We start from the raw sequence: 56,309 nt of genomic DNA, 5'->3' as shown, positions 1-56,309 counted from the left end.
GGCGCCCGGCCAGTCGCCGGCGCACAAGGAGCCGCAGGCGCCGACAGGTTGGTGGCGCAGGCCGACGGGACTGCTGCCCGACGCTCTGCTCGCGCTCGCGATCACGGGCTTCGCCCTGCTCGACATCGTTTTCGATCTCGACAACTCCACCCGGTACGGCCCCATGCCGCCACTGGTCGTATCCACCCTCGTGGCGACGCTGGTACTGGCGTTGCGAAGACTAACGCCGCTCGCCACAGCCGTGGTCGTCGCGGTCGCGATCGGTGGACCGATGCTCGCCACCCCGCTGACGTTCACGCTGTGGGGCGACTTCCTGCCCCTGCTACTCGCCACCTACTCGGTGGCCCGGCACGGCGAACGCGTGGCCGCCTGGCTCGGCGCCGCGGCGACCGCCACCACCGTCGTCCTTGTGATGCTGCGCAACCCGGACACCGGCACCGTCAGCAATATCCCGTTCGCCGCGGTGCCGATCGCCGTCGTCTTCGTCGCCGGCCGGGTGCTGCGCGCCCGGGCCCGCAACCACTCCGACAACCAGGCCCAGCTACAGCGGCTGGAGGCCGAGCGCGAGGAGGCGATCGGTGTCGCCCTCGCCGAAGAGCGCTCCCGCATAGCCCGCGAGCTGCACGACATCGTCGCCCACTGCGTCAGCGTCATGGTCGTGCAGGCGGGCGCCGCCGAAGACCTGCTCGACCGCGATCCGTCCCTGGCGCACGCACCGCTGCGCCAGGTACAGGAGACCGGCCAGCAGGCGGTCGGCGAACTCGGCCGGATGCTCGGCCTGTTGCGCGGCCAAGCGCCCCAGCTTGCGCTCAAGCCGCAGCCGGGCACCGCCAACCTGGCCGAACTCATCGAGCACATGGCCGGCGTCGGCCTGCCGGTCGAGCTCACCGTCCAGGGCCCCGCCCGTCCACTGCCGCCCGGCGTGGACCTGACCGTCTACCGGGTCGTGCAGGAGGCACTCACGAACGCGCTCAAGCACGCTGCCCCCACCACCGCGCATGTACTGCTGCGCTATGACGAGCAGTCCGTGCGGATGAGCGTGCGGGACACCGGACGCACGGGCGCGCCCGGGGGGTCGGCTTCCGACCAGGTCGGCCGCGGGCTACTGGGAATGCGTGAGCGGGTCGGGCTCTACGGCGGCACCCTGGAGACCGGGCACGCCGACGGCGGCGGCTTCACCGTGACCGCGAGCCTCCCGCTGCAGGCGGCCCCCCGATGATCCGCGTCCTGCTCGTCGACGACCAGGCCCTGGTCCGCGGCGGCTTCCACTCCATTCTGAGCGGTCAGGAGGACATCGAGGTCGTCGGCGAGGCAGCCGACGGCGCGGAGGCGGTCGACAGTGCACTGACCCTGCTGCCCGACGTCATCCTCATGGACATCCGGATGCCGCGCATGGACGGCATCGAGGCGACCCGCCGCCTGCTGCGGGGCGGACGCTGCCCCGCGCGGGTACTGATCCTCACCACCTTCGACGAGGACGAATACGTCTACCAGGCGCTGCGCGCCGGGGCCAGCGGCTTCCTCCTCAAAAGCGCGCCGCCGCGCGAACTCGCCGGAGCCATCCGCACGGTCGCTGCGGGCGAGGCGCTTTTGGCCCCGGAGATCACCCGGCGGATGATCGAGGAGTACGTACGCCGGCCACGCCCCGGCCAGGGCCGGCCCACCGGGCTTCAGACGCTGACCCCACGCGAACTCGAGGTACTCAATCTCATCGCCCGCGGCCGCTCCAACGCCGAGATCGGCGCCGAGCTCTTCCTGAGCGAGCCGACCATCAAGACCCACGTGACCCGCATCCTCGCCAAACTCGGCCTACGCGACCGAGTCCAAGCCGTCGTCCACGCCTACGAAACCGGTCTCGTCCAACCCGGCCACCCACCCCACAAATGAGCAGGCGGCGCCTCGACAGCATCACCCCTGTGCCGTTCGAAAAGTCGTCGTCGCAGGTGGCAGCGGTGCGGGTTCGTCGGCTGGGAGGAAGTCCGGATGATCGTGTCCCTGTCGTACAAGGTGACCCGCCCTGTCGGTTGTCTGGTTCCCAGTCGGCCCCCTCACGATCACCCTGAGCGCCTGGGGCCGGCTGCTCACCGCCCGACTGCGGCTGAGCGCGACGGGTCCGTTGCCCTGGCGGCTGATGGACTTCCTTGACGATGCCCATCGCAGGGGCGTCCTGCGGCAAGCCGGGGCCGTGTACCAGTTCTGGCACCCCCGACTGCAAGAACAACTAGCGGCCGACCCGCCCAGGGTCAGCTCGTGATCGAGTCCGCGCGTCGAGATCCGCGATTGGGAGTTGAACTGCCACGGACGCGTCGCCGGCGCTGAAGCGGACGACGGTGCCGACGACGCCCTGCTCCGCGCCGTCCTGGGAGGCGCTCGGGGCTGGGCTGGTGGCGGTCGCGTCCGGCGTGCTGGACGCCGCCGGGGACGCGCTTCCCGCGGAGCCACGGTCGGTCGAAGGCGCGCTGCAGCCGGTGAGGAAGCGCGAACGCGGTCGTCGCAGCGGCGGCGAGCGTGGGCAGTCGCATCGAGGCGAGCCTTTCGTGTCCGGTGCCGGCGGTGCGTTCCGGGTCCCCCGGACTACTCCGCGGCCGCGATGGTCACGGCGGGGTCGCCGCCGGCCCGGGTGAGCGCTTCCAGGGATCCGTCAATGCGTCCGAGGAGCACCAGCCCGGGGGAGCGTGGGAAGCCGCGGTAGAAGATCGCCAGGTTGCCCCAGGGGGCGTAGCAGGCGATGTCGCCGGCCTCGGCTGCTGCGCTGCTGGGCGATCCGACGGTGCTGAGTTTGCCGGGCAGGGCGGCGATCTTCTCGGTGCCGTGGAAGTCGGACAGGGTGAGCTTCAGAGGCAGCAAGGCCGCGAAGCCGCGGGCGGCGGCGCTGTCGTTCAGCGTCCCGGCCAGGGTCGTGGCGCCGGTGGCGATCTGGATGTCCATGGGTTTCTTTCTCTGTGCGCGGGTCGAGCTATTGCCCGGAGCGTCGGCAGTGCTGCCGCGGCGGCCGCATGGTCACGCCTTCTCCGCGTGCATCCGGGGCCGCAGCGACAGTGCCGCCCCGGCGGTGAGGACGGACACGCCTGCGGCGGTGAACAGGCCGGCCGCCTGGCCGGTCGGGAAGGCCGCGCTGGTAAGGAACAGCCCGAAGACGGCGACGGCGAGTGCTCCGCCGACCTGGCGGCTGGTGTTGAAGACTCCGGAGGCGATGCCGCCGCGGTGGGCGGGGACGCTGTTCAGCAGGATCGCGGTGGTCGGCGGGCTGACGAACGGCCCGGCGAGCCCGGCCAGCACCATCAGGATCGCAATCAGCCACAGCGGCGCTCCGGGAGACCGGGCAAGCAGCACGAGCCCGGTGGCCATCGCGACCAGGCCGACGATGATCAGGGCCTTGCTCCCGATGCGCTAGGCGATGCGCGGGGTGAACGGGGTGAGGCAGAGTCCGGCGACCATCATGGGCAGGAACACCAGCCCGGTCCCGAGCGCGGTTAGGCCGCGGTGCTGCTGGAGGGTCAGGCTCATCACGAACGGGAGCCCGTAATAGCCGACCATGAACGCGAACCCGATCAGCACGCTGATGCCGGCGTTGCGGTCGCGGAACAGGTCCGGCGGCACCCTGGGATGCATCACCCGGCGTTGGACGATCACGAAGGCGAGGGTCGCGACGACCGCGATCGCCAGGGCGACAACGACCTGGGGCGCGGCGAACCCCGCCTCGCCGGCGTCGATCACGCCGAAGGTGAGCCCGGCCATGGCCAGGACGCCGGTGATCTGACCGGCCCAGTCGACGGGTGCCTGGTGCCGGGTCGCGGGGATGGCGCGGGCGATCAGGTACAGGCCGACCAGCCCGACGGGGACGTTGACGAAGAAGATCAGCCGCCAGCTGGCCATGGTGAGCAGGCCGCCGAGGACGGGGCCGGAGGTGGAGGCGATCGCCCCGCCCATGGCCCAGATCGCCACGGCGCGGGTCCGACGCGTCGGGTCCGGGCAGGCGTGGTTGAGCATGGCCATCGAGGCCGGCATCATCGCGGCGGCGGCCGTGCCCTGCACGAACCGGGCCGCGATCAGGACAGCCATGCTCGGCGCGACGCCGCACGCGATCGACGCCAGGACGACAGCGCCATGCCGGCCGTCAGGAGCCGCTTCGCGCCGATGCGGTCCGACACAGACCCGCAGGACAGCAGCAGCGCGGCGAACATCAGGGTGTAGCCGTCGACGATCCACGCAGGTCGCCGATCCCGCCGCTGAGTTCGGCGCGGATGCTGGGCAGGGCGACGTTGACGATGACCGCGTCGAGGTGATCACGAAGAACACCAGCGTGCAGGCGATCAGGGTCACTGTCGCCCGCGCGGGGGCCGAGAGTGCCACGTGCGCCGGCCTGACCGAGGGAGCGGTCACTGCCGGCCCCGTAGATTGCCGGGGGCGTGGATGAGGGCACTGTGCATGCTCAGTCCTGCTCCTCGATGATGTTCTTCAGCACGGTCGTCGCGCCCATGCCATTGGGCCAGCCGGCGTAGAACGCCAGGTGCAGCAGGGCTTCCTGCAGCTCGTCGTCGGTGACGCCGTTCTGGCGGGCGAAGCCGAGGTGGAACTTCAGCTGGTCGGTCTTTCCCATGGCGGTCAGGGCCGCGACGGTGATGAGGCTGCGGTCGCGCTTGGACAGGCCCTCGCGCTCCCACACCTCGTCGAAGAGGACCCGGTCGGTGTAGTGCACCATCCCGGGCGCCAAGTCGCCGAACGCGTTCTTCCCGCCGGTCCAGCCGCTGCTCTGCTGCTCGTCGCTCATGTCAGCTCCATCCATGCGTGGCTCGTCTTGCTTTCGTCCTCCATGGAACTTGTGATTCCCGCGGCGTGGGAGTCCCGGCTGTGAGGGGGTACTGGCAGGGTCTGGCACGTGGCTCGGGAAGCACCTTGACTCGATGGCATGAGCACTCGTGGACCCCGCAGCAGCGAAGTCGGTCGGGCACATCCCGCCCGGCTGCGCGCCGGGCTGCGGGCCGCTCTGGACGCGATCGTGGACGCTCCGGCGATGGTCCTCACCGACCGTCTCGACGTGGTCGCGGCGAACCGGCTCGGTCGGGCGCTGTGGGCACCCGTGCTGGAGGACGACCGGCCCAACCTGGCTCGGTTCCTCTTCCTGGATGAGGACGCCTCGACGTCGTTCTGTCCCGAGTGGGACCGGGTCGCCGACGAGCAGGTCCACCGGCTGCGCGCCGCGGCAGCGGACGACCCGCACGATCGGGCGCTGCATCGGCTGATCGGTGAGCTGTCGACGAACAGCGCCCCGTTCCGGACCCGCTGGTCCTCGAAGCGGGGCTGCGCGTGCCGCCCGCCGCGGCTGGTCATCGACCACCCGCTGGTCGGAGAGCTGGAGCTGGCCCGCGAGGACCTTGCACCGACCGCAGACAGCGCGCTCACGCTCCGGATCTGCACGACCGAGCCAGGGTCGGCGACCGACGAGCGGCTGCGGATCCTGGCCGGCTGGACCCAGGACGCCGCTGTCGCAGAGAACACTGCGCCTCCTGGGGCGCACTGATCTTCCCCGCCGACAGGGAGGACCGAGACAAGCGAGAGGAGAGAGATTGCAGTACGGGCATCCGGGCCGATCCGGCCTTCCGGTGTCCAGGATCGCCCTGGGCACCATGCACTTCGGCGACGCGAGCGACGAACACGCCGCCCACGAGATCCTGGACGCCGCGGGCGAGGCCGGCATCAACTACGTCGACACCGCCGACGTGTACGGCGGGCCGCAGACCCCGGACATGGAGAAGGGCTTCGGCACCTCGGAGGAGAATCGGTCGCTGGTTGAAGACTTCTCGGCGGCGCGACGACATCGTGCTCGCGACCAAGGTGTACCAGCCGATGCGCCTGGGGCCGAACGACCGCCGACTCTCGGCCTTCCACATCAAGCGGGCCTGCGAGGGGAGCCTGCGACGGCTGCAGACCGACCAGATCGACCTCTACCAGATGCACCACGTAGACCGGGCCACCCCGTTCGAGGAGGTCTGGCAGGCCATGGAGCAGCTGGTCGCCGAGGGCAAGATCACCTACGTCGGCTCGTCCAATGTCGCCGGTTGGGACATCGCCACCGCGCAGCTGACCGCCCAGTGCCGGGACTTCCTCGGCTTGGTCTCGGAGCAGAGCTTCTACGACCTTGCCAATCGGGCGGACGAGCAGGGGGTCATCCCCGCGCTGCGGCACTTCGGCATCGGGCTGGTGCCGTGGAGCCCGCTGGCCCGTGGTGTCCTGGTCGGCAGCCACCCGGAGCCGGACGCGGTGCGCCGCAAGGCCGCCGGCGCGCAGGAGCAGCGTCGGCTGCTCGCCGATCGGCCGGCCGACTACGAGGTCCTGTGCGCGCGGCTCGGGCCCGCACCGGCCGAGGTCGCCCAAGCCTGGCTGCTTCACCAGCCGGCGGTCTCCTTCACCAGCCGGCGGTCTCCGCGGTGATCGCCGGCCCGCGCACCCTCGCGCAGCCGGGGTCCACGGTCTCCGCGCTCGAGATCGAGCTGGATGCCGACGCGCTCGCGGAGCTGGACCGCATCTGGCCCGGCCCAGGCGAAGCACCGCAGTCCCACGCCTGGTGACAACCCATCCAGAACGAACAGAAGAAACGATATGAACGACAACGAATTCGACCAGATCTTCCCGCTCGGGGAGAAGAACGACGCCTACGCGCAGTACTTCATCGGCCAGAGCTATCTGGCTCCGCTCACCTCGGGGAGCGTTTCCGTCAGCAACGTCTCCTTCGAGCCGGGCTGCCGCAACAACTGGCACATCCATCACGGCACCGGCGGCGGCGGTGACCAGATCCTGCTGTGCACGGCGGGCAGCGGCTGGTACCAGGCCGAGGGCGAGGACCCCGTCAGCCTGGAGCCGGGAACGGTGATCCACGTCCCGGCCGGCACGAAGCACTGGCACGGCGCGAAGGCCGACTCGTGGTTCTCCCACGTCGCCTTCATCACCCCTGGCGAGGGCCTCAGCAACGAATGGCTCGAGCCCGTCACCGACGAGGTGTATGGCGAGCTGCCGAAGAACGGAGAGAAGGCATGACGATTCTGGACAAGACCTACACCCTGGCGAACGGCGTCGAGATCCCCAGGCTGGGGCTGGGCACCTGGTTCATCGACGATGACAAGGCCGCCCAGGCCGTGCGCGACGCAGTCGAGATCGGCTACCGCAACATCGACACCGCGCAGGCCTATGGCAACGAGCGCGGCGTCGGCGAGGGGGTCCGCACCGCGAGTGCGCCCCGGGACGAGCTGTTCGTCTCCACCAAGCTCGCCGCGGAGATCAAGGACTACGATGGCGCGGTCGCCGCGATCGACGGTTCGCTGGAGAAGCTCGGGCTCGAGTACATCGACCTGATGCTGATCCACAGCCCGCAGCCGTGGGACGACTTCCGCGGCGGGGACTACGCCGAAGGGAACCGTCAGGCGTGGCACGCACTCGAGGAGGCCCACAAGGAGGGCAAGATCCGCTCCATCGGGGTGTCGAACTTCCAGCAGCAGGACCTGGAGAACATCCTCGGGTCTTGCACGGTCGCGCCGCAGGTGAATCAGCTTCTCGTGCACGCGGGCAACACGCCCTCCGAGCTGATCGCCTACTGCGAGAGCAAGAACATCCTGGTGGAGGCGTACTCGCCGATCGCGCACGGCGAGATCCTGAAGAACCCGGACGTGCAGTCGATGGCGGGGAAGTACGGCGTCACCGTCCCGCAGCTGTGCATCCGGTACACCCTGCAGCTGGGCACCGTCTCCCTGCCGAAGACCGCCAACCCTGAGCACATGCGCTCCAACGCAGAGCTCGATTTCGTCATCTCGGAGGAGGACATGGCGGCGCTGAAGAACCTGCACGCCCAGGACTACGGCGACTCCAGCGCGTTCCCCGTCTACAGCGACAAGTGAGGTGACTCCGCCGCGGCGCGTCCAGAGGCCTCAGTTCGTCGCGGCGGACGCCTTCGCGCCGGATCCGTCGCGTGCGCCGAAGGTCAGCTCGGCAAGCGCCCGCATCCGCGGCTCCGAAGGAGTGTTCGGCTCAGCGCTGTACGCCGTCAGCGTCAGCCCCTGCTCCGCGGGGAGCGTGAGCGCGTCGAAGCTGAGTCGCAGCTCGCCGACCGCGGGATGGCGGAACTCCTTGTAGCCGGTGCGGTGCAGGCGCACGTCGTGCCTGGCCCAGAGAGTCCGGAACTCCTCGGACCGGGTGGAGAGCTCTCCGACCAGCTCGGTCAGCTGCCCATTGGCGGGGTCGCGTCCGGCCTCGGTGTGCAGCAGAGCGACGGAGGTCTCGGCGGCTTTCTGCCAGTCCGGGTAGAGGCGGTGCGCGCCCTCGTCGAGGAAGCAGAACCGGGCCAGGTTGACCGGCCGCTCGGAGCTGACGAATGCCTCGGAGTAGAGCATCTGGCCCAAGGCGTTGATCGCCAGGATGTCCAGGCGGCCGTTGCGGATGAACGCCGGCGTGCCCGTCATCCCGTCCAGTAGGCGCTGCAGGCTGGGGGACACCTGGCCGCGCTTCTTCCGCAGGGTCTTCGGCGCAGGAGCGGCGGCGCGGGCCAGGTCGAACAGGTGCTCGCGCTCGGCCTCGTCCAGCTGCAGCGCCCGCACCAGGGCGTCCAACACGCTGTCGGAGACGCCGGCCAGACCGCCACGCTCCAAGCGCGTGTAGTACTCCACACTTACCCCGGCCAGCAGAGCGACCTCCTCGCGGCGCAGGCCCGGCACGCGGCGGATGCCGCCGAAGTCCGGCAGGCCGGTGTCCTCCGGGCGCAGCTTCGCCCGGCGGGTGACCAGGAACTCTCGGATCTCGGCTCGATTGTCCATGATTCAACCGTAATTCAACGGCTTCGACGACAGGGAGTCCCCAGCAGTGCCTGGCACCGGCGAGGCCCGCGGACCAGCCTCAAGCAGGAGTCGGGGCACCGAACCCGCCGCACCCCACGAACCGTAGAAAGGAGCGGCACTCATGACCGCCTGGACCCCCGAGCAGATCGAAGCGATCCGCTCGACCGACGACTTCCACATCGCCCCGTACCGCGACGACGGCACGACGCCCGGCACGCCGACCCGGATCTGGTCCGTCGTCGTCGACGGCGAGGTGTATGTCCGCGCCTACAACGGCACGGCCTCCCGCTGGCACCGAGCGGCGCTACGACAGGGAGCCGGGCGCATCAGCGCCGACGGCATCGACGCCGAGGTGACGTTCACGCCGGTGAGCGGGCCGATCAACGACCGCATCGACCAGGCGTACGAGCAGAAATACGCGGACAGCCCCTACCTGCCGCCGATGATCTCGGACCGCACTCGCGCCGCCACCGTGCGCGTCGACCGGAAATAGCCTCTCCCTCCACCGCATCCGGGCGCATGGCGCATCGCGCCCATGCAGCAGAAAGGCACGATCAGAATGACTGATGCTCAGCCGACCGTCCCGAGTGTCGAGCTCCGGGACGGGACCGCGATCCCGCAACTCGGCTACGGCACCCTCGCCGTCCAGCCCGACCGCGAGGCCAGCGATGCCAACGCTGAGCTGACCGCCGGTGTCGTCGCAGAGGCTCTCAGAGCCGGCTACCGCCACCTCGACACCGCCCAGTCCTACGGCACCGAGCGCGGGGCAGGGCGCGCGATCGCCGAGTCCGGTCTCCCTCGCGAAGAGCTGTACGTGACGAGCAAGCTCGCCAACCCCAATCACGCTCCCGACGAGGTGCACCGGTCGTTCGACCGGACCCTCGAGCATCTCGGCCTGGAACATCTGGATCTGTTCTTGATCCACTGGCCGCTGCCGATGCTCTACGGCGGCGACTACGTGTCGACCTGCCATTCTCGACCAGGCCGCCGTCCCGGACGCGGTCGCCGAAGCGTTACGGTGTCCTCCCCGCCGACGCGAGGGTGTTCCGCCGGACGGTGCCATGGTGTGGCGGGCATGCGGGTTGCCGAGGATGTGCCGGGGGTCTTGAGGGCGTGCCGTCGAAGGTTGAGCGCCGACAGATCACGACGCGGATACTGAGGGGATGCAGTTCATCTTCTTCATGACCTTGCCCGGCCTTGTCGTCGTGCTGACTCTGCTGGCCTTCGTCGATCAGCTGCTCATGCGCATGGGGCGGGCGGGAGTGCTGCCATGGCGGAACGGGGCACGTCAGGGCCAGATCTCAGCAACCGGGTTCGAGCAGCTGCACGCAAGTCTCTCCCCGGGCAAGCAGCATGAGCTGAAGGAACGGCAGTCCGCACTGGTCCTCCCGGATGACGAGGATGACGGAGCGCCGCCGAACAGAACAACGGTCGACCTGGCCGGAGTGACTGCTGTCGTTTGGTTGCCTCGCTCCGACTGACAGCGGGATCGATCAACTTCCCATGACACGCGCTCAACGTTCGATGGCACAGGACAGCGGGAGGGGAGCGGGCAGGGCGATCGACGACGTGCTGCGCTGCCTCGACGCGGCCCCGCAGGCCTTGCCCCGGCGCCGGTCCGGCAGGTCCACCGGGAGGCGGCGGCCCGTCTCGGCCGGACCGCGCACCCGTGCGCGGGCTGTGGTGGTCCGGCCCGCGCGACGGGCATCGTCGAAGTTCCCCGGCTACGGCCGCCGGTTTCCGGACCTCTGCCGGGACTGCTTCCCGGCCGCCGCTGATCTTCAGCCGTTCCGGGTGCCGGGCAGGGTCGCCGGGATCGTCGCCGACGGCGTGCGGCCGCCGCCGAAGCCGGGGCGCGGCTGACGGTTGTGGTCGACGACAGGGGCGGCTGCCGTGGATGAGGCTCGCCGGTTCCACTTGACCGTGACCGCATCCGACCGCCTGGTGATGCAGGGCTGGTGTCACCAGCTGATGCGGGCCGCCACGGGCAGGTGGTCGCTGCCGGTGGCGGGCAGTACCCGTGAGCTTTTCGGCTTTACTCCGCGGACCAGGATCTGGTCGATCCGCGCCACCGGGAATTTCGCCGGCCAGGTGAAGCCGAAGCCGTCCCCGGCCTCGCCCTGGGCCGAGCGCAGCTGCGAGGTGATGCTGTCGAGCACGCGGTCGTCTGTGGTGGCGTTCAGGTCGCCGAGCAGCACCACCTGCTCGTTCCGCTCGGCGGCGATGGCCTCACCGAGCGCCTGCGCGTTGCGGTCCCGGCTGTCCGTCCAGAAGCCCCCTCTGGGCATTAGCCGCACGGATCCCAGGTGGGCCACATACACGGCCAGCGGACCCCGGTCCGTGGCCACCGTGGTGCGCAGCGCCCGGTTGTAGGTCATCTTGACGTCGGTCGGCTTGGTGGCCCCCAGCGGCCCGACGTCGATCTGGGTGTCGACCGGCCGGGTGTCCGACAGCGGCAGCTTGCTCCACAGCCCGACCGTGCCCTGCACCGTGTGGTACGGGTACGTCTTCGCCAGCTCCGTCTCGTACGTGCCCCGAGCCTGCTCGGTCAGCTCCACCAGGGCCAGCACGTCCGCCCCGGAGGCGGCCAGATCGCGGGCGGTGCCGGCCGGGTCGGGATTGTCGGCGCCGACGTTGTGCTCGGCCACGGTGAGGTCGCCCCCAGGGCGGGACTTGTCGCCGAGCAGCCCGCCGAAGAGGTTCAGCCACACCACGACCGGCAGCAGCAGCGCGACCACCGCGGAGGCGGAACGGCGCCACAACGCCCCGACCAGCAGTACGGGGATGAGCAGGCCGAACCACGGCAGGAAGGTCTCCACCAGGCTGCCGAGCCCCCCGCGGTCCGTGATCCGCGCGTGCAGCAGCATGAGCAGGCCAAGCAGCAGCGCCAGCGTCGCCGCCACCCGGCCGCGCTTCCAGGCGCCGGGCCGGGAGAGGGCGCCTATCGCCCGGCGGATGCCCGCGCGCCCGGCACCGGAGCCGGTGTCCCGGCGGCCGGCGCCGCCCTGTGCGGTCTCCGCCGAGTCGACCTGCGTCATCGTCTGTCCTCGCTCACTGCCGGTCACTGCTGCATCCTCGGGTCCTGGGTGGGGTCGGCATACATGATCGGGCAGCCGACGTCTATCGCTTTGGGGCGGAGCTCGAAGTGCCAGGGCTCGTTGCGGTAGATCTGGCACAGCCCGTACTCGGCGCCGTGCTTGGACAACCAGGCCGTCGCATCGGATTGTCCGAGGTCGACCGCGTCCCCCGACCCGTGAGGAGACGTGTCCGCGGTGGCCACCCAGCGGGCGGCCTCGTCCTCGGACCCGTACGTGGAGACCGCCTCACGAAGAAGCCGATCTTGGTACGCCGGAGAACGCCAGCCGCTGTTGACGTAGAACGTGACGTTGCCGTCCGCGGCAGCCGTTGCCGCTTGGCGAAGGGCCTTGAGGAGATCCGGGTCGAGCTCTGCCACCGCTGGAACCGCGTCATCGAAGACAGTCACGCCGTCGGGGACGACACCGCCGGCCTCGCCGATTCCACCACTGGCCTCGCGAAACACGCCACGATGGTCACGGCGAAACGTCAGCGACGGCGATGCGGCAGAGGAGGATGCGGAGAGCGGGGAGGAAGCGGCGGGGGACGGGGAGGCCGAGGGCTTCTGCTCCTGGGAGACGCAGGCCGTGATGACCACTGCTGTGACGGCTATCAGGCCGACGGCAGGGAGCCGGTGAATCCGGTGGGTCGTTGTTCCTGCTGATGGTGCGGGGCGATGCATGCCGCCAGTCAAGGCGGCGCGGTGTTGCCAACACGTATGCGGTTTTCGATACGCCGACGATATGCACCGACTCGTAGCATCAACCACATGCGTGTGTTGATCGTCGAGGACGAACCCTATATGGCGGAAGCCATCCGCGATGGCCTGCGCCTGGAAGCGATCGCGGCCGACATCGCGGGTGACGGCGACACCGCTCTGGAAATTCTGAGCATCAACACCTACGACATCGCCGTCCTCGACCGCGACATCCCCGGGCCCTCCGGTGACGAGATCGCCAAACGCATCGTCGCCTCCGGCAGCGGCATGCCGATCCTCATGCTCACCGCGGCCGACCGTCTCGACGACAAGGCCTCGGGGTTCGGACTCGGCGCCGACGACTACCTCACCAAGCCCTTCGAGCTGCGAGAGTTCGTGCTCAGGCTCAGAGCACTCGACCGCAGGCGTGCGCACACCAGGCCTCCCGTGCGAGAGATCGCAGGCCTGCGCCTGGATCCATTCCGCCGCGAGGTCTACCGGGACGGCCGCTACGTGGCGCTCACCCGCAAACAGTTCGCCGTGCTCGAAGTTCTCGTCGCCGCCGAAGGCGGTGTTATCAGTGCCGAAGAACTCCTGGAACGGGCATGGGACGAGAACGCCAACCCGTTCACCAACGCCGTGCGCATCACCGTCTCGGCACTGCGCAAACGTCTCGGCGAACCCTGGATCATCGCCACCGTGGCCGGCGCCGGCTACCGCATCGACACAGCACCCGGGGCCAGGCGTGAGGGAGAAGATCGTGGATAGGCGGCCCGGATTGAGCGTTCGTCTCAAGCTCACCCTCAGCTATACCGGATTCCTCATGGTCGCTGGCGCCCTGATGCTCATAACCGGGTGGTTGTTCCTGACGCGTGTGAAGCACGTCGGGCTCGTCTTCATACCCGACTACCGCCTCTCCGTCGCGCGCGACTTCGCTCCGATGGCAGCGATGACGATGTTGTTCCTGCTGGTGTTCGGTCTCGGGGGAGGGTGGTTCCTCGCCGGCCGCATGCTCGCCCCGCTGAACCACATCACGCAGGCCACCCGCACGGCCGCGAACGGATCGCTCTCCCACCGAATCCGGCTACCGGGCCGCCAGGACGAGTTCCACGAACTCGCCGACGCCTTCGACACGATGCTCGCCCGGCTCGAGGCACACGTCGCCGAACAGCAGAGATTCGCAGCCAACGCCTCCCACGAGCTGCGCACCCCGCTGGCCGTCTCGAAGTCACTGCTCGACTTGGCCCACACCGACCCGGACCGAGACACCGGCGAAATCATCGAGCGCCTCCGCGTCGTCAACACCCGAGCCATCGACCTCACTGAAGCATTGCTCCTGCTCAGCCGCGCCGGCCGACGGTCCTTCCCCCGGGAACCTGTCGACCTGTCCCTGATGGCGGAAGAAGCCACCGAAACACTCCTCCCTCTCGCGGAAAAGCATGGCGTCACCCTCGAGACCGACGGTGACATCGCCCCCGCGATCGGATCGCGGGCGCTCCTGCTGCAGCTGACCACGAACCTCGTGCACAACGCGATCGTCCACAACCTGCCGGAACAGGGCGGCGCGTGGGTGACCACCGAGGTTCGCTCCAAGACCGTGGTGCTCACCGTCGAAAACACCGGCGAGCAGATCACCCCGGAGCTGGTCTCGACGCTCACCGAACCGTTCCAGCGCGGCACCGAGCGCGTGCACACCGATCACGCCGGCGTCGGCCTCGGCCTGGCCGTCGTCAAGACCATCACCCACGCGCACGACGGAACACTCACCCTCACCCCGCGCGCCGCCGGCGGGCTACGGATCACTGTGGAACTGCCCACACAGTCCCCGCACCATGGTAGTGGTGCGTCTTTACGACCGTGGACAGCGCCCCGTCGAAACCCGAGCGACGCAGGACCTCCCCTCACGATGGACACAACGCCGCGGTGGACGCAGTAGTGTCTCCCGCGCACGGAACGGTCTGGGGGTAGTTGTTCCGTCCACGAAGGTTGTGTACGGGTGAGCGGGGTCTCTGCTGAGGGAAGACGGCGGCCTCGCACCAGCGGCGCATCACCAGTGTGCCGTCCGGCCGGTGAACTGCGCCTGCACCGTGCCCGTTTCCGGCACTGCAGAGGCGTGGGACGCGGCGCGATGGCCGGGCTCTGTGCCGTCCCGACCGCTCTCGGCCATCACGTATGGAAGACAACGCCATACCGGTCCCGCCCCGCAGGCGAGACCGTCCTGAGGAGCTGTTGTCTTTCCCAACGTCTCGTTGCTGTACAGCAGGCCGCACGCTGTGCGGCCTGCGGCCTGCTCGGGGTCGTCGGTAGGCGGTCAGCGGATCCGCAGCGACTTGGTGTGGTCCTTCTGGACGGCCTGGAGGCTCTGTGGGTCCAGGCCCAGCAGGGTGAGGATGGTCGGCGCGATCTGGGCCGTCTTGACCTGGCCGGCCTTGGTCACGCCCGCCTTGGTGCCTGCACCGGAGATCACGAGCGGAACGCTCAGGTCGTCGGCGTGGGCGCCGCCATGCTCGGCGATCTTCTTCTGGCCGCCCGTGTAGACCACGCCGTACTTGGCGATGCCGAACAGGTCCGGGACCCGGGCGTCACCGGGCTTGACGCCGAAGTAGGCGGCGGTGTCCTTGCCCGCGTAGACCTTGGCCAGGCCGCTGTTGGTGAACGCCTTGGCGTTGCCGTTGATGTCGTTGCCCTGGCCGCTCTGCGCGAGCAGGTACTGCTTGGCGAACGACGCGGCGGCTTCGGAGCGGTCGTTGAGCCACAGCAGCATGCCGTCGTCGTCGACGGAGTGCGCGACGAGGTCGCCGGTGCCCGGGTGGGCGGCCTTCCAGGCGGTGTTGAGGCCGTCGAGCAGCGGGCCGTCGTCGATGCGGGTCAGGGCCGTGGGGTCCGTCGGCGACTGGCCGTGCTTGGCGGACAGGATGATGTCGGTACTGGAGGCCAGACCCTTGTCCTGTATCTCCTTGACCATCGCGCCGACCTCGGTGTTGACGAAGTCGAGGTTCTTCTGCAGCAGCGGGCCGGGGGCGGCCTTGGTGGCGTAGCCGCCCTTGAGGCCGTCGGAGGTCGGAAGCTTCTGGGCGGTGGAGACCGACTGGAAGTTCATGCCGAAGATCGCCGGGGTGCCGACCTTGTGACCGCCGGAGTGGTCGTAGCCGTCGATCTCGTTGAGGACGGCCTTGACCTTGTAGTCGTCGTACTGCTCGGTCGCCTTGTTGTCGGTGGTCCAGTCGTTGCCGGCCGGGTAACCGTTGGCGTCGCTGTTGATCTCCGGGGAGAACTGGTCCTGGATGCCATCGCCGGACGGGCCGTTGAGGATGTCGTAGGCGATGTGCTTGTCCGACCAGGCGGTGCGCAGACCGGCCTTGCGGGCCACGTTGAAGACGGTGTTCACCTGCAGGTAGGAGTGCGGGTAGACCGGCTTGCACGTGGTGGGGTCGACCGGCAGCTTGCTCGGGTCGATGAGGCTCGCGGCGTCGCCGGTCATCTGCAGGATGCTGCCGGGCAGACCGGTCAGGCCCTGCCCGGCGTCGAGGGACGCCTTGTTCTTGTCGAGGTCCTCGGTGAGGTCCACCTCGGCGCCGGGCTTGGCGGTCTTGCAGTCGGTGGTGCCGGCCGGGAGCAGGGCGTGGTTGTACGTGTCGTCGTAGTACACGCCGGTTGTGCCCGGGCCACCGCCGGTGACCTGGGCGGTCATGCCAGGGAAGGAGTCGGAGGGCGTGGTGGTGTGGGCGTTCGTGTACTGCACGCCGCCGTGTACCAGACGGGCCAGTGCCGAGTCGGGGTGCTGTGTGATGTACCAGGTCAGGTCCGACTGGTGGAGTCCGTCGACGGACAGCAGAAGGACGTGCTTGGCGGCGGCCTTCTCGGTCGCTGCGGAAGAGGGGTTGGTCAGTTCCGACGCCGCGGCGAGGGAGCCTCCGGCGAGGGTCACTGCGGCGCCGAGGATGGCCGCGAGTCGTATGGAACGGCGGTTCACGGGTGCTGGCTCCAGTCGTCATTCACGCGGGGGAGTGGCGCCTGCAGGTGTATGTGTCATCCATGTATCCGCGGCGGCGTAAACTTGAACAGGAAACAACGAACGCCTCAAGTAGGCCCATCTGGCCGATGTTCTTACGCTGTTCTTGCCGACGCGGGGTCGGTAAGAAACTGCGTTGCCCTACTCCGCGCCCGACCCCGCGCAGTTGAGCTTTGACGGTTTCGGGCCCCACCCGGCCCCAGCCTCGAGCATGCCGGGCGGGCAGTCGTCTGCCTTGACAGGCCCGGCCCTCATGGGTGCGCGGACGCGGAATCCGCTGAACCAACCGGACAAGGTCGACCAGCTCGCGAACCACCGGAGTCTCGGCGCTGGCGTTGTCAAGTTGCTGTTTACGCAGGCGAGTTGAGGTGCGTTGGAGATGCGTTCGGCGCCTCTGTGTCGGGAAACGGAGCGTCAGCCACCGCGCCGGTCCACGACCGTACTGAGTGCCACGCAAGGTGCACCCCTCCGCCGTGCAGTCCCCACTGTCGGTGGCCGGCAGATCGACGCCCACCGTCGTCGGAGGCAGTCGGAATGGGTGGTTCCGTGGTATTGATAGCGCAGTTGAGGGAGTTGGCGGGCGGGGGCGCTGTGCTGGGCAGGGGTGCGGCCGCGGCGGCGGTGGTGGTCTTCACGGCTGGTCTGCTGGGCCTGGTCGGCTGCTCGTTGGAGGGCGGCGGGGTTGCGCCGCCGACGGCCGCGTCGACCGGTGGCGTGACTACCTCCGCCGCCTCGCCGTTACCCAACTCAACCACTGGCTCCACGTCCCCCTCGGCTCCCGGCAGCCCGACCTTGGTCCCCGTCACCGGGCCCGATCAGAAGTTGGTGTCCATGACCGTCACCGGCGGCTTCGCGGGCGTCCACCAGTTGGTCATTCTCCGGGGCGATGGCACCGTCTACGCCAGCGAGAAAGGCCAGCCGGTCGTCCGCCGCACCAGCGCGGCCCAGTTCAAGGACTTGCGTACGCTGCTCGGAGATCCGACGCTGGCCGACGTTCCCGACTTCACCATGAACATGGGGGCGGTCGACATGCTCCAGTACACGCTGCAGTTCAACGGCCGTACAGTCATGACGGACCGCTCCAGCGACGAGCCCGCGCTGGACCGGCTCATCGATGCCCTCAGCGCCTGGTTATCGAAGAAGTGACTTCGAACCCCGCGAGCCGTCAACTTTGCCGAAGCCGGTGGCCCGGACGCCGCGGCGTGAACAAGTGCCACCTGGCTCTGTTCATGAGAATGGGTTCTGGCTCCTTCTGTAGAGGGGCTCACCGACTGTGATGTCGGTGGCGTCTGCTGGGATGGCCGCAGTCTGTGCCCTGCGGTGTCCTGCGCGTGTCCTGGACGGGCAGTCAGAAGGCGCCCCGTTCCTGCCTGCTCACCGTCGCAGTCGATTTCTGTCCCTCCGGCGAGCACCGTGTCCTGGCGCGAGTCCCCTACCGCGAAGCCGCCGAGCGGTTTCGCGTCTGGTTGGCCGAGACCGCCCCTGCCGTGGCCGCCGCGGCCGGTCCTGACCGCTTGGACGGCCTCCCTGCCCAGTTCCGGCCAGTCATCGCGGACACCAGCGGCGAGGGCCTGGCACTGTTCTGAGCGAGCACCGGGAGACCTGACACCTCAACGTCACCTCGCAGCTGCCGGCCCCCTACAAGGTCACCCCGCATGTCCAGCGAAATACGCGGCAGAGTTCGAGCCCGCCGCAAAGCCGTACCCACGCCTGAGGGTGATAACTCAGTTATCACCCCCGAGACATGCTCCTCGTGCACCACCTTCACAGCGACGGTGCGCCCGCCGTCGGACCGTGCGAGGAACACCCTCCCCATGCCACCGGCGCCGAGCCGCCCGAGCAGCAGGTACGCCCGGATCCGCGCCGGGTCCAAGGTGGTGAGCGGTTCGATGCCCCCGCCGAAGCGGTCGTCCCGCCGGGTGGTGTGGCCCCGGCCACGGACAAGCCCGGAGGGTGAGGGGTGGTTTTTTGCAGGGTGGCGCCCGTCCCGCCCAGTCGCGGGCTCAGTTCTGGCGTTCGGTGTCGATGGTGTCGAAGCTGACTCGTTGAGCGGCCATCACGGGGTCCTGTGGGGCCGCGAATCGCAGCTGCGGTCGCGGTCCTGAGGGCCGAGGATCGCAACGTCGATTTCGCCCGGGCGGGGTGTGGCCGCAGCCGGGCAAGCTGCTGGGGAAGGGAGGCTTCGAGCCCGGCGAAGGAGGCGGTGCGTGAAACGTCCCTTCCCCAGGCTCCTAATCTGCGCCAGGGCGGGCGATGACCGCGTCGATCTCTTCCGCGGTTGGCGCGGTCGCCGGTCCTTGCCGGGTGACGGCGATGGCAGCGGCGACGTTCGCGCGGCGGGTCGCGTCGAGGAGGTCGGTTCCGCGTGCGAGGCAGGCCATGAGGACCCCGGTGTGTGCGTCGCCGGCACCGTTGGTGTCGACCGGGGTGACGGCGTGCGCGGGCACGTGTCGGACGCCGATGCGGTCGGCGACGTAGGTGCCGCGGCCACCGTCGCGCACCAGCACCGCCGCCGGCAGCAGGCCGGCGAGCGCCTCGGCGAGTTCGGCGGGCGTGATGCCCTCGGGCACTGTGCCGGTGAGCCGGCCGAGCGTGAGGCCCGCCTCACGGGCGTTGAGCGTCCAGACTGTGGCCCGGGCCGTGATGGCCGCCCAGGCCGCCTCGGAGATCTCGGTGAGCAGGGGAGCGGGGTCGAAGACGACCGCCGCCTGCGGGTCGATGGCAGGCAGCCAGCCGGTCAGCGACGCGCCGTTGGTCGGGTGCCGCAGGGAGTACCCGGTGACGTAGACGACGTCGTCGGGTCGCACGGCGACGGCGTCCAGGTGCTCGGGTGTCACCTGCCCCTCGGCGCCGAGCGCCGAGACGAAGGTGCGCTCCGCGTCGGCGTCGACGATGGCGACGCTCACGCCGGTGTCGAGGCCGGCGACCGGTGGGTTGGGCGCCGCGATGCGCTCGGCCTGGAGGGCGGCGTGCACCTTGTCGCCGAAGGGTCCGGTCCCGACGGTACCGAGGTAGACGACGTCGGCTCTGTCCCGCGCGGCGGCGGCCATGACATTGAAGCCGCCGCCGGCGGTGAGCTCGAACTGGTGGGCGTAGATATCGCCGCCGACGGGCGGCATCGCGGGCACGCGCATGACGAGGTCGACGATCGCCTGCCCGGTGTGCAGTAGGCGGCCCATCAGCGCTGCCCCGTCCGTGCCGTGGTGCGGGCCCCGCCGAGGGCGAGGTAGCCGAGGAACGCGACGGCGAACGTCACGAGCCAGCCGAGCCCGTTCTGCCCGATCCAGGTGCCGTGCCACGCGCCGGTGAACCAGGGCCCGTCGGCAGGGCCGGCCTGGGTGAACAGGTAGCCGACGACGATCGCCACGGCCCAGCAGGCGACGGCGCGCCACTCGGCTCCGGCGTGGTACCAGTACCGGGACCGGGGAGCGAGGTCGAGCAGGTCGTCGTCGCCGTAGTCGTGGCGGCGGAGCAGGTCGGCGATGAAGACGCCGACCCACGCGGTGATCGGGACGGCGAGCAGCGTGATGAACGAGATGAACGGGTCGTAGAAGTTGTCGGCGATGAGCATGAAGTAGATCGAGCCGAGCGTGGTGACGACGACGTCGACGACGACGGCGTACACCCGCCGGATCGGCACGCCGAGGGTCAGGGTGGTCAGGCCGGCCGAGTACACCGACATGTGGTTCGAGACGAGCAGCCCGCCGAACGCGGTGACGAGGTAGATGACCGACATCCAGGCCGGCATGACATCGGTCAGTGCCGCGACGGGGCCGTTGGCGGCTGCCGCGAGCTTGGAGTCGCCGGACCCGAGCACGCCGCCGAGCGAGATGAGCAGGACGAGCGGGACGCCGGCGCCCGCCGCGGCGCTGGCGACCAGGTGGGTGCCGCGCACCCGGTCGGACTGGTAGCGGGACATGTCGGCTCCGGCGTTGGCCCAGCCGATGCCGGTGCCGCCGGCGATGGTGCCGATGCCGGCGACGAGCGCGGCTGTCGAGCCCGCCTTCGTGGCGGTGACTGCGGTCCAGTCCACGTGCGTGAGCAGGTACACGGCGACCACGATGTTCAGCGCGCCGAAGATCCAGGTGGCCCACTTCTGGATGACCAGGAGCGTGGCGTGGCCGAGGCCGGAGACGGTGACGGTGCAGGCGACGAAGATCAGGATGCTCACCACCGCGATGACGGGCACGTCCTTGGCGTTGCTGCTGGTGCCGAAGAAGATCCCGCACAGTGCGGTGAGCGCGAACGCTGCCGTCGACGTGTTGACGGTCTCCCAGCCGAGCCGGGACAGCAGAGACACGAGCGTGGGGCCGATGTTCCCGCGTACACCGAAGACGGCGCGGGAGAGCGTCAGGCTGGGGGCGTGGCCGCGGCGGCCGGCGATCGAGATGACGCCGACGAGCGCGAACGAGCCGAACGACCCGATCGTGGCCGCGACGATCGCCTGCCAGAGGTTGAGGCCGCTCTGGATCAGCGCGATGCCGAGCGGCAGGCCCAGGATCGAGATGTTGGCCGCGAACCAGGCCCAGAACAGTTGCAGTGGGCGGCCGTTGCGCTCGGCGGGCGGAACCGGCTCGATGCCCCGCTGCTCGATGCGCCCGAGGCGCGGCCGCTCCTGGAGGGCGGCTGCGGTGGGCGAGCCTGTCGCCGGGCCCTGGGGCACGGCACTAGATTTGGTCACGACACTCTCCTTTGAGTTCGCGAGCGCGGCGTCGAGGGTCGAACTGGGCGCCGTCGCCCGTGTGGGGCGTTGTGTTCGGGTCCGCCGGGTCTTGCCCGGCCCGGCGGGACCTGGGCGGAGTCAGTGGAGCCGTTCGTGTCGAAGGCTGAGCAGGCCCTGGACGAGGGGTTCCGGCTTCAGGTCGTTGACGGTCAGGACCTGGCCGACAACGTCGCTGGGCCACGCGGCCATTCCGTGGTGCGCGCCGAGGATTGCGCCGGCGATCGCCGCGATCGTGTCGGTGTCGCCGCCGACCTGCGCCGCGAGGCACAGGGCGTGGAAGGGGTCGTCCGCGAAGCGTGTGGCCAGTGCAAACGCGGCGGGCACGGACTCCTGCGAGGCGACCGAGGTGCCGACAATCTCGTAGAGGGCGTCGAGCACATCGGCCTCTGGGAGGCCCGCGACCAGCTTGACCGCCCACCGAATACGGGCGGACACGGAGCCGCCGGCGACCCAGTTGCCGACGCGCTCGAGGGGCGCGGCGGCGTCAGCCGCGGAGCGGGCGCCGTCGAGTACCGACAGGCCCGGGTCGTCCAGGGCGCCGGAGACGGCGGCCGCGACCGCCGCGGCCGCGCTCAGCCCGAGACCGGTGTTGTGCGTGAGCCGCGACGCTTCGACGACGGCCTCGGCCAGCGACCCGTCCGTGCTCGGGAAGGCGATGCCGACCGGGGTGATGCGCATCGCGGCCCCGTTCGTGGTGCCCCGGCCGCCGGGGTCGTCCTGCGGCCCGGCGCCGGCCTGGATGGCCGCGATCGCGGCCTTGGTCGAGGGGCCGAGCAGATCGAGCGACCCGCGGTCCGCCATGCCCTTCTCCCAGGCCGCCAGCGCATCGGCGAATTCGGCCGGTGCGATATGGCCGCCCCCGGCGATCAGCAGCCGGGCGACGAGGACCGTCTGCTCGGTGTCGTCCGTGACCGACCCGGCCCGCATGGACGGCGCGATGGGCTGGTCGGCCACAGCGTCGCGCAGCCCGGTGATCCGGCCGTAGGTGGTGGCGATCCGCTCGCGGCTCATCGACTGCGTGGGCATCCCCAGCGCGTCGCCGATGGCCAGACCGACGAGGGCGGCGGTGGCTCGGTCAGTCACGGTCTCGAGGCTCGGCCTCGTCACAGTGTGCCTCCAAAGTTGATGACGATACGGAAGTGATCCGGGTCCAGGAGCGCCGCCACGTGCTCGACGAACCCGCCGTCCGCACCGAACGACGTGCGGGCGGTGCCCAGGAACGCGCATCCCTCGGGGCGGTCCAGGATGCGGGCGTCGTCGGCGTCGAGCGGGACGAGCCGCACCTGCTGGCTCCCGCTGACCGGGCGTATCCCGGCCCGCTGCAGCGTCGCCCAGATCGATCCGTCGATCAGGCCCGTGACGGGCAGGTCGGCGAGAATCCCGGTGGCGGGCAGGAACGATGACTCGTAGGAGACGGCGGTGCCGTCGTGGAGCCTGCGGATCCTGCGGACCCGGACGGCGTGGTCGGCGGCCAGGGCCGCGTCCGTCAGCGCCTCGGGCGGCAGCGCCGTCGTGTCCCAGGGGACAGAAGCGATGTCGAGGACCTCGGTGGTGATGTCGCTCCCGGCGCTGCGCAGGGCGCGCGCCCAGCCGAGCGACTGGTCCAGGGCCACCCCGTCGAAGGTCACGAACGAGCCGATGCCCGAGCGGGTCGCGATGAGGTTGCGCTGCTGGAGTTCCTGGAGTGCCTGGCGGATCGTCCCGCGCGAGACGGCGAAGCGTCGGGCGAGCTCGTTCTCGCCGTCCAGTTGGTCGCCCGGCTTGAGCTCACCGCTGCGGATGGCCCGGGCGAGAGTCTCGACGATGCGGGACCGCTTATGTGCTCCGATAGACATGTACAGTACCTGTACACCCATTCTCCGGGTGTGTCCAGAGGTGGCTGGCGGACAGTCGTGGCGCTGACGGGGCGTCGCGTGTGTCGTCGACCTCGATCCGTACCGGACCGAGTCCGTCGGCGGCGAACGCGCTTTTAACCGGCATCGGCCGACAGATCACTCGCGATGGCGGCTGACGGTCTCGGTTCGTGGGCGGCGCCTTCTGAGCGAAGACGGTCCGCCTAAGATCACCGTTCGAGGGGTGGTGACATGGCCATGAGGAACTACCGGTGGGGCGTGGCGATCGCGGCGGCACTGCTGCTGCCCGGCTGTGGCGGTGGCGCGGAGAGCGACAGCGGGAACGGCAAGGCGGTGGCGCTCACGAAGGAACAAGTACGGGAGACGTTGCCGGATGGCGAGGCCATGACGGGTTGGAAGGAGTCCGCTCGGCCCACGGCCGTGGAGATGGACAAGCTCTACCGTTCGCAGGCCTGCCCCATCAAGAACAACGCGGGCTGCGAGAACTCCCGCTTCTACGGCGCCTCGACCTTCCGGCACGACGACAACGCCGCCACCGTCACCTTTCTGATCATCGCCTACGACAGCGAACAGGCCGCCCGGGAGGCGTACGACGTGCTCTGGGACGGCTACTACGGCAAGAGGGCGGGACAGAGGGCCAAGACGTTCGGGATCGGCCCGATCGGTGACGAGCGCGACGCTCGATTCGGTTCCTCCGGCTTCCGCGGCGAGCCCGGCGCCGTGACCCAGACCCGGGTCGGCACGACGCTGCTGTGGACCGAGGCGGCTTCCGCGGACAAGGGCGGCATCGACGAGGACGGAGTCCGGGACCTGGCCACGGTGCTTGCCAAGCGGGCCCGACAGGCCCAGAACGGGGACGCACCTTCCGCCGCGCTCGACGGCTGACCGGGCGGCCATTGCGCAGGCCCGCCTGCTGGAACGCTGGAGGCTGCGCAATCGTGCAATCCCGGGGCTGGCCGACCAGGCCGCGCTGCATGCCGATGCGCAGTGATGCCGGCTGATGTGCAGTCTCTGGCCGGACGGGGGTGACGTCGAGGGGCTGGTTGGTGCCCCATCCGGTGGTTGCCGTGTGAAGTTCTGCGTGTTTCCGGTTCCTGGACAACTCCACTGCTGGGACGAACGCCCGAACCGCCGACCATGACCCCACGCCCACTGTCCGCGCGACCTCTTACCGTGGCACCACGGCCGCGAGTACGCCCCGTGCAGCCGTTCCGTTTGGCCAGGTCCACCCGGCGACGAGGCGCCTGGACGGCCTCTGCGCAGCCTCCGCCGGCCGCAGGACGCGGTTGACGCGAACGTCAAGCCCGTCGTCAGGGCCAGTGCCGTGCACAGTGACGGTCGGATCAGGGGTGTCGCTCTTGCTCTGGTGCTGCGGCATCGCCTCGCCGCGCAGGAGCGCGCGCAACTGCGCCATCACCACCGGGTCGTGGACGCCATCGTAGATCCACCGGGTGCCGAGCACCCCATGCTCAGAAGTGCCGATCAGTGCCTCGCCGGGGCCGCCCTCCAGCGCCTCACCGCGGTAGGCCATCGGCACCCGATACGCCACCGGCTCCTGCGCGGTGGCGTCCACCACCACCATGAACTCGATCCCGACCGCGCCCTCCGGATCGTCCAAACGGAACCCGCCGGCCTTAACCAGTTCCGGCGTTGCTGCGTTGCCCAGGTACCAGCTCTGTTTCGGCAGCCACTCGGTGAGCAACTCCAGCTTGGTGGGCGTCATGGTGGTGTGGTGGATGGAGGCCATGCGAGCTCCCTTACGCGTAGGTCTGGGTCCGTCCTCCAACGGGATGTGATCGAACCTATAGGAAGCAGCCGAGCTTCCCGGTCGGCAGGAGTGACTCGGAGACTCCCCGTTGTCCTTGTGGCCTCTGACAGCCACCTTCCCGACCTGCAGGAAGCTCTGGGTCTCCGACTGCGTCGCCCGTATGCCACCGCTGCCCCTGCTGACGCTCCGGCCCGCCAAGGGGCTGTCTACGCGATCTGAGCAATCGGCAAGAGTTGTGGATCGCCTGGATCCGGGTGCTGACGCGTCGACCGACTGCACTCGTAAAGGATTTCTTGACATCGGCCATGTGTAAAGCCATCCTTTACACATGGCCGATCCTCCTCAGACCCTGACTGCCCTCAGCGGCCTGCTGGCCGAGCAGGCATCGCTCCTGGCCCAGGCGGTGGGCAGTCCGCTCACCTCTCCCGCCTACCTCGACCTGGTCCGGCGTGCACGGGACGTCGACGACGTGGCGGAACAGGTGCTCAAGCTCTGCGTACAGCAATGCCGGGACGCCGGCCACACCTGGCAGGAGATCGGTGATCTGCTCGGAGTCACCCGCCAAGCCGCCTTCCAGCGGTTCGGCAAGCCCATCGATCCTCGGACTGGAGAACCCATGGACAAGACAGTGCGCATGGCCGGAGCCGCAGAACGTGCGATCGCGATCGTCACGGCTGTCCTCGAAGGGCGCATGGACGAAGCCCGGCAGTCCTTCAACGCGCAGGTCCTGGAGGCATTCACCGACGAGGTCCGGGGCAGCGGCCTGGCCACGGTCACCGGCCTGGTCGGCGCGTTCGAGGGCTTCGGCGAGGGCGAGCCGTTCGTCCGCCGAATCGGCGACCACACGGTCGTCGACATCCCGCTGCGCTATGAGGCCGGCGACATGAAGGCCCGGGTCGCGTTCGACACGGACGAGAAGGTCGCCGGAATCTTCATCCTCGCCCCCGAAACCCCGTAAGACGCTGCCCCGCCCCGTCGCGGGGTGAGGGCTGCCCTCCCCGAGAGACCTCCCGTGTTGGCCGACTCCCTCAGTTCACCGCCACCCACGCCATGGATCGCGATCGTGCCGCTGATCGCGATCGTCCCCGCGGTCCTCTGCATGATCGACATCTCTCGGCACCCAGACACACGGCAGTTCCCGCCACAGGCCTGGCTGGCCATCTGCGCCTTCGGGAACATCTTCGGCCTCCTCGCCTACCTCACGTTCGGCCGCAGCGAAGACCGGTGACGGTGGCCACGTACGCCAGTCACTGCCGCGTTCCTCTCTCTCCTGGAGGGGCTTGGGCCTGGAGAACGTCGCGGTCACAGTGGGCCAGTGATGCCGTACCCGGCACTCAGCAGGCTTCCCGAGGACAGCGACGCAGAGCTGTGCAAGGCCTGTCGCGGGGAGGCCGGGGAGGCAGTCGAGACAGCCGGTCTCAGGGCGCAGGTTGCTGCCCGGGCCGGCGCCGGGGCGTCGTATCGGGTCGCGCCGGGGTTTGCTCCCGGGCCGATCGTCGCTTTACGAACCGTGCGCGCTCGGCCGGCGCAAGCCGCTCCGTCGCATAGCGCACGGTGATGCGCGGCAGCTCGCCGAGATGCCGGTCGAGGAAGGCCACCATCAGTGGCTCGTCCCGACGGCCGATCTCCCGCAGCATCCAGCCGAGCGCCTTGTGGATCAACGGTTCCGGATCCTGGCGCAACGTCAGGACCAGCCGGAGCGTCGGCCCGAAGCGTCCCTCGCGGATCAGCGCCAGCGTGGCGAGCACCGCGATCCGGCGGTCCCACAGCCACGATGACGTGGCCAGTTCGTCCAGGACCCGCAGATCCCCCTCCAGCAACCATGGCCCGAGTACGACGTGCGCGGAACCGTCAACCAGGTCCCAGTTGTCCACGCAGTCGGTACGCGCCAGATAGAAGTCGACCAGCGCCTTGCGGTCTCCGCCGCGCGCACTGCGCCCCTGCTCGGCCAGGACCAGCAGCCCGGCGAATCGCTCCTCGTGGACATGGCTGTGCAGCAGTACGTCCACATCGTCGAGCGACAGGCCACGGTAGGAACGTGCCAGCTTGCGCAGCACCGGCACGCGTACGCCGAGCAGTTCGTCGTCTCCCACACGGCTGAGCACTCGCTCCTGCTGCGCCCGCACAGCCGGTTCCGCCAGATCCCGTAACTCGGCTCGTAATGCCTTGAGCGAAGCGACCGTCATGACGGCGGACGCTAGCACGGGACCGTTTGGGATCGGGTCGACCGAGGCGGTGTGCAAGTGGACCACCTCCTCTACGCCCAGGTATTCCTCGGCGGCGACCACCGTGATACCGCCGTCTCGGACACCTTCGACATCCCGGCAGACCAGCCCGGCAGCACGGCCCTACAACAGCGGGCCGTGCGGCGGAAACCGGCAACAACGGCGGCGCCTCTGAACCGCCCGGTAGCCGGCGGGCCCTCGATGACCGACGACGCGGGCCGCAACGCCGCCCACGGTCGTGCCGGCCGATCAGCGCAGCCTGCGGGCCTGGATCAGTGCGGGTGTCCGTCGTCCAGGGCGAAGCGCAGGTAGCGCTCCGCGGAGCGGCGTACGGCCGCCGATCCGTCGCCGGTGACCACGCGCCCCCAGAACGCCCCGTAGATGCGCGCGAACTCGAAGGGCTCGACCAGTTCGAGCGCACGGCGGATGGTGCGCGGCCGCTCCGGGATGAAGTTGGGGATGCTGTACATGAAGCTGACCCACCGGCGGTCCGCCACCACCATGAAGATGTCACCGCTGAACAGCGCACCGCGTCCGTCCGGGGCGTCGGCCCAGTGGAGCACGGTGCCGCCGGCGAAGTGTGTGCCCGCGTTGATCAGCGTCAGGCCCGGCGCGATCCGATGGGTGTCGCCGGACCAGTACTCGACCACCGGATCCGGCCGGGGGACCCACGCGCGGTCCGCGGCGTGCACGTACACCGGAGCGTCGAAGGCGCGGCCCCACTCGGTCATCACGCCGTAGAAGTGCGGATGGCTGACAGCGACCGCGCTGATCCCGCCCAACTGCTCGACCTCGGCGGCAAGGTCGTCGTCGAGGTAGCCCAGGCAGTCCCACAGCACGTTGCCGGCCGGGGAGCGGACCAGCAGCGCGCGCTGGCCGACCCCTACCGAGGGCTCGGCGCCGATCCCGACCACACCGGGCCCCTCCTCCTGCAGCCGGCCGTGGTGGCCGTCGCCGCGCAGCTCGGCCAGGCTGGTCCAGTGCTGGCCGTCCCAGCCGACGTACTGGCGCTCGTCCAGGCAGACCGGGCAGTCCTCGCGCGGCGCCGCGTACTGCACCCCGCAGACACGGCAGATCGGCAGTTCCAGTCCTTGAACCGGCGAAGGTCGCTTCAAAGGCGGCATGGAAACCTTCCAGACGATGGATGTCGATGGCTTGTCGTCACCGCCCGAGCCTAGGAAGTGCCGGGTCCCGGGCGCTTCGGTCCCAAGTCGTGCCTGCGCTCGGTCTTTGATCCTGGACCCAAGGCTCGCCGCGACCGGTGGCGTTGCGGCGGTACCCGATCCGTCGGCGGTCCCGTTGAGCGACCCCTCGGTCGTGCCCGCGTCCGCGGCGCCGGACCTCGCCGCGGGCGGCTGACATGGACGGTCGACGCTCAGGTCCTGAAACAGCGCACGCCCCCGGTCGGCGGTTCGTCCAGATCATGGCCGAGCCGAGTGATCTGTCCGATGCCCGCTGGGCGTTGACCGAGCCGGTACTCAGTGCCTGGCGGGCCGAGCGGCGCGCCCTCGTTGCGCCGACCCCTCCCGCATCTGAGCGCGGCCGCGACGCAGCCCGTCCGGACATGAGGCAACGGACCGGAGACGAGCCGGGGCACCAGCAGGTTGGCTTCAGGTCTCCATGCTCGGAGGCGTGGTGGGCGTGCGTCACCCTCACCGCGTACCTCTGCGCAACGGCGCCGGCCTGGCTACGCGCCCTCGGCGCCGGATGGCCCGAGGTCGCCCTTCTGGCAGGCATGCCCGTCGGCCGTACGGCATTGATGCCTGACGGCAGTGTTCCGGACAGCACGGACGTGATTGATGCGCAGGATAGGCGCCGAGCGTGGGACACGTCACCCGCACCTGTCACAGATTCTTACCCGAGTTCCCTACGGTTTGGCGCCATGACTCGAACACGGCTCTACCGGAGCGGCACGTTGGTGCTGGAGGACTTCCCGACCGCCGACATATCGGAATACGTGAGCGACCCGGACGTGGCGGTCTGGCTCGACCTGTGCGACCCGTGTTCCGCCGACTTCGCGATGATCAGTGAGGAGTTCGGACTTCATGAACTCGCCGTGGAGGATGCCCGCCAGCCGCACCAGCGTCCCAAGCTCGACCGTTACCGTACGCACGCCTTCCTGAGCGCCTACGCAGTCAGTACGGACCAGAGTACCGGTCGGCTGTCGGCCAGCGAGTTGTCGGTGTTCATCACTCCCACAGCTCTGATCACCATCCGGCCCGACGACGGTTTCGACATCGAAAAGGTCGTCGAACGCTGGGACAACAACAGCGATCTCGCCAAATACGGTGTGGGATTCCTGCTGCACGGGCTGCTGGACCTCATAGTCGACGGCCACTTCGTCGCGGTCCAGGACTTGGACGACCGCATCGAAGCCCTCGAGGACCTGCTCTTCGACGACGGACGCGAGCACATGGACAGCGTTCAGCGTGACTCGTACGCGCTACGCAAAAGCTTGACGAAGCTGCGCCGCGTGGTCATTCCGATGAGGGAGGTCGTCAACAGCCTTCTTCGACGAGACCTGCACATCGTCGCCGAGCCGCTGCTTCCCTACTATCAGGACGTCTACGATCACGTCCTCAGAGCCACTGAGTGGACCGAGTCCTTGCGAGACATGATCACCTCGATCATGGAGACCAACCTGACCGTCCAGGGCAACCGCATGAACCTGATCATGAAGAAGGTCACCAGTTGGGCCTCGATCATCGCCGTACCCACGGCCGTCACAGGCTTCTACGGACAGAACGTGCCCTATCCCGGCATCAATACCCATATCGGCTTCCTCACGTCCACCGGTGTCATGACGGTCGGCTCGGTGATCCTTTACCGGGCCTTCAAGCGCAAGGACTGGATCTGACGCGGGACAGTCAACTTTCCCTCCGGGGAGGTGACTGCGGCGGAGTCTTCCCATCCCGCAGAGAACCCTTCGCCCCAAGGAGCCGCCCTCATGAACGCCGGTCCTGCCGACCCGAAGTCGACCGGATACAGTGCGCGAGACGGCAGTCTGGTCAGGGAGGGAAAGCGTGACCGACACCAGCAGCACCCGGCCCGCCGAGGGTGAAGCGCAAGCGCCGCGGCCGAGCCGACTGCACCGCCTGATGCGCTACATCCCCCTGATCGCCCCCGTCCTGCTGTGGGCCGTGCCCTGCTGGGTGCTCCTGCACGCCGGCCAGCGCTGGCCGCTGCCCGTCACGCTGGTCGGCACCGCCCTGTTCGCTCTCGGCCTCATCTGTATGCCGCTCGCGATGGTACGCGGCCACGGCCGGCGCCAGCAGGACCGGGCGGCGATCACCGGTGACACCCTGCTGGGCACCAGCTGGGTCCTGTTCACCTGGTCCGTTCTGCTCGGCGTCCTCCTGCGGCTCGCCCTGACCGTGGCCGGCGTCGGCGAGAGTCAGGACCGGGCCCGAATCGTCACTTGGGCCGTCCTCGGCGTAACCGCCGTACTACTCGCCTGGGGGTACGCCGAGGCCCGCCGCGTGCCACGCGTGCGCCGACTCGACGTGCAACTCCCGCGACTGGGTGCCGGGCTGGACGGTCTCCGCGTCGTCCTCATCACCGACACCCACTACGGCCCACTCGATCGCGCCCGCTGGTCGGCACGGGTGTGCGAGACGGTGAACACCCTGGAAGCCGACCTGGTCTGCCACACCGGCGACATCGCGGACGGCACAGCCGAACGCCGCCGCGCCCAGGCCACCCCACTCGGTACCGTGCGGGCCACCCATGCCCGCGTATACGTCACCGGCAACCACGAGTACTACAGCGAGGCCCAGGGATGGGTCGACCTGATGGACGAGCTGGGCTGGGAGCCGCTGCGCAACCGCCATCTTCTCCTCGAACGCGGAGGCGACACCCTCGTGGTCGCCGGCGTTGACGACGTCACCGCCGAGTCCTCCGGCCTGGCAGGCCATCGCGCCCACCTCGCCGGAGCCCTGAACGGCGCCGACGCCGACCTGCCCGTCCTGCTCTTGGCACACCAGCCCAAGTTCGTCGACCGGGCGGCAGCCGCCGGCATCGACCTCCAACTCTCCGGCCACACCCACGGCGGCCAGATCTGGCCCTTCCACCACCTCGTTCGCATCGACCAGCCCGCCCTCGCCGGCCTCAGCCACCACGGCGCCCGCACTCTCCTCTACACCAGCCGCGGCACCGGCTTCTGGGGCCCACCCTTCCGCGTCTTCGCCCCCAGCGAGATCACCCTGCTCGTGCTCCGCTCCCCACACCTGCCCACCTCGCCGTAGCACTGGGCAGGTCAACACATCCCTTTGGAGCTGTCCACTAGCTGAGGGGTGTGGGGCGCGGCGTCGACAGATGACCCGGCTCGTCTCGCTGAGAGGTCGTAACACGATCATGGGCCTGCCTTCTTGAGGCGTCTCCAGCAGATGAGGCTGCAGGCTAACGAGACGAAGGCGTCGTGGAGTTCGGTTCGGCGTTCCCAACGGACGTCGAGGCGCTTGAACTGGTGGAGCAGGGCGAAGGTCTGCTCGACGACGTAGCGGAGTTTGCCCAGGCTCTTGATATCCGGGGCGCCCTTGCGGGAGGTGACCGGCAGGATCCGCCGCTTGCGCAACTCTTCCCCAACTGCCTTACGCCGTTGCGCCACTGCACGGCGCCGGACCGTGCCGGCGTGTCCGGCTGGAAGTGGGCCGTGTGCCCCCACCCCGGATGCGGGTGGCAGGGCGATCGCGACCACGGGGCCTGGCAGCGGATCGCAGCCCGAGGCCTCGCGCACCAAAGCACAACCCTCACCGGCATCAAGACCCGGCACATGGCGATCCCCGCCGTCCTCAACCGGCTCGAAGCCACCGCAGTCATCACCACGGAACCTGAGACTTCCCGGGAGGACCGGTCGAAGACCGGGCCGACCCGGGGCAAGACTCCATGCCCCGCGCCCAGGCGACGCGGGGCACCCTCCCCGGCACGGCCGCCCCACGGCCGTGCCGGACAGCGTCCGGAGGGAAACGCGCCCACGGGCCGGACCCGACTGCCCCGCGCAGCCGACCGGAACCAGGCCGACAACGACACGATCAGCATCAGGACTCGTCGCAGGCACACGCCCCGCGGCGCAGCCTTGGGCGCAGGCTTCCACCTGCACGCCCACGCAACCCCATCCCGGTGGGTAAACAACCTCAGCCAGCCACCACGGCCGACTGAGGTTCCCTAAGCTAATCAGAGACCCTAGCGAGGTGCCGCGAGTACGTCCCGGAGTACGTTCTCGAGCGTGACGCGGGCCAGCTCGTGTCTCAGGGTCTCCTCGATGCCCTCGTAGATGCCCTGCATTGCCGGTTGGATGCCGTAACCCACCACGCATCCCTGGTCCGGGGTGGTGCGGTGCATCGCGAAAAGCGGGCCGGGTTCCACCGCCTCGTACACGTCGAGCAGGGTCATCGACTCCAGTTCGCGCGCCAGCGACCAGCCCGCGCCCACGCCCCGCCGGGACTCCACGAGCCCTGCCCTGCGCAGTTCGCCGAGCAGACGCCTGATCACCACGGGGTTGGTGTTCGCGCTGGTCGCGATCTGCTCGGAGGTGGCGACCTCATGGCCCTGGCGCTGGTAGAGACCGATCCAGGCCAGCGCGTGGGCGGCAAGGGTCAACCTGCTGTTGGCACTCATGAACCCCTCCTCTCGGCCGCAACGCTTCATGTTACGACAGGGCAGTCGTAACAGCAAAGGTTGCAACGGGATGTCGTAACGGTTAGCGTTACGACTGTCGGGAAGGGTCAATCAACGAGGTGAGAAGAATGAGCAAGCCGCTGACGGGCAAGGTCGCCCTGGTCACCGGGGGGTCGCGCGGGCTGGGTGCCGCGACCGTACGACTGCTGGCCGAGCAGGGCGCCGACGTCGCCTTCACTTATGTCAGCTCCGAGAAGCAGGCGCAGGCTGTCGTCGACGAGGTGCGCGGCAAGGGAGCGAAGGCCGTCGCCTTCAAGTCCGACCAGGCGGACACGAGTCAAGCGCCGGCGCTGATCGACGACGTGGTGGCGCACTTCGGCGGCCTGGACATCCTCGTCAACAACGCGGCGATCTCCGCGGCCGGCACGGTGGACGACCCGGACGCCGACACCGCCGCACTGGACCTGATGCACGCCACCAACTACCTCGGCGTCATCGCCATCATCCGGGCCGCCTCCCGAGTGCTGCGCGCGGGCGGCCGCATCATCACGGTGAGTTCCGGACTGGGCTCCCGGGTCGGTACCCCGGGAGCTGCCGACTACGCGGCGACCAAGTCAGGGGTCGAGAGGTACACCATGGGGGTCGCACGGGACCTCGGGCCCCGGAACATCACGGCCAACGTCGTGGAGGCCGGACTGATGGAGGGCGGCATGGAAAAGGAAACGCCCCCGGAGACCCTCAAGGCCCTGCTCAGCTCGCTGTCCCTGCAACGCATGGGTCACCCCGACGAAATCGCCGCGGCCATCGCCTTTCTCGCGAGCCCCGCCGCGTCGTACGTCACGGGCGCGGTGCTGGACGCCCACGGCGGCTACAACGCCTGAACCGGAAACCCCTGCCGCGCGCCCCGAAGGAGATCGCGCCTTCGGGGCGCGCACCGCCAACGACCCGCGCGTGCGCGGACGGCTCCCACGTGCGCGCGAAAGAGGGGGAGCGGCGACCGGTCCGTCGCCGGTCGACCGGCGAACCGCCCACCGTCACGAGGTAGTCGACGATGGCTGAGAAGCCGGCGTAGGCGGCGGGAGCCGAGCTGCCCACGGCCCAGGTGCGTGCACTCGCGGCGGCGAGCATGTCGTGATCCAGCTCGGCGAGCCGCGGCGAAAGGTAGGTGAAGCCGTTGCCGCGGTCGCCGAACATCTTGTACGGGGTGTGCCCAGAGCCTGGACGACGCCCGGAGCGCCGCTCGCTGTGGCGGGGCGGAGCCGGAAAGGGCGGGTGCGGGCAGCTCGCCCTGGAAGACCGGATCCAGCAGGTCGACCGTGGTGGTGTCGGCGAAGCGGGGCACGACGACGTCGGCGAGTTTGCGGGCGGTGCCTGCCCCGTCCCCACCGGCAGCGCTTCCGGATCCGCCCCTCTCGCGGAGGACCCGGAGGCCATGTGTTCGCAGGTGGTGCTTCTCAGGTGGGGCGTGGACTACTCGTCCGCGCGTGGTGCAGCCGGATGACGAAGCCGTCCACTCCCGCCCCGCCGACCTGCAGCGCGTCCGCCACCGGCGGGTAGCCACTGGCGACGATCGAGTACTCACCGGCGGCCAGGCCGGTGAAGGCGTACGCGCCGTCCTCGCCGGTGGTGACGGTGGCGACCACGGCGCCCGCCGTGTCCACCAGCGTGACCCGTGCATCCGGCAGTGGCCGGCTGCTCGCGCCCGCGCCCGCACTCACGACGCCTCGTACCGACGCGCCCGCCGCACTGTTCGTTCCGGAGAGCACGATGTCGTGGCTCAGCACCTCCGCGCCCACAGTGATCGTGGACGCGTGCGGCTGGTGCCCCTCGGCCGCCACGATCACCACGTAGCTGCCGGGCCCGGAGGCGTCCACCGCATACGAGCCCTCGGCGTCCGCCACGGAGCGGCCCAACTGCTGCCCGCTCGGAGAGATCACTGTCACCGCGGCACCCGCAACGCCCACGCCACTCGCATTGCGGACAGTGCCGCGGATGCCACAGAGGTCCGGCAGGAACAGCTCCTCAGCCGCACCCACTGCCGTACCGGCCAGGGCGAGCCGGGCATCGGACCCGGACACGGCCCCCACGGCCAGTGGCTCGCGCACGGTCTCTCCGGAGGCCGGGAGGCACGCCCCGACCGGCTGCGATACCGGGTCCTTCACGGCGTCGTACAGGTCGCGCAGGCCCTCGCCCTCGAGGTCGACGTTCGGCAGGGCACGGTCGAGCCACCTGGGCAGCCACCAGGCACCCTTGCCGAGCAGCGCCAGGACCGCCGGGACGATGGCCATGCGCACGATGAACGCGTCGAAGAAGACGGCGATCGCCAGACCGAAGCCGATCATCTTGATCATCGACTCGCTGGAGCCGATGAAGCCCGAGAACACCGCGATCATGATGACGGCAGCGGCCGTCACCACCCGGGTGCCGTACCGGAACCCGGTCACGATCGCCTCTCCGGGCTGCTCCCCGTGCACGTACGCCTCTCGCATACGCGTGACCAGGAAGACCTCGTAGTCCATCGCCAGGCCGAAGACGACACCCACCATGAAGATCGGCATCATCGACATCACGGGACCGGTCTCCTCGACGCCCATGAGGCCGGCGAGCCAGCCCCACTGGAAGACCGCGACGACGGCGCCGAGCGCGGCGAGCACGGAGAGCAGGAAGCCGAGCGCGGCCTTGAGCGGCACCAGGACCGAGCGGAAGACGACGATCAGCAGCAGGAACGCCAGGCCGACGACCAGCGCCAGATAGGGCAGCAGTGCGTGGTTGAGCTTCTGCGAGACGTCGATGTTCATTGCGGTGGAGCCGGTGACCAGCACCCTCGCGTCGGTGTGCGCCTTGATGTCGCCGCCGGCGTCACGGATGGCGTGCACCAGGTGCTCGGTCTTGGCCGAGGACGGCTTGGAGTCCGGAATCACGGTGATCATCGCGGTGTCACCGGACTTGTTGAACGCCGCAGGGGTCACCACGACCACGTCGTCGAGGCCCTTGACGGTCGTGGTGACCTCCTTGACGGCGGCCTTCGGCGCGTCGCTGGACTTCGCGTCGACGACGACCATCAGCGGCCCGTTGAAGCCGGGCCCGAACCCCTCGGAGAGCAGGTCGTACGCCCTGCGCTGCGTGGTGCTGGTCGGCTGCGAGCCGTCGTCGGGCAGACCGAGCTCTAGCGAGCCTGCCGGAATCGCGGCCGCACCCAGGCCCACGACGCCGAACAGCAGCACGCCGACCGGACGGCGGACGACGAAGCGTGCCCAGCGCGTTCCCATGTTCGGCTTCTGCGACGCGTGCTCTGCCTGGCCCTCGACCTTCTTGGCCTTGCGGCCACCGCCCAGCAGCTTGCTCTTCTCGCCCGCGGGCTTGACCTTCCTGCCCGCGTATCCGAGCAGTGCAGGGATCAGGGTGAGCGCGATGAGTACCGCGATGACGACGGTGCCGGCGGCCGCGACGCCCATCTTGGTGAGCATCGGGATGTTGACCACGGCCAGGCCGGCCAGCGCGATCATGACTGTGAGACCGGCGAAGACCACCGCGGAGCCCGCGGTGCCGACGGCCCGTCCGGCCGCCTCCTCGCGCTTCCGTCCCTCGGCCAGTTCGGCGCGGTAGCGGGAGACGATGAAGAGGGCGTAGTCGATGCCGACGGCGAGGCCGATCATCATCGCCAGGGTCGATGTGGTGGAGCCCAGGTCGAGCGTGCCGGCGAGCGCGGTGATCGTCGAGACACCGATGCCGACACCGATCAGCGCGGTGAGCAGCGGCAGCCCGGCCGCGAGCAGCGAACCGAAGGTGATCACGAGCACGACCGCGGCGACGCCGACGCCGATGACCTCGGTGGCACCGGTCTCGGGAACCGCCTGGAGCGCGTTACCGCCGATCTCGACGGTCAGCCCCTTGTCCCGCGCCTCCTGAGCCGTGTCCTCCAGCGCGTCGCGTGAGGAGTCCTTCAGCTCCATGCCGGAGACCTTGTACGACACCGTCGCATAGGCGGTCGTGCGGTCCTGGCTGACGGCCTTGGCCTGGAACGGATCGGCCACGGAGACGACCTCCGAGCCGGTTCCGAGCTCCTTGACGGTCTCCTTGACGGCGGCCTTGTTGGCGGAAGAGGTGATCTTCTCGCCGTCGGGCGCCTTGAAGACGACGCGCGCGGTGGCTCCGTCGGCGCTCGCGCCGGGGAAACGCTCCTCCAGCAGGTCGAAGGCCTTCTGGGCCTCGGTGCCGGGGATCGAGAAGGAGGTGGAGCCCGCTGTGGGCGCCTGTGCGGCGCCCACACCCGCGAGGGTCAGCAGCGCCACCCAGATCAGGGCGACGAAGTGCCGTCGCCGCAAGGCGAATCGGCCCAGTTCATAGAGGAATGTTGCCACGAGGAGGCACTCCCGGGTCAGGTCGTGGGGTCTTGAAGGGCATGGGGCATCGGCCCGACGACGTGAGCGCTCGCGTCAGGTGAAGCCCCCTCGTCCATATCGAAACGAAACCATTTCGCACGTGCCCCACGTCACGCCCGCCCTCGAAGCCGCCGAAACCGAACCCGGAAGTACACCCAAAAATCCCCACAACGACACAGCTTGCCATGACCCGTTTCGAGTAAAAGCACGGGTTGAGTGAGCGACGGACTCTGCTGCGCAATTCCTGACGTTCAGGCAGTGGATCGGTAGCTGAGGCGTTCGAGGGTGCTCGTTCGGTCGCGACCGAGTGGGTGTTCGGCCCAGTTGGCGTAGAGGCGGATCATGTTGGTCGCGGACTTGAACTCCGCCGCCGCCCCACTCTCACTCAAGAAACATAGAATCCATATTACGTATATTGGATCTTACTTAGAGCTCGTAACACGATCATGCCTTAGGGCTGGCTGACGGAGGCACAACCCGTTGAAGTGGCCCGGAGATATGGTGGTCGCCCTCACCATGGAAATGCGCCAGGCCCTGACAGGCACTTGGAGTGCAGCAGGGAGAGGGGCTGTTCGACAACGTACGCCGCTTGCCCGGGCCCTTGATGTTGGGAGCGCACTTGCGCAAGAGCAGCGGCAGGGGCCGGCGGCACCGCAGTTCACGGCGCACAGCCCGAGGAGTCGTACGCCGTGTCGCCCAGGACGGTCTCGCAGCGCCGTCGTGGGCGGTCGGCCCGCCGTCGTCCACTGACCGGATCGGGCGGCATCAGCGGCTCGATGCGGTCCCACGTCGCATCTTCGATCGACTGACCCACCATCAAGGAGGCACGCTTTAGCCTTGCCAGGTGTCGTCCTTCGCCGTTACTGCTACCTCGCACTCATCGGCGCCTGCCGCTCTCGTCTACGCAGCGCTCCTCGATGCAGAATCCTGGTCGTCGTGGACCTCCTACTACGAGGTTGAGATGGAGTTGCCCGCGGGACTCGAGCGACCGGTGCGCGTGGGTGACCTCCGCAACGTCCGTTCTCGCCTCGGGCGGGTGTCTTGCCGGGAGCGCATCGTCGAGTTGGTCCCCGATCAACGGTTCAGCTACGAACAGGCCGCCGAGCCACTCGCGTCTCATCACGGCTCTGTGAACCTCACCCGATCACCTCATGGCGGCACCGACATCACCTGGTCAGCAACCTACCGGCACTCCTTCCCACTTATGGACAGTCTCAGGAGACGACGCCTGCAGGTTCTGGTCCACGATCTCGCTTCATACGCCAACTCAATGGTGAGCCGACACTCCTAGAAGCTCGTAGCGCGATCACGATTCGGTCTTCTTGAGTCGTCTCCAGCAGATGAGGCTGCAGCCCAATGAGACGAAGGCATCGTGGAGTTCGAGACGTCGTACCCAGCGCACGGCGAGTCGCTTGAACTGGAGGAGCAGGGCGAAGGTCTGCTCGACGACACAGCGGAGCTTGCCCAGGCCCTTGATAGAAGCTGACCGGCTTCGAGAAGAAGACCGGTTGGCGCTAATCCATCACGCGACGAACATCCGGCACATGTGGGGCATCGCCGGCTCCCGGCAGATCCAGTTTCTCGACGCCCTGCACCGCCACCACCCGGAGGTCGAAGACCGCATCCGTACCGGCAAGGCCATGGGCCTTGCCAACCTGCCCTCCCGGTCATGGCAGATCGATGCGGCATGGATGCTCGCCGCGGACCTCGCCTGCGACCTCGACGCCTGGCTGCGTCTGCTCACCCTGCACGACAGCGAGGACCTGGCCAACGCCGAGCCGGACACCATGCGCTTCCACCTCTACCACCTGCCCGCCCGCCTGGCCCACCACGCCCGCCGCCGCTACCTGCGCATCGAGCCGACTTGGCCCTGGGCATCGGCGTTCACCACCAGCTGGAGGCGGCTTACCCAGCTCCCGGCCGCTACCTGACGGCCGGACCCCCATCCCGACGAGGACCAGGAAGGAGGACACCAGCAGCCTCCGGGCCCCCGGAACCCGGCGCAGCCGCGGCGTCACGCGACGACCCGTCATACACCGGCCAAGGACATTACGGGCGAACCGCCGGACCGATCAGCGATCAAACCCGCTGACGAATCGAGGTTGACTTCGAAGAGCCGCATTGGGGCGTCATCAGTAGCGAAACTTGGCTTTTTCGGATAATTAGGTGATTATCAGTCAGGTCCCATGCTGGGATGGCGTGGATAGTGGTGTCGTCGTAACATTTCCTCCCACAGAACGGATCTCGGGAAAAAGCAGGCGGTGTTCGGCGACACGGGATAAACCGGACTTGTTTGCGCCGCTTGTGAAAGCCACGAATCCGAGGGGGTGCGGAATGATCACGCAGCTTGGTTCCCTCGACGGCGCGATCGCCGCCGTTGAAGATGTCGATCGGGGTCTCATCTGGGTTCTCGAAGGTGAACGCCTCTGCCTGTCATCGTGGAACATGTCCGCTGGCCGGCTTGACCGGCACATCACCCTCGATTCCGCGCCGAGCGGCGTCGCGCTGAGCGGGGACCGCCGGGAGGTGCTGATCGCCTTCCGCGATGGGACGATCGCCTCTCTGCCCGCCGACAACCCGAGTGCGAGCCCGGCCCAAGTGGCCGCGACGGGGCGGGTACTCGGCCAGCTCGCGGCCACCGTGCCGCTCACCGGCCGCGGCCATGCGCTCGTGGTCTCCGAGGACGAGTCGCGTGTGCTCGCGGTGCGCCTCAGCGACGGTTCGGTGCGCACCCTCGTCGATGTCCCCGACCTGACCGGCGTCACCGTCAGTGCCGCGGATGTGTGGGCTGCTGCGACAACGGGGGGCGAGGGACGCCTGCTCAAGGTCACAACCGGCAGCACCCAGGGCCTCATCGCCGACCGGTTGCCCACCGGCCACGTGACCGTGAGCGCCGATCGCGAGCTGCTGCTGGTCGCCCACCCCGCCGCCGATCGCGTATCCGTCTTTCGCTTCGCCGACGGTAGCGTGACAACCCGCGCCACCGACCTCGCTGGCCTCAATGGGCGCATCGTCGAGGTGCACGGCCGCGACGACGGGCGATTCCTTGTCCTGACCGTCAACGGGCTCGCCATCGCCGACGAGCTGACCGACCTCGAGAGCCGACCACGGCTGGTGCCACCAGCCGAGCCGCTGTTCGTCGGCTCCTGGGTACCGCTGCAGTACGACCTGTCTGGCTCCTCGCTGACCGACGACGATCTGTCGTTCGTCGTGCACGGCGACCCCGACGCGGCGCTGATCTCCCACTCCTCGATCTCACCGGGTCTAGGCGGCAAGAAGGTTCCGATGCTGGTCGCCGGCGGGCTGCTCGGCACATTCGACCTTGCGATGATCGAGACGAAGTCGGGCCAGGAACTCGACCGTGTCAGCTTCGAGGTGACCGACCACTGGCGGGATCCCGACCATGGGCCGTCGAAGATGGTGCAGGGCGACAGCGCACCTCCGCCGGCCGGGGACTGGGGCGGCGGACCGAACACCCCGCAGAACCTCGGCACAAACACGCACAACGGACGGTGGCGCGTCCTCGTCCTGCTCGTCAACACCACCGATGGAGCGTTCCCAACCGCTCCCGCTGACCTCGCCACCGCCCGCAAGGCGATCCTCGACGAGGTCCAGGACGGCGTTGCCTTCAACGGCCAGATCAGCTCGGCACGCCACTACTACGAGGAGTTGTCGGGCTGGAACCCCGCCACCGGTCGCGGCCTCACCATCCAGGCCTACAGCAACCGGGTCTACGGTCCCGTGGACCTGCCGGAGGGCTGGACGAGCTACTTCGCCCAGAAGAAGAACGCCGCTGGGACGACCGTCGACGAGCGTTGGTCGTCACTGGGCGCGACCGTGCAGACGATCGTCACCCGTACGATCACGAGCGGCCTGCTCACCAAAGCCGATTACCACAACATCGACGTGCTGCTGATCGTGCCGTTCTCCCCAGATCGGCCAGGGGCGGGCTCCAAGCGCTTCGTGTGGCCGCATGCGTCCCTCGCGGCGCAGTCTTTTCTGGCCGGGAGTAAGGCGACCGACCAGGAAACCTTCGGCTTCATCTTCGCGCCGCCCGACTTCGCGGCGCAGGACGGCCGTCAGCTTCGCACGACCTTGTCGCATGAGCTCGGACACACGCTCGGGTTGCCCGACCTCTACGACTTCCCCACCTACCCGTCGAACGTCACGAACCGCCTCACCGGCGATTGGGACATGATGGCCGGCAGCCGCGACGCGCTGCCGCACTTCACGCTCTCCAACCGCATGCGTCAGGGCTGGGTCAACGCTGCCCACCTCAGACTCTTCAACTTCCGCGGGGTAGCCGGCGTCAACGAGACGGTCACGCTGCACGCCGCCGAGCTCAGCGACCCGCCGGCCAACCGCTTCCGCGGCATCGAGATCCGCCTGGCCGACGGTTGGAACACCTACGTGGAGTACCGTGCCCACCAGGGTGCCCAGATCGGCGACACTCTCCCGGCCGACCGCCGCGTGGTCATTACGGACGTCACCTCGGATGCGTTCACGACGCCCAACTCCCGCCCGCCGATCATTTTCGTCCAGAACGACGCGGACGGGGACGGACCCATCCTGGATGCTCCGGCCGACTACAAGGACGTCGACCCGGCCACCCAGAAGCTGTTGCGGGTCAAGGTCGACTCCACCGCTGCCGACCACGCGGTCGTCGCGGTGGAATACAGCTCCGGTCAGCGTCCCGACCCCGGCATCCGCCCCTGGACCGGCGCTCCCGACTGGCAAAGTCCTGACATCGAGATCCGCAACGCCAAGTCGTCGGCCGACCCCGCGCGCTGGTTCAACACACCCTGGGCCGGTCATCCCAACACCGTCGTCGCGAAGGTGCGCAACAGCGGCGACCTACGCTGCAAGGGCGTCGTCGTCGACTTCTACGCGATCGAGTTCTCCACGGGCGACGGTCCCATGGTGTTGCTGGGCAGCGACACCCGCGACATCCCGCCCGGCGAAGTCAAGGAGTTCACTACAGAGTGGACCCCGCCAAGCTCCACCGGCCATTACTGCATCGTGGTGCGTATCCGTCTCTACCAGGACCCGGACATCGCCGGCCTCATCGAGACGAACATCTACAACAACGAGGCACGGACCAACTACGTCCGCTTCGTATCAGAGTCGGCGTCGCCCTCCTCGCGCGTGGGGAGCGAGATCAGGCTGGCCAACCCGTTCGAAGAGTCCACGCTGGTGAGGGCGGTCGTGCACCAGACGCACCCGTTCCATCGCGTCTACATCGATCACCAGTGGTTGCGCGTGCCCGGAGGCGAGAGCCTGCCAGTGCGGGTATTCGACGAGGCGCTGATCGGGTTCCCTGAAGCGATGGCCTACGGCGACATCTCCTCGCGGTTGTGGGAAGTCGACAACCGGGTCAGCGTAGAGGGCTGGGCGGAGCGGCCGTTCCCGGCCGACTGCGGTACGCCAATCCTCACCGGCGGGGTCGGCATCCGCGTCGGCGCCGGTCGAGCGACGGTGACGCAGATCGAGGAGGCGCGCTTCGGTTTCGTCACCGGCACCGTGAAGTTCTTCGCCGGTGCCGGCGGCACGCCAGAGGGCAAGATTGTTGTCGTCGCGCAGGAGACCGACGACACCGGTGCGATCGATCCGATCGGGGACCGGGTAACCGGCGAGGGCACCGTCCATGACGGGCGCTTCGCGGTTGAGTTCCGCTCGCTCGATGCCGACCACGGGGTCCTGCGGGCGTACTTCCTTGGGGGCTATGGCGCGGCTCCATCCGAGAGCGAACCGGAGCATGCGCGTCGGTGAGTGCTCGCCGCAGTGGTGCACGCGCCAGCAACAGGTTGTGGGCCTCGCTGATCTACTCCTCGCGGGCGCCACCTTTGCCGCGGTTCACGCAGCGGTGGACGGTCAGGTCCTGCCGGGTGGCGCAGTGTCCAATGCGGCGCCATCGCGCGAGTAGACGATGGCCTTCACCACGCCGGCGGGCCCGGTTCGCCGTCGTGACTTCACAGCACGGGTCTCCTCGCTTGCCCCGCGCGTCGGACCAGCCCGGGGATGGCGTCCGCGCGTAGAGCCTTGCCGGGATGGAGATCGGCGATCCGGCGCATCGTGAGACCGGGCAGACAGGCGTCCTGGCCACTCATGTCGTGGGCGACTGCGATGGGCATGCGCCGATGGAGGCCGGCCGGTGGACGATCAGGAGCACGGTGCCGTGCTCGGCCTGCAAATTCGCCAGGACTTCGCGGAGTTTGGGCTCGCTGTTGGGTAGCCGCTGGTCGGAGGCTTCTTCCCGGTTGAGGTGACGGCGGTGGCGTGGTGTTCGCCCTTGTGGACGTCCAGGCCGAGGAAGAGGCCGGAATAGTCGCGGGCTCGCCCCGTGTTGCCGCAAACATGACGACCAATGCGCCGCGGCCCGAGGTCCTGCGATACACCGCCTTCTCCAGCGCCCCGGACGGCGGAAACCCCGCCGGCGTCGTTCTGGACGCCACCGCCCTGGATGACAGCGACATGCTGGCTATCGCCGCCGATCTCGGATACTCGGAGTCCGCGTTCCTGACCGCGCCCCCGGAGGGCCTCGGCGGCCAGGAGGGGCGGGCGTACAGCATTCGTTACTTCAGCCCCAAAGCCGAGGTGCCGTTCTGCGGGCACGCCACCGTTGCGACCGCCATCGCGCTCGCCGAGCGGATAGGCCCCGGGGAGTTGGTATTCGCGACGCGCGCCGGCACCGTGCCGGTGGAAGTGGCCGAGGAGGACGGGACGGTCAGGGCCACACTCACCAGTGTCGAGCCGCACATCGAGGAGATCGCCGATGCCGACATCACGGAGGCACTCGCTGCGCTCAGCTGGCCGGCCGCCGATCTCGACCCGGCCTTCCCGCCCCATGTCGCGTTCGCAGGTGCCCGCCATCTGGTCCTCGCGGCGGCGACACGCGCGCGCCTCGCAGATCTCGCGTACGACTTCGCGCGCCTCGAAGCCCTGATGCACCGCTTGGACCTGACCACGGTCCAGTTGGTGTGGCGAGAGTCGGACACGGTCTTCCATGTCCGTGATCCGTTCCCCGTCGGCGGCGTCGTAGAAGACCCGGCAACCGGTGCCGCAGCCGCCGCGTTCGGTGCGTATGCCCGTGAGCTCGGCCTGGTCCCCGAGGACGCCGTGCTCACCCTGCACCAGGGCGAGGACCTGGGCCGCCCCGGCGAACTCACGGTGACGCTGCGCGCGGGCGACCCGCGCGTCCGTGTCAGCGGCACGGGAGCGCGCATCAGCTGACAGAGAGTTCTGTCCCGGTGAGATTGTTCGGCCCGAGGTTCAGGCGTCGCGCCACTTGCATCTGGCAGGTCGCTGGCATACGAGCGCTGTCGCGTCATCTTTCGGCAGTACCGTCAGGCAGGGCACCGCCCCATGGCGCGAATGGTGGCAACCCCGGGGCACGCGCTGTGCTCCACGGCCACCACCACCGGCTCTGACCTCTGGCCCGAGGGTCAAAGCCCCCACACCATCCAGGTTCCGGGTGTGGACGAGTGGCTCACCGCCATCGCCACCGGGGAAGCCGTCGGCGTCACCGCCGAAGGCACCAGCCACCACCATGCCCACCCCGGTGTTCGTTACCTTCCGTCGGCCGACGCCGACGCCGACTCCGTCACCCTCTACCCGCCTGGTCGGCCATCCCGGCACACACGGCCACCGAATCATTCCTGCACCTGGCGCAGCAGTACCTACAGCCGACCAGTACGGGGACTGCGGCAGAGTGAGCGGCATCTTCGGGGAGGCCTGACTCCCTGCCCCAGTCAAGCGGCTCGCTGATGTCTGACATCAGCGGAAAGCCCATGTCGATCGTGGTGACGGCCGGGCAGCGCGGCGACTCGCCACAATTCGAGCCCCTGCTGGAGAGTGTCCGCGTACCCCGCATCGGATCGGGCCGGCCGCGCGTCCGCCCCGATCGAGTACGCGCGATCGGGCGTACTCCTCCGCAAGAACCGAGCTACCTGCGCCGCCGTGTAATCCGCTGCACTATCTCATACAAGGCTGACCAGGCCCGCAACCGCAGGAAGCTCGGCTCCCGTGGCGGCCGACCGCCGCGTTTCGGTGCGGTGGATTACCGGCAGCGCCATGCGGTTGAGTGCGGGATCAACCGACTTAGAAGGCATAGGGCAGGGGCCACGAGGTACGACAGGCTCTCCGTCCGCTACGAGGCGACTGTGCTGGTCGCAGCCGTGAACGAGTGGCTGTGACCAGCACACTGAGAACGGCCCTCACACGACGTCGAATTCGTTGCCCTCGGGGTCCTGCACGGCGGCGGCGTAGAGCCCCATGCCCGGCTCATCCTTGATCCGCAGCACGGTGGCACCAGCTTTGACCAGCCGTTCCACCGTAGCCTTGACCCGCTGTGTGCGGACGTCCAGTGGGACGTCACGGCCCCCACCGACCTTCAGGTCGAAGTGCCACCGGTTCTTGGCGACCTTCGGCTCCGGAACCTGCTGGAACCACACCCTCGGTCCACGTCCCGCGGGATCGATGATCGACTCCGGAAGATCCCCGGCGCCGGCCGGCAACTCTGCCTCGGGCACCCCCTCCGCCGCCCAGTAAGCACGCCACGTGGCGTGCCCGCCTGGTGGAGGCTCAGGCACGTAGCCCAGGGCCTCGGCCCAGAAAGTCACCATTGCCTGCGGATCGGAGCAGTCGATCGTCAGCTGCACTGTCATCTCCATGCTCGAAGCATCCCAGGCAGGTCTGACAGACGAGGCACTTTCGCAACAGGCCCTACCCGGCACGAGCTCGTTAGCTCACTGATCGATGTCAGATGCGCGCAGTAACTTCCCCACGTGGGTGTGTACCTGATGAGCGTCGGCGCGGAGGAATGGTTCGGTGACGAGGAAGACGGATGGGGTGAAGTCGCCTCAGCGCTCAACGCTGAGCTCAGGCGGAGGAGTCTGCCGCCCTACGAGGACGTACCCCCGGAGACGGACTTCGCATCTGGCTCGGGGCAGGCCTTCGAGGAGAAGCTGACACCCTCCATGGCCGGGTTCCTCGCCTTGTGCCAGACGCACCTGTCACAAGAGGAATCGGAGACCCTTTGCGGCTGGACCGTGCTCGTGCCCCTCTCGCTCGATGAGGAGATCTGGTTGCCCATCGACTCCGGCTACTGCGAGTCGACCATGGTCGCCGGCGCTCCCCAGGTGCTACCACTGGCGGAGAAGCTGGCGGCAGCCATCGGACTGCCGCCCGAAACCCCGGCGACATGCGACAACCTCGACCTGAGCATGTGGTTCATGGACCAAGCAACGGAACTGGCCGCTACTCGAACAGGACTGTGGAGCACTGACCTGGACACAGCCTTCCACGTCGCACTGTTCCTGCGCGCTGCCCAGCACTCGATCCGGCGTGGCTGCCCCGTCGTCTGCATCTGAGACCCATCTTCGCGAGTCCGGAGCGTGCGGCGCTGCCCGGGGTCTGCGCCCACGGTCCGGCGGCCGCTGTCGACGCCCGGAGCCAGACGCGGGCGTCCAGCGCCGGGGTCCATGAACTGCGGCGCGCCGGGCTGCCGCACTGAGCCCGTCAATTCCGGACCCGTGGGTTCCGGGCGCGGTGGTCGGTGGTGCCGGGTGCCCGCGGGAGGGTGTCAGGAACTGGTCTGCATCGATGCGCGCAGCCGGGCGCTGGCCATCTGCATGTGCTCGGCCATGGCGCGGTCGGCGGCCTCGGGGTCGCGGTCGCGGATGGCCTGGAGTACCGCGCCGTGTTCGCACAGCGTGCCGCTGACGGTGCCCTCGATGTCGCTGACGCGCTCCATCCACACCTGAAGAAGCGCGCGGATGCTGTGCAGGATGTCGCTGAGCACGGAGTTGCGAGCGATGCTCGCGCACTCGAGGTGAAAGGCGATGTCCGCGTCGATGAACGCCTTCACGTCGCCACCGGCGTCGCGCATGTGCCGCAGGTGTTCCTCCAGCCGTGCCACGTCCTCGTCGGTGGCGCGCTCGGCGGCCAGGCGGGCGGAGACGCCCTCCATGTAGGTGCGTACCTCGACCAGGTCCTGGGTGCGGCGCTGGCCGAGCATCAACCCCCAGTTGATCGCGCGGGGCAGGAACTCGGAGGTGCCCTCGCGGACGTAGGAGCCGGATCCGGGGCGGATCTCGATGATGCCGAGTACGTCCAGTGCGGACAGCGCCCCGCGCACGCTGGAACGCGCGACTCCGAGGGCTTCGGCCAGCTGTCGTTCGGCGGGGAGCCGGGTGCCGGGTCGGATGTCGCCGGCGGACAGGTGGTCGAGGAGCCGCTTGGCGACCTCGCTGACGGAGGACTCGCGCACCACGGGGCGCAGGAGTTGGGCCAGGTCTGGGGCGGCGGGGTGCTGCTGATCAGGCTGACGGGTCACGGTCACCAGTCAACCAGATCGGACCGTGTGTCGCTGACCTGTGCCTTCCTTTGAGGCCAGGTCGGCTCTGTCAACGCCGGACTTCGATACTTTTTGTGACCCACGGCACACTGGTAAATTGGTGACCAATTTCGGATGTGGGGCTTAGCGTGAGGTGCGAGCCGGTCGGACGAGCTTCCTCGTGCCGCCGGCGTGACCCACCCCGGACACGGTGGTCCGGGCGAGCCGAGGAGTCGCTATGGGTGCCGAGCCGCCATCCACGGCAGTCGAGAGAACTGCCATCAAGAAGGTTTCCGTCCGCCTCGTGCCGTTCGTGGCGTTGATGTTCTTCGTCAACTACCTGGACCGCACGGCCGTGTCGTTCGCGGAGCCGAACGGGATGGGGGAGGACCTTGCCCTGACAGCCGCCCAGTTCGGCTTCGCGTCCGGGATCTTCTTCCTCGGGTACATCGTGCTCGAGGTCCCCAGCAACATGGCCCTGCACCGCTTCGGTGCCCGCCGCTGGCTGGCCCGCATCATGGTGACCTGGGGCATCGTGTCCCTGCTGTTCACCTGGGTCAGCGGCAGCAGCCAGCTCTACGCCCTGCGCTTCCTGCTCGGAGTGGCCGAGGCGGGCTTCTTCCCGGGCGCCATCCTCTTCCTGAGCCAGTGGGTGCCCGCCCGGCACCGCACCAAGGTGCTCGGGCTGTTCTACCTGGCCCAGCCCCTCACCACCGTCTTCGGCGCGCCGCTCGCGGGCTGGCTCATCGGCCGCCAGGGCCTGTTCGGCCTCGAGGGGTGGCGGGTGATGTTCCTGTTCATCTCGCTGCCCGCGATCCTGCTGGGTGTCATCGCCTGGTTCTACCTCATCGACCGGCCCGCGGACGCCAAGTGGCTGACGCCCGGCGAACGAGACTGGCTGACGAAGGAGCTCGCCGCCGAGAACGCCCACAAGACGGGCCACGAGGGCAAGCACGCCAGGGGCGACCTCAAGGCCGCGTTCGGCAGCGGCCGGGTCTGGGGCCTCGCCCTGGTCTACTTCGGCTTCGTCTACGGCCTGTACGCCCTGGCCTTCTTCCTGCCGACGATCATCAACGGCTTCCAGGAGCAGTACGACACCTCGTTCAGCGTGATGGACAAGGCCTGGATCACCGCCATCCCCTACCTTCCCGCCGCTGTCGTGCTGTTCTTCTGGACGCGGCACGCCACCCGCAACGGCGCCCGCACCTGGCACGTGGCCGGACCGGCCGTGGTCGGCGGCATCTCCGTCCCCCTGGCCCTGTACATGGGATCGCCGACCGTCACGGTCGCAGTGATCACCGTGACCGCCTGCTCCATCTTCGCCGCCCTGCCGGTCTTCTGGGCCGTGCCCTCCCGTTTCCTGACCGGCGCCGCCGCCGCGGCGGGCATCGCCCTGATCAACACGGCGGGCAACGTCGCCGGGTTCGCGGCGAGCTATGTCACCGGATGGCTCAAGGACTGGAGCGGTGACTACTACGTCCCCCTCTACCTGGTCGGCTTCTTCATGCTCCTGTCCGCCGTCCTGATGATCTGGCTCGCCGCCCGCAACCGCACCGCGGAACCGACCCCCAGCCCCGAGCACCAGCCCATGGAGTCCCTTCGATGACCCGCCTGTTCAATGACCCCGCCGCCTTCGCCGACGAGGCCCTCGAAGGCTTCGCCGCCGCGCACCGGCGCCGGGTGCGCCCCGTCACCGGCGGGGTCGTCCGGGCCGGCGGCACACCGGCCGGACAGGTTGCGGTCGTCATCGGTGGCGGCTCCGGCCATTACCCGGCCTTCTCCGGCCTGGTGGGCCGGGGACTGGCACACGGCGCGGCCGTCGGCAACGTCTTCGCCTCGCCCTCCGCCCAGCAGATCCGCTCCGTGGCCCGCGCCGCGCACGCCGGAGCGGGAGTGCTGCTGATGTATGGCAACTACGCCGGAGACGTCCTGCACTTCGGACAGGCCGCGCAGCGGCTCGCCGCCGACGGCATCGAGGTGCGGACGTTCGCCGTCACCGACGACATCTCCAGCGCGGCCCCGGAGGATTCCGCCAAGCGTCGGGGCATCGCCGGCGACCTCCCAGTCTTCAAGGCCGCGTCCGCCGCAGCCGAGCAGGGCCTGTCGCTGCAGGAGGTGGTGCGTGTCGCCGAACGCGCCAACGCCCGCACCCGCTCCTTCGGCATCGCCTTCTCCGGCTGCACGCTCCCCGGCGCCGACCAACCGCTGTTCACCGTCCCCGAGGCGCGCATGGCCGTCGGTCTCGGCATCCACGGCGAACCGGGCATCGGCGAGGAGTCCCTGCCGACCGCGGACGACGCGGCACGGCTCCTCGTGAACACCCTGCTGAAGGAACTGCCCGACGACGTCGGCGCCGCCCGCGGACAGCGCGCCGCAGTGATCCTCAACGGCCTCGGCTCAGTCAAGTACGAGGAACTGTTCGTGGTCTACCGGGAGGTCGCCCGTCTCCTGGGCGATGCCGGCGTGGAGATCGTGGACCCCGAGGTCGGCGAACTCGTCACCAGCTTCGACATGGCCGGTGTCTCCCTCACACTGACCTGGCTGGACAGCCGGCTTGAGGAGCTGTGGCGAGCGCCCGCCGACGCGCCCGCCTACCGCAAGGGCGCCTTCGGTACCCCCGACGCGTCCGCGGCGGGCCCGGCCTCCGACGCGACGGACACCGCCGGCGACACGGACACCGCTGAAGCGGTTCCCGCCGCCTCCGAGAACTCCCGGCACAGCGCCCGCACCGTCCTGTCCGCGCTGGAGGCGGTGGCCGACACCGTCGACGCACACGCCGAGGAACTCGGCCGGATCGACGCCGTCGCCGGTGACGGCGACCACGGCATCGGCATGCAGCGCGGCGCCACAGCCGCCCGCCGAGCCGCCGCGGCGGCAGCCGACGCCGGCGCGGGCGCCGGCACCCTTCTCTCCCGCGCCGCCGACGCCTGGTCGGACAAGGCGGGCGGCACCTCCGGCGCCCTGTGGGGCACCATCCTGCGCTGTCTCGGCGCCGCCCTCGGCGACCAGGACGCCCCGACGGCGGCCCGTGTCTCCGAAGGGGTCGCGCAGGCCTCCGCCGCCGTACGCCGGCTGGGCGGAGCCGAGGTCGGTGACAAGACCATGGTCGACGTCCTTGTCCCCCTCGCCGACACCCTGAACCGCGCCGTGGCCGACGGCCAAGCGCTGCCCGAGGCCTGGGACCGCGCCGCCACCGCCGCCGAGGCGGCAGCCGCCGCCACAGCCGACCTGCTGCCCCGCAAGGGGCGGGCCCGGCCCCATGCCGAGAAGTCCCTCGGCACCCCGGACGCGGGCGCACACTCGCTCGCGCTCATCACCCGCGCCGTCCACGGCGTTCTGCTCAACCACCGCCTCGACCAGGACTGAGGAAAACCGATATGGCCGAAAAGCTCCGCATCGTCGTCGGATCCGACGACGCCGGTTACCAGTACAAGGAAGCGCTCAAGCGGGATCTGCAGAACAGTTCCCTGGTCGCCCAGGTCACCGACGTCGGCGTCGACGCCGACGGCCACACCGCCTACCCCAAGGTCGCCATCGCAGCCGCAGAGATGGTCGCCCGAGGCGAGGCCGACCGGGCCCTGCTGGTGTGCGGCACCGGTCTCGGCGTCGCCATCGCCGCCAACAAGGTCAAGGGCATCCGCGCGGTCACCGCACACGACTCCTTCTCCGTCGAGCGGGCGATCCTGTCCAACAACGCGCAGATCCTCACCTTCGGCCAGCGCGTCATCGGCCTCGAACTCGCCCGCCGCCTGGCCGCCGAATGGCTCACCTATCGCTTCGACGAGACCTCCCCGTCAGCCGCGAAGGTCCAGCTCATGTGCGAGTACGAGAACGACGAGGCAGCTGCCTGATGCCTGCCCCCGCACCACCGGCCGTCCTGCTCGGGGTGAGCCTGAAGATGTACTTCGGCCACCATCAGACCCTCAACTGGGCCCGCAAGATCGCCTCCCTCGCCAAGCACCACCCGGCCGTCGCCTCGGGCAGGGCCCGCCTGTTCGTCCTGCCCGCCTTCACGGCCGTCGTCCCGGCCGCCGGCATCCTCGCGCCGTACGACATCGCGATCGGCGCGCAGGACATCGCCACCGAGGACACCGGCCCCTACACCGGCGAGATCGGCGGCCCGGTCCTCCAGGAGATCGGCTGCCGCTACGCCGAGGTCGGCCACGCCGAACGCCGCCGCCTGTACGGCGAGGGCGACACGGTCGTCGCGGCCAAGACGGCCGCCGCCCTGCGCAACGGCCTCACCCCGGTCCTGTGCGTCGGCGAACGCGACCAGGCCGACCCCCACGCGGCCGCCGAGCGCACCGTGGCAGAGGCCGCGCGGCTGCTGCACGGCCTCCACGGGGCTGTCGTCCTGGCGTACGAACCCCAGTGGGCCATCGGCGCGCCGGAGCCGGCCTCCGCCGACCACATCGCGACCGTGTGCACGGCTCTGCGCGGCTGGCTCGACACCCGGCCGCAGCACAGCGGATCCACCGTCATCTACGGCGGCAGCGCGGGCCCGGGCCTGCTGACCCGCCTCCAGGGCTCCGCGGACGGACTGTTCCTCGGCCGGTTCGCGCACGACCCGGCGAACGTCGAGGCCATCCTCGACGAGATCCGCACCCCGACGTCCGCGGGGGTGGCCTGATGGCGTACGGCATCAGCACCTACGCCTACTTCTGGCGCATCTCCTCCCGCGCGCCGCAGCCGATGAGCCTCACCGACATGCTCCGTGACACCGCCCGGCTCGGCGGCCAGGTCTTCCAGATCTGCGACTACGCACCCATCGAGTCCTACGAGGCGGCCCGGCTCGCCGACGTCCGCGCCACCGCACGGGACCTCGGGCTACGCCTGGAACTCGGCACCCGCGGTGTCCGCCCCGCCCACCTGCTCAAGTACCTCGACATCGCAGGCGAGTTGGGAGTCAGCCTGATGCGCTCGATGCTCAACACGACCGACCACCGCCCAGACTCCGCAGAAGCGGTGACCCTGCTGAAGCAGACCGTGCCCCGGTACGCCGACGCGGGTGTGACTCTCGGCCTGGAGACCTACGAACAGGTATCTACCGAAGACCTGCTGACCGTTGTCCGCGGAGTCGACGACCCGCACCTGGGCGTCGTCCTGGACCCGGGCAACAGCGTCGCCCGCCTGGAACGGCCCGTCGACGTCGTGGCCGCCACCGCACCGTACGTGGTCAACATCCACGTCAAGGACTTCGCCTTCACCCGGCGGGACGGCTGGGTCGGTTTCACGTACACAGGCTGCCCGCTGGGCGAGGGTCTCCTCGACCACGACGGCATGATCGCCGCCGTCCGGGCGGCACGGCCGGAGGACCACGGCAGCATCAACCAGATCGTGGAGCACTGGCTCCCGTGGCAGGACGAGGGCTTCGACGCCACCGCCCAGCTCGAACACCAGTGGACGCAGCACAGCATCGACACTCTCCTGAGGAGCAAGTAATGGCCACCGAGATCCAGACCCAGGTCGACGTGAAGACCGTCGCCGTCATCGGGGCCGCCGGCAAGATGGGCCAGCGCGTCTCCAACAACCTGGTCAAGAGCGACTTCCGGGTGCTCTTCAGCGAGGCGTCCCCCAAGGGCCGGCAGCTCATCCGCGACCTGGGCCGCGAACTGACCGAGTCCGCCGACGCCGCCGCCGAGGCCGACGTGGTGATCCTCGCCGTTCCCGACGTCGTGCTCGGCAAGGTCTCCCAAGACCTCGTGCCGCTGATGAGGCCCGGCACCGTCGTGCTCACTCTCGACCCGGCCGCCGCGTACGCGGGCCTGCTGTACGTTCGCGACGACATCCACTACGCCTGCGCCCACCCCTGCCACCCGTCGGTGTTCCTCGAGCGCACCACCAAAGAGGAGTGGCAGGACACCTTCGGCGGCATCGCCGCCCCTCAGGAGGTCGTCGCCGCGTACGAGGGCGGCGACAGCGACAAGCAGCAACTGGCGGAATCCGTCATCCGTACGATGTACGCGCCCGTGATCGACGTCCACTGGGTCACCGTCAAGCAGCTCGCCGTACTGGAGCCAACCCTCGTCGAGACCATCGCCTGCATGGTCGGCGCCCTGCTGACCGAGGCCCTGCACGAGACCGTCCACACGGTCGGCGTACCGGAGAAGGCCGCCCGTGCCATGCTCCTCGGGCACACTCAGGTCGCCCTGGCCAACACCCTCAAGGGCGACAACCCGTTCTCGGACGCCTGCCTCATCGCCATGGACTACGGCCGCGAGTCCATCGTCCGGGACGACTGGAAGAAGGTCTTCGCCGACGACGAACTCGACAAGGTCATCACGCGCATGCTGAAGATCAAGGAAATCAAGCGCTGAGCCCAGCGTCCCGAACACGGCCCGTGCCTTCACCCGACCACCGGGGCCGGCGCGGGCCCGTCCTTTGGCCGCTCACCCGCATGTCCAGGCCGCCTCGACTCCACCGCGAATGGTCGCGGACCCCGATGATGTCGCCGTGTCGGTCCTCGGAGTCGTCACACACTCAGGCTCACCATGGGATGCGGTTGTGGTGACCGACGGAGGGTGGTTTCTGTGAACAGCACCGCGCGGCGGGCGTCGGGTTCGACGGCCGCCGGCCGTTCGGCTGGTGCCAGGACGGCAACGACAGGTCCTGCCATGCGCACCAGGCTCACGGAAAAGCCGGGAACCTCCGATGTCGGCCTCCCATTCCGTGCCGGTGGGGTCGCGGCGAGCGCGGCCCCCGTTCCGCGAGTAGGACGCCGCGTGCTACCGCGCGCGATTACCGGACTACAGCGCTGGTTTACTCCCTTCTCATCCCAACAAGGTATTGCCCGGACCGTTCACCCGCTTTTAGCGTTCTATCGCGTTACCGCGAGGTTCGCGACCGCATAGGCCAAGGGGGAAGCAGGATGGAGAAGTGCACGCGCAGTCTTCGTCGTCTCTTCGTCGCCGGGACCATGGCGACGCTGATCGCGGCAGGCTCTCTCGGAGCGGCCACGAGCGCTTCGGCCGCTGTCCGATACGACGTCAAGCACGTGACGTACAAGGGCTGCACGGCCACGCTGGACATGAACAAGACTAGTTCTGGTAAGTGGTATGCCCGGGGGCGCTTTCTGAAGGACCCTGACTGGAACGTCGAATGCCGGATGATGCTGCAGCAGCGCAAGGGCTCCGGTTCGTGGAAGCGCATCAGCTACCTCTACGTCGTAGAGAACGGCCATGCCTACGAGCGCACCGGATGGCACCGTGACGGGGCGGGCTACCAGGCCCGCGTGTGTCTGCAACACGTCTACTCCGAAACGAAGTGGCACTGCAGCGGCGGCTACTGACCTGGTGCCGTTACCAGAAGGTCAGGCGCTCGTGATGTCGAGGCGACCGGGATGCGCGCTGGGAAACGCACTGAGGTCGAACTCGTCCGGAACAGCAGCTCCACCACAGCATCGTCGGATTCCTGCAGACCGCAGGCGTGGTCGCTGACGGAGAAGTGCCATGTCGCGCCCCCGGGAAGTCGCAGACGGCCGGCTGTCGGCAGCGATCGCAGGCGGGAGGCCACGTACCCGGACCACCTCCGACCACACCGTGATCCGGGGCACGGTGCTTCCAGCAGGATGCGTTGTGCGGTGCTGCCCATGATGGGTTTGCCTACCGGGGATCGGCGGCGTGGCTTTGTTCACGAGAACCGACAGCACCTGTACACAACTGTGGGCAGCACTCGAAGCTCTGCAGAAATCGAACAGTTCATGACTGCGGGCCCCTGCCGAGAGTTCAGCAGGGGCCCACGGTGTGGAGAGCTACGGAGGGCCGGGACCTTGTCCTCGATGAGCGGCATGCCGGCCGACGTCAGCTACCGTCTGCTGCCGGTCTGACGGTCCGGCCTCACTTCAGATGTCGGGTGAAGAACTGGGCCGCGGCGTCTCCCGCGAACTGCGGGACGCCGGTGTGCCCGCCCATGTTGGCGTGCAGGGACTTCTCCTTGGAGCTGAAGGCGTCGAACAGGTCCAGGGCCGCCTGCCGGTCGTTCCCTTCGTCGTCCCACTGCAGCAGGACGTGCAGTGGAATAGTGACCTGCCGAGCCTCCTCGAACATGGCGCGAGGCACGAGACTCCCGGCGAAGAGACCGGCGGCCACGATGCGCGGTTCGACCACCGCAAGCCGGATGCCGATGGAGATCACTCCCCCCGAGTACCCGACCGGGCCGCCGATCTCGGGCAGCGAAAGGAGGGCGTCCAGGGCGGCCTGCCATTCCGGGACTGCCTTTTCGACCAGCGGGAGGATGAGGGCGTCGACGATCTCGTCGCTGACCGGCTCGCCGGCCTCCATCGCCCGGCGCAGGTCGGCGCGGGCCTGCTCGGCGGCGGGCCAACGGGGCCGGTCGCCGCTTCCGGGGAGCTCGATGGTGGCCGTGGCGAAGCCCTCCGCCGCGGAGTGCCGGGCCCGGGCCACCAGTCGGGGGTACATCTTGCGCAGCCCGAGGGGAGGGGGGCCGAGCAGGATCAGCGGCACCGGTGCGGATGCGGATGCGGGTGTCCACAGGATGCCGGGGATCTCACCGAGGGTGAATTCGCGTTCGAGGACGCCGTCGTCGAGGCGCTGCTCGGAAGTGAAATGCATGGTCGTGCCTTTCGGGAGTGCACTGGGACGGCGCTCCCGGACGACCTGTCTATCGCCCGACCGTGACCCCGGAGGGGAGCACCCATGTCGATACTGCGTTCACGGGTACCACCTCCTCGATCTCTCGCACGGCCTCCGGAAATGTAGCAGTGGTCGCCCCCCGTCCGCCAAACGGTTTTTGGCGGAGCCACTGTGGCCGCACACCACGGTGACAGTACACAGAGCCACTCGGG

At 69.0% G+C, this 56,309-nt stretch carries 54 protein-coding genes and 4 pseudogenes (1 of these 58 running past the window's edge); 33 read left to right on the top strand and 25 right to left on the bottom strand.

The genetic code is table 11. The features are described 5' to 3' along the window. Window positions 1-1,219, top strand: partial view of a sensor histidine kinase gene (locus tag BZY54_RS04025; protein WP_086723141.1) — the 3' portion only. The gene continues 14 nt to the left of window position 1, outside the view; only the last 1,219 of its 1,233 coding nucleotides appear in the window; its start codon lies off the left edge, out of view; the stop codon is at window positions 1,217-1,219. After that, entirely contained in the window at window positions 1,216-1,887 is a 672-nt protein-coding gene (locus BZY54_RS04020; protein WP_086723140.1) for a response regulator, read from the top strand. The genes BZY54_RS04025 and BZY54_RS04020 overlap by 4 nt, the downstream gene beginning before the upstream one ends. Window positions 1,888-2,574: 687 nt before the next feature. Here BZY54_RS04020 and BZY54_RS04015 read toward each other — a convergent pair. The 4 genes from BZY54_RS04015 to BZY54_RS04005 form a co-directional block, all read right to left on the bottom strand. After that, window positions 2,575-2,928: a cyclophilin-like fold protein gene (locus BZY54_RS04015; protein ID WP_086723139.1), complete on the bottom strand. Its 354-nt coding sequence runs from the start codon at window positions 2,926-2,928 to the stop codon at window positions 2,575-2,577. Window positions 2,929-3,000: 72 nt separating this feature from the next. Continuing rightward, the gene (locus tag BZY54_RS52100) at window positions 3,001-3,387 is read right to left on the bottom strand and encodes an MFS transporter (protein WP_341868667.1); all 387 of its coding nucleotides are present in this window, start codon (window positions 3,385-3,387) and stop codon (window positions 3,001-3,003) included. A gap of 3 nt (window positions 3,388-3,390) precedes the next feature. After that, complete coding sequence (locus tag BZY54_RS52095) at window positions 3,391-4,209, bottom strand: MFS transporter (RefSeq protein WP_279634640.1); 819 nt, start codon at window positions 4,207-4,209, stop codon at window positions 3,391-3,393. A 223-nt stretch (window positions 4,210-4,432) separates the two neighbouring features. Beyond that, window positions 4,433-4,771, bottom strand: a complete 339-nt coding sequence (locus tag BZY54_RS04005; RefSeq protein WP_086723138.1) for a carboxymuconolactone decarboxylase family protein — start codon at window positions 4,769-4,771, stop codon at window positions 4,433-4,435. 138 nt (window positions 4,772-4,909) lie between these two features. Here BZY54_RS04005 and BZY54_RS04000 point away from each other — a divergent pair, with 138 nt between their 5' ends. The 6 genes and pseudogenes from BZY54_RS04000 to BZY54_RS03985 all read left to right on the top strand — a co-directional run bounded on the left by BZY54_RS04000 (window position 4,910) and on the right by BZY54_RS03985 (window position 7,889). Continuing rightward, window positions 4,910-5,521 (top strand): MmyB family transcriptional regulator, encoded by a 612-nt coding sequence (locus BZY54_RS04000; RefSeq protein WP_086723137.1) that lies wholly within the window; start codon window positions 4,910-4,912, stop codon window positions 5,519-5,521. A gap of 82 nt (window positions 5,522-5,603) precedes the next feature. Further along, window positions 5,604-5,747 (top strand): annotated as a pseudogene (locus tag BZY54_RS55805) (aldo/keto reductase); the annotation flags it as partial. A 43-nt stretch (window positions 5,748-5,790) separates the two neighbouring features. Further along, window positions 5,791-6,432 (top strand): aldo/keto reductase, encoded by a 642-nt coding sequence (locus tag BZY54_RS03995; protein WP_483025142.1) that lies wholly within the window; start codon window positions 5,791-5,793, stop codon window positions 6,430-6,432. Next, complete coding sequence (locus BZY54_RS54985) at window positions 6,429-6,569, top strand: hypothetical protein (protein ID WP_341868666.1); 141 nt, start codon at window positions 6,429-6,431, stop codon at window positions 6,567-6,569. Before BZY54_RS03995 ends, BZY54_RS54985 begins: the two co-directional genes overlap by 4 nt. 31 nt (window positions 6,570-6,600) lie before the next feature. Further along, the gene (locus BZY54_RS03990) at window positions 6,601-7,035 is read left to right on the top strand and encodes a cupin domain-containing protein (protein WP_086723136.1); all 435 of its coding nucleotides are present in this window, start codon (window positions 6,601-6,603) and stop codon (window positions 7,033-7,035) included. Continuing rightward, window positions 7,032-7,889 carry an aldo/keto reductase gene (locus BZY54_RS03985; protein ID WP_086723135.1) on the top strand — a complete coding sequence of 286 codons (858 nt, stop codon included), beginning with the start codon at window positions 7,032-7,034 and terminating at the stop codon, window positions 7,887-7,889. Before BZY54_RS03990 ends, BZY54_RS03985 begins: the two co-directional genes overlap by 4 nt. Window positions 7,890-7,919: 30 nt before the next feature. On the opposite strand, the gene BZY54_RS03980 is transcribed toward BZY54_RS03985, so the two are convergent. Continuing rightward, the gene (locus BZY54_RS03980) at window positions 7,920-8,801 is read right to left on the bottom strand and encodes a helix-turn-helix transcriptional regulator (protein WP_086723134.1); all 882 of its coding nucleotides are present in this window, start codon (window positions 8,799-8,801) and stop codon (window positions 7,920-7,922) included. Window positions 8,802-8,943: 142 nt separating this feature from the next. On the opposite strand from BZY54_RS03980, the gene BZY54_RS03975 reads away from it, so the two are divergent. The 4 genes from BZY54_RS03975 to BZY54_RS03960 are packed head-to-tail and all read left to right on the top strand — an operon-like array spanning window position 8,944 to window position 10,685. Beyond that, complete coding sequence (locus tag BZY54_RS03975) at window positions 8,944-9,315, top strand: DUF2255 family protein (RefSeq protein ID WP_086723133.1); 372 nt, start codon at window positions 8,944-8,946, stop codon at window positions 9,313-9,315. Between the two features lie 42 nt (window positions 9,316-9,357). Next, window positions 9,358-9,981, top strand: a complete 624-nt coding sequence (locus tag BZY54_RS03970; protein ID WP_244216946.1) for an aldo/keto reductase — start codon at window positions 9,358-9,360, stop codon at window positions 9,979-9,981. A 4-nt stretch (window positions 9,982-9,985) separates the two neighbouring features. Then, a complete protein-coding gene (locus BZY54_RS03965) occupies window positions 9,986-10,303 on the top strand; it encodes a DUF6191 domain-containing protein (protein ID WP_086723131.1) in 318 nt (105 codons plus the stop codon). 22 nt (window positions 10,304-10,325) lie between these two features. Continuing rightward, complete coding sequence (locus tag BZY54_RS03960) at window positions 10,326-10,685, top strand: hypothetical protein (RefSeq protein WP_143667990.1); 360 nt, start codon at window positions 10,326-10,328, stop codon at window positions 10,683-10,685. Between the two features lie 98 nt (window positions 10,686-10,783). On the opposite strand, the gene BZY54_RS03955 is transcribed toward BZY54_RS03960, so the two are convergent. Then, window positions 10,784-11,860, bottom strand: a complete 1,077-nt coding sequence (locus BZY54_RS03955; protein WP_086723129.1) for an endonuclease/exonuclease/phosphatase family protein — start codon at window positions 11,858-11,860, stop codon at window positions 10,784-10,786. A 23-nt stretch (window positions 11,861-11,883) separates the two neighbouring features. Next, on the bottom strand, window positions 11,884-12,579 hold the full coding sequence (locus BZY54_RS03950; protein WP_086723128.1) for a M15 family metallopeptidase: 696 nt from the start codon (window positions 12,577-12,579) through the stop codon (window positions 11,884-11,886). An 87-nt stretch (window positions 12,580-12,666) separates the two neighbouring features. Here BZY54_RS03950 and BZY54_RS03945 point away from each other — a divergent pair, with 87 nt between their 5' ends. Next, on the top strand, window positions 12,667-13,362 hold the full coding sequence (locus tag BZY54_RS03945; protein ID WP_086723127.1) for a response regulator transcription factor: 696 nt from the start codon (window positions 12,667-12,669) through the stop codon (window positions 13,360-13,362). Beyond that, a complete protein-coding gene (locus BZY54_RS03940; protein ID WP_208640542.1) occupies window positions 13,355-14,530 on the top strand; it encodes a sensor histidine kinase in 1,176 nt (391 codons plus the stop codon). Before BZY54_RS03945 ends, BZY54_RS03940 begins: the two co-directional genes overlap by 8 nt. Before the next feature lie 375 nt (window positions 14,531-14,905). Here the strand turns inward: BZY54_RS03940 and BZY54_RS03935 are convergent, their stop codons facing one another. After that, window positions 14,906-16,567: an alkaline phosphatase family protein gene (locus BZY54_RS03935; protein ID WP_208640541.1), complete on the bottom strand. Its 1,662-nt coding sequence runs from the start codon at window positions 16,565-16,567 to the stop codon at window positions 14,906-14,908. Between the two features lie 870 nt (window positions 16,568-17,437). Here BZY54_RS03935 and BZY54_RS03930 point away from each other — a divergent pair. Beyond that, window positions 17,438-17,752, top strand: a complete 315-nt coding sequence (locus BZY54_RS03930) for a hypothetical protein (RefSeq protein ID WP_208640540.1) — start codon at window positions 17,438-17,440, stop codon at window positions 17,750-17,752. Window positions 17,753-18,344: 592 nt separating this feature from the next. Here BZY54_RS03930 and BZY54_RS52760 read toward each other — a convergent pair. The 5 genes and pseudogenes from BZY54_RS52760 to BZY54_RS03905 all read right to left on the bottom strand — a co-directional run. Continuing rightward, a pseudogene (locus tag BZY54_RS52760) lies at window positions 18,345-18,497 on the bottom strand (serine/threonine protein kinase); the annotation flags it as partial. A 340-nt stretch (window positions 18,498-18,837) separates the two neighbouring features. Beyond that, window positions 18,838-19,785, bottom strand: coding sequence for a PfkB family carbohydrate kinase (locus tag BZY54_RS03920; RefSeq protein WP_086723125.1), 948 nt, complete (start codon window positions 19,783-19,785; stop codon window positions 18,838-18,840). After that, window positions 19,785-21,287, bottom strand: coding sequence for a purine-cytosine permease family protein (locus tag BZY54_RS03915; protein ID WP_244216945.1), 1,503 nt, complete (start codon window positions 21,285-21,287; stop codon window positions 19,785-19,787). Before BZY54_RS03915 ends, BZY54_RS03920 begins: the two co-directional genes overlap by 1 nt. A 120-nt stretch (window positions 21,288-21,407) precedes the next feature. Then, complete coding sequence (locus BZY54_RS03910) at window positions 21,408-22,412, bottom strand: ADP-ribosylglycohydrolase family protein (RefSeq protein WP_167413939.1); 1,005 nt, start codon at window positions 22,410-22,412, stop codon at window positions 21,408-21,410. Window positions 22,413-22,432: 20 nt separating this feature from the next. After that, window positions 22,433-23,164, bottom strand: a complete 732-nt coding sequence (locus tag BZY54_RS03905; protein ID WP_086723146.1) for a GntR family transcriptional regulator — start codon at window positions 23,162-23,164, stop codon at window positions 22,433-22,435. A 255-nt stretch (window positions 23,165-23,419) separates the two neighbouring features. Here BZY54_RS03905 and BZY54_RS03900 point away from each other — a divergent pair, with 255 nt between their 5' ends. Then, window positions 23,420-24,067: a hypothetical protein gene (locus tag BZY54_RS03900; protein WP_244216944.1), complete on the top strand. Its 648-nt coding sequence runs from the start codon at window positions 23,420-23,422 to the stop codon at window positions 24,065-24,067. Window positions 24,068-24,350: 283 nt separating this feature from the next. On the opposite strand, the gene BZY54_RS03895 is transcribed toward BZY54_RS03900, so the two are convergent. Further along, window positions 24,351-24,929 (bottom strand): maltokinase N-terminal cap-like domain-containing protein, encoded by a 579-nt coding sequence (locus BZY54_RS03895; protein ID WP_086723121.1) that lies wholly within the window; start codon window positions 24,927-24,929, stop codon window positions 24,351-24,353. A 349-nt stretch (window positions 24,930-25,278) separates the two neighbouring features. On the opposite strand from BZY54_RS03895, the gene BZY54_RS03890 reads away from it, so the two are divergent. Further along, a complete protein-coding gene (locus BZY54_RS03890; protein WP_086723120.1) occupies window positions 25,279-25,908 on the top strand; it encodes a DUF3887 domain-containing protein in 630 nt (209 codons plus the stop codon). 105 nt (window positions 25,909-26,013) lie between these two features. Next, the gene (locus BZY54_RS03885; protein WP_086723119.1) at window positions 26,014-26,178 is read left to right on the top strand and encodes a PLDc N-terminal domain-containing protein; all 165 of its coding nucleotides are present in this window, start codon (window positions 26,014-26,016) and stop codon (window positions 26,176-26,178) included. 190 nt (window positions 26,179-26,368) lie between these two features. Here the strand turns inward: BZY54_RS03885 and BZY54_RS03880 are convergent, their stop codons facing one another. Both BZY54_RS03880 and BZY54_RS03875 read right to left on the bottom strand, forming a co-directional pair. Next, entirely contained in the window at window positions 26,369-27,238 is an 870-nt protein-coding gene (locus BZY54_RS03880; protein WP_244216943.1) for a DNA alkylation repair protein, read from the bottom strand. 209 nt (window positions 27,239-27,447) lie between these two features. After that, window positions 27,448-28,299 (bottom strand): MBL fold metallo-hydrolase, encoded by an 852-nt coding sequence (locus BZY54_RS03875; protein ID WP_086723118.1) that lies wholly within the window; start codon window positions 28,297-28,299, stop codon window positions 27,448-27,450. A 299-nt stretch (window positions 28,300-28,598) separates the two neighbouring features. Between BZY54_RS03875 and BZY54_RS03870 the strand changes: the two genes are divergently transcribed. Further along, window positions 28,599-30,032 (top strand): magnesium transporter CorA family protein, encoded by a 1,434-nt coding sequence (locus BZY54_RS03870; RefSeq protein WP_244216942.1) that lies wholly within the window; start codon window positions 28,599-28,601, stop codon window positions 30,030-30,032. 166 nt (window positions 30,033-30,198) lie between these two features. Beyond that, complete coding sequence (locus tag BZY54_RS03865) at window positions 30,199-31,419, top strand: metallophosphoesterase (RefSeq protein ID WP_086723116.1); 1,221 nt, start codon at window positions 30,199-30,201, stop codon at window positions 31,417-31,419. A gap of 107 nt (window positions 31,420-31,526) precedes the next feature. On the opposite strand, the gene BZY54_RS50755 is transcribed toward BZY54_RS03865, so the two are convergent. Beyond that, complete coding sequence (locus BZY54_RS50755; RefSeq protein WP_158103808.1) at window positions 31,527-31,748, bottom strand: hypothetical protein; 222 nt, start codon at window positions 31,746-31,748, stop codon at window positions 31,527-31,529. 608 nt (window positions 31,749-32,356) lie between these two features. After that, the gene (locus BZY54_RS03855; protein ID WP_086723114.1) at window positions 32,357-32,791 is read right to left on the bottom strand and encodes an Rrf2 family transcriptional regulator; all 435 of its coding nucleotides are present in this window, start codon (window positions 32,789-32,791) and stop codon (window positions 32,357-32,359) included. A 128-nt stretch (window positions 32,792-32,919) separates the two neighbouring features. Here BZY54_RS03855 and BZY54_RS03850 point away from each other — a divergent pair, with 128 nt between their 5' ends. Then, window positions 32,920-33,672 carry an SDR family NAD(P)-dependent oxidoreductase gene (locus tag BZY54_RS03850; RefSeq protein WP_086723113.1) on the top strand — a complete coding sequence of 251 codons (753 nt, stop codon included), beginning with the start codon at window positions 32,920-32,922 and terminating at the stop codon, window positions 33,670-33,672. A 573-nt stretch (window positions 33,673-34,245) separates the two neighbouring features. Here the strand turns inward: BZY54_RS03850 and BZY54_RS52755 are convergent. The 3 genes and pseudogenes from BZY54_RS52755 to BZY54_RS50750 form a co-directional block, all read right to left on the bottom strand. Next, a complete protein-coding gene (locus BZY54_RS52755) occupies window positions 34,246-34,827 on the bottom strand; it encodes an MSCRAMM family protein (protein WP_279634641.1) in 582 nt (193 codons plus the stop codon). Window positions 34,828-34,956: 129 nt separating this feature from the next. Continuing rightward, a pseudogene (locus BZY54_RS03840) lies at window positions 34,957-37,152 on the bottom strand (MMPL family transporter); the annotation flags it as partial. A 272-nt stretch (window positions 37,153-37,424) separates the two neighbouring features. After that, complete coding sequence (locus BZY54_RS50750; RefSeq protein WP_158103807.1) at window positions 37,425-37,562, bottom strand: hypothetical protein; 138 nt, start codon at window positions 37,560-37,562, stop codon at window positions 37,425-37,427. Between the two features lie 455 nt (window positions 37,563-38,017). Here BZY54_RS50750 and BZY54_RS03835 point away from each other — a divergent pair, with 455 nt between their 5' ends. From BZY54_RS03835 to BZY54_RS03825, 3 genes are all read left to right on the top strand, one after another. Continuing rightward, on the top strand, window positions 38,018-38,464 hold the full coding sequence (locus BZY54_RS03835; protein WP_086723110.1) for an SRPBCC family protein: 447 nt from the start codon (window positions 38,018-38,020) through the stop codon (window positions 38,462-38,464). A 217-nt stretch (window positions 38,465-38,681) separates the two neighbouring features. Next, window positions 38,682-39,104, top strand: a complete 423-nt coding sequence (locus BZY54_RS03830; protein ID WP_244216941.1) for a transposase — start codon at window positions 38,682-38,684, stop codon at window positions 39,102-39,104. A 403-nt stretch (window positions 39,105-39,507) separates the two neighbouring features. Then, entirely contained in the window at window positions 39,508-42,942 is a 3,435-nt protein-coding gene (locus tag BZY54_RS03825) for a hypothetical protein (protein ID WP_086723109.1), read from the top strand. 266 nt (window positions 42,943-43,208) lie between these two features. Here BZY54_RS03825 and BZY54_RS03820 read toward each other — a convergent pair. Continuing rightward, window positions 43,209-43,539, bottom strand: a pseudogene (locus BZY54_RS03820) (IS110 family transposase); the annotation flags it as partial. Here BZY54_RS03820 and BZY54_RS03815 point away from each other — a divergent pair. Continuing rightward, on the top strand, window positions 43,528-44,403 hold the full coding sequence (locus BZY54_RS03815; protein WP_086723108.1) for a PhzF family phenazine biosynthesis protein: 876 nt from the start codon (window positions 43,528-43,530) through the stop codon (window positions 44,401-44,403). The pseudogene BZY54_RS03820 and the gene BZY54_RS03815 overlap by 12 nt on opposite strands. Before the next feature lie 983 nt (window positions 44,404-45,386). On the opposite strand, the gene BZY54_RS03800 is transcribed toward BZY54_RS03815, so the two are convergent. Continuing rightward, on the bottom strand, window positions 45,387-45,842 hold the full coding sequence (locus BZY54_RS03800) for a VOC family protein (protein ID WP_086723107.1): 456 nt from the start codon (window positions 45,840-45,842) through the stop codon (window positions 45,387-45,389). Window positions 45,843-45,956: 114 nt separating this feature from the next. Between BZY54_RS03800 and BZY54_RS03795 the strand changes: the two genes are divergently transcribed. Continuing rightward, window positions 45,957-46,541, top strand: a complete 585-nt coding sequence (locus BZY54_RS03795; RefSeq protein WP_086723106.1) for a hypothetical protein — start codon at window positions 45,957-45,959, stop codon at window positions 46,539-46,541. A gap of 212 nt (window positions 46,542-46,753) precedes the next feature. Here BZY54_RS03795 and BZY54_RS03790 read toward each other — a convergent pair whose 3' ends face one another. Continuing rightward, window positions 46,754-47,512, bottom strand: a complete 759-nt coding sequence (locus BZY54_RS03790) for a FadR/GntR family transcriptional regulator (protein WP_086723105.1) — start codon at window positions 47,510-47,512, stop codon at window positions 46,754-46,756. A 232-nt stretch (window positions 47,513-47,744) separates the two neighbouring features. Between BZY54_RS03790 and BZY54_RS03785 the strand changes: the two genes are divergently transcribed. From BZY54_RS03785 to BZY54_RS50165, 7 genes are all read left to right on the top strand, one after another. Then, on the top strand, window positions 47,745-49,112 hold the full coding sequence (locus BZY54_RS03785) for an MFS transporter (protein ID WP_086723104.1): 1,368 nt from the start codon (window positions 47,745-47,747) through the stop codon (window positions 49,110-49,112). Next, on the top strand, window positions 49,109-50,872 hold the full coding sequence (locus BZY54_RS03780; RefSeq protein WP_086723103.1) for a dihydroxyacetone kinase family protein: 1,764 nt from the start codon (window positions 49,109-49,111) through the stop codon (window positions 50,870-50,872). The genes BZY54_RS03785 and BZY54_RS03780 overlap by 4 nt, the downstream gene beginning before the upstream one ends. A gap of 11 nt (window positions 50,873-50,883) precedes the next feature. Next, window positions 50,884-51,357, top strand: a complete 474-nt coding sequence (locus BZY54_RS03775) for a ribose-5-phosphate isomerase (RefSeq protein ID WP_086723102.1) — start codon at window positions 50,884-50,886, stop codon at window positions 51,355-51,357. Beyond that, a complete protein-coding gene (locus BZY54_RS03770; protein WP_086723101.1) occupies window positions 51,357-52,136 on the top strand; it encodes a triose-phosphate isomerase in 780 nt (259 codons plus the stop codon). Before BZY54_RS03775 ends, BZY54_RS03770 begins: the two co-directional genes overlap by 1 nt. Beyond that, on the top strand, window positions 52,136-52,948 hold the full coding sequence (locus BZY54_RS03765; protein ID WP_086723100.1) for a sugar phosphate isomerase/epimerase family protein: 813 nt from the start codon (window positions 52,136-52,138) through the stop codon (window positions 52,946-52,948). Before BZY54_RS03770 ends, BZY54_RS03765 begins: the two co-directional genes overlap by 1 nt. Continuing rightward, the gene (locus BZY54_RS03760) at window positions 52,948-53,823 is read left to right on the top strand and encodes a phosphogluconate dehydrogenase C-terminal domain-containing protein (protein WP_086723099.1); all 876 of its coding nucleotides are present in this window, start codon (window positions 52,948-52,950) and stop codon (window positions 53,821-53,823) included. Before BZY54_RS03765 ends, BZY54_RS03760 begins: the two co-directional genes overlap by 1 nt. A gap of 551 nt (window positions 53,824-54,374) precedes the next feature. Beyond that, on the top strand, window positions 54,375-54,794 hold the full coding sequence (locus tag BZY54_RS50165) for a hypothetical protein (RefSeq protein WP_143667989.1): 420 nt from the start codon (window positions 54,375-54,377) through the stop codon (window positions 54,792-54,794). A 547-nt stretch (window positions 54,795-55,341) separates the two neighbouring features. Here BZY54_RS50165 and BZY54_RS03750 read toward each other — a convergent pair. Beyond that, window positions 55,342-56,076 (bottom strand): alpha/beta hydrolase, encoded by a 735-nt coding sequence (locus tag BZY54_RS03750; RefSeq protein ID WP_086723097.1) that lies wholly within the window; start codon window positions 56,074-56,076, stop codon window positions 55,342-55,344. Between the last annotated feature and the right edge of the window lie 233 nt (window positions 56,077-56,309).

Origin of the sequence: Streptomyces carpinensis, from assembly GCF_002154505.1 — a bacterium.
GTDB lineage: Bacteria > Actinomycetota > Actinomycetes > Streptomycetales > Streptomycetaceae > Streptomyces > Streptomyces carpinensis.
This window is presented reverse-complemented; position numbering and strand designations above follow the sequence as displayed.

Coding starts and splice junctions, on each gene's coding strand:
- BZY54_RS04020 (WP_086723140.1), top strand. CDS start 1,216: ATGATCCGCGTCCTGCTCGTCGACGACCAGGCCCTGGTCCGCGGCGGC.
- BZY54_RS04015 (WP_086723139.1), bottom strand. CDS start 2,928: ATGGACATCCAGATCGCCACCGGCGCCACGACCCTGGCCGGGACGCTG.
- BZY54_RS04005 (WP_086723138.1), bottom strand. CDS start 4,771: ATGAGCGACGAGCAGCAGAGCAGCGGCTGGACCGGCGGGAAGAACGCG.
- BZY54_RS04000 (WP_086723137.1), top strand. CDS start 4,910: ATGAGCACTCGTGGACCCCGCAGCAGCGAAGTCGGTCGGGCACATCCC.
- BZY54_RS03990 (WP_086723136.1), top strand. CDS start 6,601: ATGAACGACAACGAATTCGACCAGATCTTCCCGCTCGGGGAGAAGAAC.
- BZY54_RS03985 (WP_086723135.1), top strand. CDS start 7,032: ATGACGATTCTGGACAAGACCTACACCCTGGCGAACGGCGTCGAGATC.
- BZY54_RS03980 (WP_086723134.1), bottom strand. CDS start 8,801: ATGGACAATCGAGCCGAGATCCGAGAGTTCCTGGTCACCCGCCGGGCG.
- BZY54_RS03975 (WP_086723133.1), top strand. CDS start 8,944: ATGACCGCCTGGACCCCCGAGCAGATCGAAGCGATCCGCTCGACCGAC.
- BZY54_RS03970 (WP_244216946.1), top strand. CDS start 9,358: ATGCAGCAGAAAGGCACGATCAGAATGACTGATGCTCAGCCGACCGTC.
- BZY54_RS03965 (WP_086723131.1), top strand. CDS start 9,986: ATGCAGTTCATCTTCTTCATGACCTTGCCCGGCCTTGTCGTCGTGCTG.
- BZY54_RS03960 (WP_143667990.1), top strand. CDS start 10,326: ATGACACGCGCTCAACGTTCGATGGCACAGGACAGCGGGAGGGGAGCG.
- BZY54_RS03955 (WP_086723129.1), bottom strand. CDS start 11,860: ATGACGCAGGTCGACTCGGCGGAGACCGCACAGGGCGGCGCCGGCCGC.
- BZY54_RS03950 (WP_086723128.1), bottom strand. CDS start 12,579: ATGCATCGCCCCGCACCATCAGCAGGAACAACGACCCACCGGATTCAC.
- BZY54_RS03945 (WP_086723127.1), top strand. CDS start 12,667: ATGCGTGTGTTGATCGTCGAGGACGAACCCTATATGGCGGAAGCCATC.
- BZY54_RS03930 (WP_208640540.1), top strand. CDS start 17,438: ATGACCGTCACCGGCGGCTTCGCGGGCGTCCACCAGTTGGTCATTCTC.
- BZY54_RS03920 (WP_086723125.1), bottom strand. CDS start 19,785: ATGGGCCGCCTACTGCACACCGGGCAGGCGATCGTCGACCTCGTCATG.
- BZY54_RS03905 (WP_086723146.1), bottom strand. CDS start 23,164: ATGTCTATCGGAGCACATAAGCGGTCCCGCATCGTCGAGACTCTCGCC.
- BZY54_RS03900 (WP_244216944.1), top strand. CDS start 23,420: ATGAGGAACTACCGGTGGGGCGTGGCGATCGCGGCGGCACTGCTGCTG.
- BZY54_RS03895 (WP_086723121.1), bottom strand. CDS start 24,929: ATGGCCTCCATCCACCACACCACCATGACGCCCACCAAGCTGGAGTTG.
- BZY54_RS03890 (WP_086723120.1), top strand. CDS start 25,279: ATGGCCGATCCTCCTCAGACCCTGACTGCCCTCAGCGGCCTGCTGGCC.
- BZY54_RS03875 (WP_086723118.1), bottom strand. CDS start 28,299: ATGCCGCCTTTGAAGCGACCTTCGCCGGTTCAAGGACTGGAACTGCCG.
- BZY54_RS03870 (WP_244216942.1), top strand. CDS start 28,599: ATGGCCGAGCCGAGTGATCTGTCCGATGCCCGCTGGGCGTTGACCGAG.
- BZY54_RS03855 (WP_086723114.1), bottom strand. CDS start 32,791: ATGAGTGCCAACAGCAGGTTGACCCTTGCCGCCCACGCGCTGGCCTGG.
- BZY54_RS03850 (WP_086723113.1), top strand. CDS start 32,920: ATGAGCAAGCCGCTGACGGGCAAGGTCGCCCTGGTCACCGGGGGGTCG.
- BZY54_RS03825 (WP_086723109.1), top strand. CDS start 39,508: ATGATCACGCAGCTTGGTTCCCTCGACGGCGCGATCGCCGCCGTTGAA.
- BZY54_RS03815 (WP_086723108.1), top strand. CDS start 43,528: ATGACGACCAATGCGCCGCGGCCCGAGGTCCTGCGATACACCGCCTTC.
- BZY54_RS03800 (WP_086723107.1), bottom strand. CDS start 45,842: ATGGAGATGACAGTGCAGCTGACGATCGACTGCTCCGATCCGCAGGCA.
- BZY54_RS03785 (WP_086723104.1), top strand. CDS start 47,745: ATGGGTGCCGAGCCGCCATCCACGGCAGTCGAGAGAACTGCCATCAAG.
- BZY54_RS03780 (WP_086723103.1), top strand. CDS start 49,109: ATGACCCGCCTGTTCAATGACCCCGCCGCCTTCGCCGACGAGGCCCTC.
- BZY54_RS03775 (WP_086723102.1), top strand. CDS start 50,884: ATGGCCGAAAAGCTCCGCATCGTCGTCGGATCCGACGACGCCGGTTAC.
- BZY54_RS03770 (WP_086723101.1), top strand. CDS start 51,357: ATGCCTGCCCCCGCACCACCGGCCGTCCTGCTCGGGGTGAGCCTGAAG.
- BZY54_RS03765 (WP_086723100.1), top strand. CDS start 52,136: ATGGCGTACGGCATCAGCACCTACGCCTACTTCTGGCGCATCTCCTCC.
- BZY54_RS03760 (WP_086723099.1), top strand. CDS start 52,948: ATGGCCACCGAGATCCAGACCCAGGTCGACGTGAAGACCGTCGCCGTC.
- BZY54_RS50165 (WP_143667989.1), top strand. CDS start 54,375: ATGGAGAAGTGCACGCGCAGTCTTCGTCGTCTCTTCGTCGCCGGGACC.
- BZY54_RS03750 (WP_086723097.1), bottom strand. CDS start 56,076: ATGCATTTCACTTCCGAGCAGCGCCTCGACGACGGCGTCCTCGAACGC.